Below are 57,671 nucleotides of genomic sequence, written 5' to 3'. Positions count from 1 at the left end.
TTACCCTAATTTTTTTGGGACAATTCAAGCTTTTACTAATAGATTTTTAGGAACCCCCTGTTTTCGTGAAGTTTATGGAATGCGTCCTTCTATTATTGACACCAGTAGATACCTACAGCAACTTGCAAAGGAGTGTAGAGCTTCAAGTGTTTCAGGATGGCTTTATCAGAAACTTCGTACTGGGCACTATGCAGACTTGGATGAACTGCTAGCGGGTGTAAGATATGACCCTTGTAGTAAACAAGCAGACTTGTCAAAGCTTAGATTAAAGGATGCAACGAGGCCTACTCATAAAAAAATTACTGCTTGTTGCCAACATACTGTTGAAAGTGGTGTTATTAGTTATGAACAAGCTTATGTGCTTGCCCAGCATTATATCAAACAGCATCCTTGCATCTCGGAACTTATTTCTAAACGTTTTAGATATGTTCTCATTGATGAGATGCAAGACACAGATGAAAAGCAACTTGCGTTGTTAGATACTCTGTTTTCAGACAATACCAATGTGGTGCTTCAGCGAGTCGGGGATCCAAACCAAGCCATCTTTAATAGTGTCAAGGGTGGCGAAATGACGTGGATGCCTAGGAAAGAAACACTGTCATTTTCAAATTCGATGAGGTTTGGGGATAATATTGCAAATCCGTTAACATCCGTCCGATTGCGGAATGATATTCCATTATCCGGAAACCCAGAAATTTCTTCTAAGGCACCATACCTGATAACTTATGATGATTCTAATGTTGAGAATGTTGTCGAGGCATTTGGTCAGCTTGTACAAAATGTTTTGCTTGACGATCCAACAATTATAGAACGCATTAATTCACCAGTGATAAAAGCTGTTGGCTGGGTCGGAAAAGTTAAAAAAGGTGTTTCGATCCCTAGTTATCACCCTACGTTTAAAAGAGTTAGTAAAAAGGAAAGTGAGTACTTCAACTTCTATTCGTACTTTATTGCATATGAAGGCGAATATTGTAATTCCGCAAACCCCAAAGCTTTTAATGAGCTTTTTTGGGCTGGCTTTTTTCAGGGAACAAAAGATTTTTTTAGAAAACAAAACTGTAAGACCCCCAAGCAGGCTGAGAAGTGGATTAAGGCTCAGTCATTGAAAAGTTGGAAAAAAATTAGACAATACATTTCAAAAGCAGTGCTAAAGCTCACCTCAGGAGTGGAATTGCTGGAAGTTTATCAGTCTATGGTCTCTAGCTTGGGAGCAGACATTTTTTGTAAGTCGCATTTCTTTAGAGGGGAATTACCTGTTTTTTTCACGGATACAGCCTCTGACCCTAACTGTAAGTTTGACCCTGAATGTAATGAATTTTCATGCAGTACGGCTTTGAACATCTCGGTTGGAACAGTGCATTCTGTAAAGGGAGAAACTCATACTGCCACCCTGTTAATGGAATCGAAAAATGACCGAAAGCATGATTCTGAATATCTAATAGACTTTTTGAAAGGGAGCGCTCCCCAAAAAGCGTTTGGGGTTTACCAGAAAGCTTGCTTAAAAATAGCTCATGTCGCTATGAGTAGGCCTACTCACTTGTTTGCGATGGCTTGCCATGTTGACAGAATAAAAGGACACGAAGTTGGTCTGAAGAAAAATAACTGGCAATTAATTTCTGCTAATGAATTGCTTGGAATTGAGTAAAATCTAAAGTCTATCTTATTATAATTGCTTTTATATTTTTCTTTGTTCTTGTTAGAACTAGGAGATTCATATGAAAGAATACATAGTTACAGATTTGACTCGTTTTAATAATTCAGAACTCGTGTGCACAGCTATTGTTGATTTAGAAACAAATGAATGTTTAAGGCCGACCCCATATTTTAAGGCTGCACAGTGCAGAAAAATAAATATGCATCCCGGAGCAGTGCTACAGGGAACATTCTCGATCAAGGCAGATACGCAGAAGCCTCATGTTGAAGATGCTGTATATGAGCAGGACGTTAAGTTTGTTAGAGTTGCTTCGTCCGAAGAATTTAAAGCTGCGCTTGATGCGACGCTTTCAGAGAGTGTGTCAAAAGGGTTTGGCGTGGATTTCGATCTTGGGCAAAAACATATTCCACTTGACTCGGCTCCTTCAGTATCAATTCTTACACTGAAAATATCCCCCCAAAATTTATCGATTCACGAGGATCAATTTAAAAAAGGGAAATTGAGATTAACTTTTACAGATAATGAAGGAAGCAGATTTTCATTTTTATCTATCACAGATCGTGGGTTTCATGATTACGCGATGGAGCATTATGAAAGTGATAAGATGGATAGCTTAGAGGAGTTTATTGCAAAGCAAGAAGAGGTATATCTTCGTATAGGATTGAGTAGAAAGTATGCCACTCCTGATGGTCGAGAAGGATACTGGTTGCAAGGGAATGGTATTTATACCTTTCCAGATTTTCTGCCTGAGATTCGCCAGTATAAGTAGATTGCTATGCCAGTAAAAAATTTAGTTATATTAGCTAACTCATATAAGCACCAAGGGCGTTGTGTTGCAGGAAAAGACATAAATACTCATGAGTGGGTACGCGCTGTTTCTGATGCTCAAGGTGCAGAAGTTATGTTAGACCGTTGTACTTATGAAAATATTGGTGGAACACAACAGCTTAGGACTAAAAAGGTTTTGTCAATCGACTTTAGTGTAGCTAGCCCTCTCGCCCATCAACCTGAAAATTATATCGTAACTGATGTTCCTTGGGTACAATCGCCACCTTACATTCGGAATGATCTTACGCCATATTTAGATAGCCCTGTCGACTTGTGGGGTGTTTCGAATTTCGTTCCTTTCCAAGATATTTTGAATTCACAAGTAACAATTGGACAGTCTCTGTACTTGGTTCAAGTAACTAACCTGAGATTGTATGTTAATACATTTGATCGCTTGAGATGTGAATTTTCTTACTCTGCAAACATTTATGACTTACCAGCGACGGATCCTTGGTTTAATTCTTTAATGAATCAGGGACGAAGTGGTGACGCGATATTATGCGTTAGTTTAGGTGAGCCTTATCAAGGGAATTGTTATAAAATTGTAGCTAGCATATTTTGAGGAAAAACTATGAAGCTTTACACAATTGGGTTTACTAAGAAAAAAGCAGAAGTTTTTTTTGGTTTATTGAGAAAGGCAAAAGTTACAACTCTAATAGATGTTAGACTCAATAATGTTTCGCAACTTGCAGGATATGCGAAACGTGACGATCTTCGTTTTTTTCTGAAAGAACTGTGTGATGCTAGTTATGTTCACCTGCCAGAGCTTTCCCCAACTAAAGATATTTTAGATGGATACAAAAAAGGAAATATGAGCTGGGAGCGATATGAAAAAGACTATCTTTTTTTATTGAAGAGCCGAGAGCTCAAAGAACGGTTATCATCAATTGATTTGAACAACAGTTGTTTGCTTTGTAGTGAACATGAACCAGATTGTTGTCACAGAAGGCTCGCTGCTGAGTATCTAGCCACATTATTCCCAACCATTGAAATTAAGCATCTATATTAAAAATGAAGACAGTATTAGTTCTGTATCCCCCCGAATTTCGATGCAAAGATAAGTTTGATAGAAAAATTAAGAAAATAGTCTCATGCTTAGGTGACTATTCTTTTTTGACACCAAATGATCACCAGTTCTTTCTTAATTCAATTGTGCAAGATGATCGCAATTGTACGGGGATCTCTGTCAGCGAAGACTGGTCTACCGATGACATCACGCATGCGATAGTTTTTTATGATGGTTTTTGTTTTCAAGATGAGTTGCAATTACTGAAAGATGCTAAAATTCCATTTAGAAATATATTCAGCCCAATTACCCGCGTAATAAATATCAAGAAAGATGAAAAATATTTGGCGCTAAAAGACACTGAAGACTATGAATACATTGGGAGAGGTTCGTACTGGGGAAATCCTTACTCAATGTACGAAGAAGGGGAAGACCGCGATTCAGTTATGCAAAAATATCGATATGATTTTGAGAACGATAAATTCTTGAATAAATCAAAAGAGGAAGTGTTTAAGTTGCATGGGAAGTGGCTTGGTTGTTATTGTAAGCCTGAAGCTTGTCATGGTGATATTTTAGCTGAATTTTTGAACAGTTGGGATGATGGTAGTTAAATTTTTAGTTGACGGTAAGAGTGAAAAGTAGAGTTAGTCTGGATGACAAGTGATGAAGTAAAAAAAGTTGTCTTTCTATCAAGTTGCTTCTGTATTGTTTCAACATTGATTATTTATTTTTTGAATGGCCAAAAGCTGACATTGGACACCTTGAAAAATTTATCTTCTGTCCTCTCTGTTGTTTCTGTTTTTTGGGCGATGTATTTTGCATTTGGATGGAAGCTTCCTTATGTAAAAAAAATTCTCCCTAAAACAAATCTAAACGGCACATGGATAGGAGAATATAAGGCTAACAGTGAAGGAAAAGAATACGAAGGAAAAATTGGACTTGCGATTAGACAAAAATTTTTTTCAATAAAGATAACGTCATTTACAATCAGGTTCCAAAATTATTCATATTTAGAACGGGTTGTAAATGAAAATGAGAATGGCGTACTTCAACTGGATTACGTTTATACTCAAGACGAGAATGATGATGTTGAAGAGAGAGTTCGCAAAGGAGTAACTGAAATTAAACTCGTGGCTCCAGATAAAATGTCTGGCTATTTTTGGACAAATGCTAATTCTAACGGACGAATTTGTGTAACTTTTAAATCAAGAAATCATTACAATTCATTTGAAGAAATAGAGAACGAAGAAAATGAGTAGTAGGTATTTTTATATAGATGGCGATGACATCGGGCTTAAAATAGAAAAATGTTTTATGGAAAATGATGAAGATGGGCTAGCCAGAATCAATAAACATGTTTCAACGGCCATTGATAATATTACAGAATTTTTATGCTCCTCAAGTTGCGAAGTGATTTTCAGTGGAGCCGATGGAATTATTTGCAAAACCGAATCTCAGTTAGAACCAAGTGAAATTTTAGATTATATAAGAGAGACCAATTCGGTATTGACATTCTCAGTTGGAACTGCGGACTCGTTATGTGACGCGTATGTTGCTTTACGATATGCTAAATCGCATGGAAAGAATGTTGCTGTACTTTATGAACATTCTGTTTTTACCATCTTGTCGTAGTATTCAGTGATGGTTAGTTCACTGCAATTTTCTTCTGCGTATCATGACCTTAATGGGTGTAACTAAGGTGTAAGTTCAAATGTTTTTCATGTCGCCAGTGTTAAATGTGCTTCTTCGGAAGCCTTGCAAATAAAGGAATAAGCAGCTTTTGTTATATCTGGCACCTGCCTTTCACGCAGGCGACGGGGGTTCAAATCCCCCTGGGGACGCCAAAGCAAGCAAAAGCTCTTACACAAACGTGTAAGAGCTTTTTTGTTTTGATTCTATGGCCAACGTGGGGTGTATATTCCATTTACCAGGCTAGATGCCCACTCTTGGCTGAGTCCTATTTTTCTTGAACAGGGTATTTGTTCCTATACCAATCCTTCCAGCCGCCTTCCAGAGCGAAAACGTTTGTGTAGCCAGCGTCGACCAGTTTTTGCGCCTCACGGACGCTTGTAAATTCATTTGGTCAAGCGCAGTACAATACGATTTTCGCATCCTTTGCCCAGCCTTTGTTTTTGGTAAAGTCTACAATATCCCCTTTAAGACGGACAGCTCCCCGTATTTTAAACTCACTTCCTTTCCAGTCTGAGCCGGTACGTACATCAATGATGTGGTACGAGCCCATGTCTGCCTTCAGGGTATCTTTGTTGATACGCTGAACGTCGTCGGCAAATGCCGTAGCTACAAATGCCAGGATCATTATGACCAAGGCGGCTAATTTAATTGGTTTCATAGTTACCCTCTCTAAGAATATTTGCTTTCCATTGTACCAAATATTTTTAGGCCAACAACCTTTTCCTGCCTATTGTACCCAGAGCAGTAATGATGACTGCGACGGCAGCAGCTACAAGTAGCCCTTTGAAGGGGGCGTCATGCATCTGTAGTACTGCATACGCAAGGTAACCGCATGCGAACATACCCAATATTTTGAATGTGTTGGCAAGAAAAGAATCCGTGTTTGTGATGGAGCGTGCTGCGTTTGTTCCATAGTATATGAACCATAGAGCAAAGCCTCCGGCGATATAGGATTCGGTAACAGGTTCACCGGCATATCCACGGAGGAGCAGGATTGAAACCGTCAGAGCAGGAATGGCTGTGGCAACAATGTGTTGACCCATTCTGTTGCTGAGAAACGAAGCGAAAGGGCGGGATTCCATAAGTGTGACAAACGGTGCTTTGAGAAATAATAGAATTGTATTGAAGGCAACATAACTGCCAAGAATAATGGTGCATCCCATTATGTATCGCCCGTTTTGTCCCAGTATCTTACGGGCACCAATCATATACGGAACTGTTGAATCAGCTAATCTCTCTGTGCCGGAAATGCTCAGTGAGGCGTAGGCGAATATAGATAGAAATAGTACCGTAATACATAGAGTCAGAGCGTATGTGGCACCAGAATATTTTTTGTTCTTTGCAGAGGGCGCATACAGTTCATACCCGATCAGAAGTGGAGCCATGAAGAGTAGCCCTTCTGAGAAAGGAGAGAGTGCGTACGGTAAAAAGAAGTCAGGAGAACTGGCTCCGCTGGGTGGTGGAATCTGTAGTGAAGCTACTGATAAAAATGTGATAGCGGCTAGTATGGTTATAACAGCAAAGAGCTGTATTTTTCGTGCTGTGTATGACGGGAGCAAGCAGGTGAGACACGAGCATGCCAGCACAATGAAACTGAAGAGAAAATTTGGAAACCAGTGCAGAAAAACTTCGTTGAAAGCATAGCCTGCAACTCCCAGAATTGAGCATGAAAAGAACATCAGTGTAAAAAAACGGACACCGTATCCAAAGGATTCCAGTGCAATAGTGCCAGTTGTTTCACAACTGCGAGCACGTGAAGGGAGAGTTGATATGTGTGTTGCCAAAAGAAATACGATGACAACAAAATACCAGTTTCCGGCTAGCCCGATACCGCTTCCTGTAATCATAAAGGCTCTGGGAGAGAGCAGAAAGCTCATTGCAAGCAAGGCGGCTACTAACATTGTTACCTCTCGAATAGCTTTGGTTTAGTAAGCATAAGCCAGATGATACGTGTATGTGGCTGTTGGAATTGTAGCATACATAGTGAGAGATGATCACGTTAGCGGGTGTATCAAGCCATAAAGTGTACTACTCGGGAGTGGCCTGAAAAAATTAAAAAGGTTTACAGACAGGTGTATCTGTAAACCTGATTATTTTAAGCGTGGCAGGAGGTTATATATATCTGCATGACTGCTAATGCGCTACAAAACTGTCTCGTTAGTCTTTGCACAATTGGCAGTAGCTGATCTGTTATGAAAAAACTCTTCGTCAATATCAAAGTAATCTGTGATGGACTGTTTATGTGTTTTTTTCTGCTTTCAAGCGTGCTTTCAATTTAACCACCGTTTCACCACCAACACCGATATTAGTTTCTTTGTGCTCGTCGATGATGACAGTAACAAACTGGGAAGGTGCGTTGGTTACATCGCATACAACTGTTGTGAGTTTGGTAACGAGGTCTGCTTTCATATCATCCGGCATTTCGCCGCCTACAAAAGTTACGACTGGCATAGTATCTCCTATTTATTCTTCTTTACAGCGTGATAGTATCGTTAAGCCTTGCCAAGATGGCTGGCAGTTAATTTTTTACCGAGGTTTCGGGCAGCTTCAAATGCTTCATCCATACGATGAGTTTCCCATGCCGCAGGGTCACCAAGTCCTCTTATGGAAAATGTTTCTTTGAAACCAAGCCATGTGAAGAACTTTGCATAACGAGGATGAACATCAGCAAATTCTTCCTCGGAGACGCTGCCTTGCGCAGTAATAAATACTAGCTTGGTTCCTTTTTTCAGTCGGCTAGTTGAGGACTGACCGTCATGGTTATAGTTGTCATGAAAATCTTGCGGAAATAAGTGAAAGAGGCGATCAATGAAGTTTTTTGCCTGAGCTGTTACGTCTCCGAAGTAAATTGGACTCGCAATGACCAGCACATCACTCTCGTGCATTGCATCGTAGACTGGAGTTAAATCATCATTGATGACGCATCGGTCTGATTTGCCTTTGCAGGTCATACAGCCAAGGCATCCAGAAGCTGTTAGTTTTTGTGCCTCAAAGCTGGAAATTTCAGTGTCGGGTGCAAATCCATCACAGAGTGCTTCTACCATCTTATGGGTGTTCCCTTTTTTTCTAGGGCTCCCGTGAACAATAGTTACCTTCATTATCTTCTCTTTACTGTTTGTGGTGACAAAGTGCAGCGTGGTGAAATGCACCAGGCATCGGGGTAAAAAATATAGCTGCACATCGCCCAGAGCATCGGATAAAAGTCGTAATTAGCGCGGCTGCTATCTCATCAGATGTCGTACTTTTCTGAGAAGTTGTTATGAATACAGGCAACAAGAACAACGTACGTTATCTTCGCACGCTGGCTCAGTGTAAAAAATGAATGGGTGTTGGTAAGGCAGAGGGGCAGGTAACCCATTGAAGGAGCACAAAAGATTGTGCATCAAAAAGAGGTATACGGTGGCGAGGATAGCAATAGTTCACTATCAGAATGAAATGGCACGGGAGCTTACGGAGTTGTTCTACAGTGCAGTGTACGCAATTCCTGATTCGATCTATTCAGCCCAGCAAAAAGCGGTATGGGCTCCGCTACCGCCGGATTATGTCCACTGGGAAAAGCGATTGGCAAAACGAAAACCGTTTGTAGCTGTTCTAGAATCAAGACTTGCTGGGTTCATTGAGCTGGAGCCTGATGGGCATATTGATTGTTTTTATACGGAACCGGATGTTCAGGGACAGGGCGTTGGGAGCTGCCTGTATCAATATGCAGAACAGGTGGCGCTGGAGCGAGGGGACGCAAAGCTATTTGTTGAAGCCTCACTTGTGGCAAAACCTGTTTTTGAACATTTTGGCTTCGTTGTCAGGAGAGTGAATGCAATTACTCGTGAGGGCGTTGTGCTGACCAATTTTTCTATGGAAAAAGTCTTGTAGTCATTGATGGGGCAGGTTGAGGGGATACATACGTTTGTTAAGTGGTTACGGATGGAGTGGCAGCGGAAAAAAGTAATGAAAGCTAACTTTTTTCCGTAGTTGCGTATTTTGAATTATTGTGATCGATGCTTGACGCTAAACCTAGGTTGGAAGTACTAAAACTCCGATATATGACGCAGCATGTGTTTTGCAGGTTTGTTTCATGAGGACTGCAAAAGTTGAGCTGCTGGGTGTACTGCTTCCAGTTGCGTAATCCTGCCTTTCTTTTCTTTTTTTATGAGTATCAGGGCGTTTTTGCGACTTGGTGCTTCGCAGGAGTAGGCTGACTGGATATTACGTTATTCATTAATGATCGTGAGCAAATAGCATGTGTTCGGATAATGGTTCGATTAGCCGCTGTGTCCGTCTGGTCTGGTATAATCTGTTTCTTCTGGTTTACGAGATTTGACCGCAGGTATGTTGCTTTCTATAAAATTTACAATATATATTAGGATGTTACTAGTGAAAAAAGCGTTAATTACAGGTATTACTGGACAGGACGGAGCGTATCTTGCCGAATTTCTTTTAGAAAAAGGATACGAAGTTCACGGTATCATCCGTCGTGCCTCCCTGTTTAATACAGACCGTATCGATCATTTGTATCAGGATCCGCATGCAGAAAACCGCAGACTGTTTTTGCACTACGGTGATTTGACTGATTCAACGAATCTTATCCGTATTATTCAGGATGTGAAACCTGACGAGATTTACAACCTTGCAGCGCAGAGTCATGTAAAAGTTTCTTTTGACTCTCCTGAGTACACTGCAAATACAGATGCTCTTGGTACTTTGCGTATTCTTGAAGCAATCCGTCTGCTTGGTCTTGAAAAGCACACACGTTTTTATCAGGCATCCACTTCTGAGCTTTACGGTCTGGTACAGGAAGTACCGCAGACTGAAAAAACTCCGTTTTACCCGCGTTCTCCATATGCATGTGCAAAATTGTACGCATACTGGATTACAGTAAACTACCGCGAAGCCTACGGTATCTATGGTTGCAACGGCATTCTGTTTAACCACGAATCACCACTGCGTGGCGAAACATTTGTAACCCGCAAAATTACCCGCGCTCTTTCCCGTATTGCTCTTGGCCTTCAGGAAAAATTGTTTCTTGGTAACATGGATGCAAAACGTGACTGGGGACATGCAAAAGATTATGTAGAAATGCAGTGGCTTATGCTCCAGCAGGATGAACCGAAAGACTTTGTTATTGCTACAGGTCGTCAATTCTCAGTGCGTGACTTTGTGAACGAAGCAGCTAAGGGCATTGGCCTTTCCCTGCGTTGGGAAGGTTCCGGCGTTGATGAAAAAGGCATTGTAGACGGTATCGATATCGACGTATTCAACTCCCTGCATCCGACTGCCAAAAGCTTTGTGAACAATCTGACTGAAGGTGATGTAATTGTGGAGGTTGATCCGCGTTACTTCAGACCGACAGAAGTAGAAACTTTGCTCGGCGACCCTGCTCAGGCTAAAGAAAAACTGGGCTGGACTCCTAAGATTTCTTTTGAAGAAATGGTTGTGGAGATGGTTCGCGAAGACTTTATTCTGGCTTCCAAGGATAAGGTTTGTCAGGACAACGGGTTTAAAGTTTGTGACTATAACGAGTAGTTGGTAGTTTCTGTGGAAAAAACAAGCAAAATTTATGTAGCAGGGCACCGCGGACTTGTGGGCGGTGCCATTTGCCGTCAGTTGGAAGAGCAGGGTTTCACTAATCTTGTTGTGCGCACAAGCGCTGAGCTTGATCTGCGTGATCAGCAGCAGGTGAATGCATTTTTTGAACAGGAACGTCCTGAGTACGTATTTCTGGCTGCTGCCAAAGTTGGCGGAATTTACGCAAACGATACGTACCCCGCTGAATTTATCCGTGACAATCTGTTGATTCAGACCAACGTAATTGATGCTGCATACAAACATGAAGCAGCAAAGTTGCTGTTCCTTGGCTCTTCCTGCATCTATCCTAAATTTGCTCCACAGCCGATGACGGAAGACTGTCTGCTCACAGGCAGCCTTGAACCAACGAATGAATGGTACGCAATTGCTAAAATTGCAGGTATCAAAATGTGTCAGGCGTATCGTAAGCAGTACGGGTTTGATGCTATATCCGCCATGCCGACCAACCTGTATGGTCAGGGCGATAATTTTCATCCGCAGAACAGTCATGTGCTTCCTGCTATTTTGCAGCGTTTTCATAATGCCAAACATGAGCAGGAAGAAAGTGTAACCGTCTGGGGGACAGGTTCACCTCTGCGCGAATTTTTGCATGTGGATGATATGGCTCGGGCGTGCATCTTCCTTATGGAAGAATACTCCGGTCACGATCATGTGAACGTGGGCAGCGGAAAAGAAATTTCTATCCTGCAACTGGCTGAGCTGGTTGCAGAATGTGTAGGCTACAAAGGTGCGATTGTAACTGACCCATCAAAGCCTGACGGGACACCACGCAAATTGATGGACAGCCGGAAGCTGTTTGATATGGGATGGCAGCCGGAGCTTGAATTGCGTGAGGGCATAACCCAAACCTATCAATGGTATCTGGATAATTATGTCAATGGAACTCACAATCGAGGCGGGAAAGACTGAGCGCCAGTACTGGAAAGATCTTTGGAACTATAAAGAATTATTTCTCATTCTTACATGGCGAGATATTGTGGTGCAGTACAAACAGACTGTCGTAGGCATTCTGTGGGCAGTACTGCGCCCGTTGCTTACTATGCTCGCTTTTACCTTTGTGTTCGGCAGCGTTGCCAAGCTGCCGTCTGAAGGAAATGTCCCGTACGCCCTCATGGTGTACTCTGCCATGCTCCCCTGGCAGCTCTTCTCTACGGCGCTGAGTTCAGCTTCAAATGCGCTGGTCGTAAATGCCAACCTTGTGTCCAAGGTATACTTCCCCCGTTTGCTTGTCCCCACTGCAACAGTTGGTGTGGCGATAGTCGACTTTCTTCTCTCAATGGCTATTCTTGGTGTGATTATGTGTATCTACAGATACCTGCCGCCGATTCAGTTTTTTGCAGTTATCCCTCTTGCTCTGCTCGGAAGCGTCCTTGCGCTGGGTCCCGGTTTGTTATTGTGTTCTCTGAACGTAACATACCGTGACTTTAGATATATTATCCCGTTCATCACCCAGTTTGGTTTGTATGTTTCGCCTGTTGGCTTCTCGTCCTCTGTTGTTCCTGAGAAGTGGCAGGCGTTATTTATGTGTAACCCAATGGTCGGGGTTATAGACGGGTTCCGTTGGGCATTGCTCGGTACGGTAGAGTTTCCAGTAAAACCTTTGCTGATTTCCGTTGTGTTCGCAACAGCGTTGCTGGTTACAGGGGTAAAAGTGTTTCGAAAAACAGAGAAAACCTTTGCGGATGTAATTTAGGAGAAGTTCATGAAACCGATTATTTCCGTAGAGAATCTGGGCAAGCAGTACCTGATCAAACACAAAGAATCCCGCGGGGGATACCGTTCCTTGCGTGAAGAGCTGTTTACCATCCCGAAGCGTCTTTTTTCAAAGCAGGAACATGCAGAAATGTTCTGGGCGTTGCAGGACGTGACGTTTGATGTGCAGCAGGGAGAGCGCATCGGGATTATCGGGCGCAACGGTGCGGGGAAGTCTACCTTGCTTAAACTTCTTTCCCGCATAGCTGAACCGTCAACGGGCAGGATCACGGTACGCGGGCGTGTGGCTAGTTTGCTAGAAGTAGGTACCGGATTTCATCCAGAACTGAGCGGTAGAGAAAATATTTATCTTAACGGTGCGATTCTTGGGATGACCCGTAATGAAATTCGGAAAAAATTTGATGAGATCGTTGATTTTGCAGGTGTGGAACGATTTCTGGATACTCCGGTAAAACGGTATTCCTCCGGTATGTACGTTCGACTGGCCTTTGCTGTTGCGGCTCACCTTGAGCCGGAAATTCTGGTTGTGGATGAAGTGCTTGCGGTGGGCGATGCTGAATTCCAGAAAAAATGTCTCGGAAAGATGGAAGAGGTGAGCAAGGGCGATGGCAGAACTGTGCTGTTTATCAGCCATAACATGGAAGCCGTTAAGCAGCTTTGTAATCAGGTTATGGTGCTGGACTCCGGTAAGATGCTTGCCATGGGCAACGATACTGGAAAACTTATCGAGAGTTATTTTGCGCCGCAAAGTGGACCAACAGTGTGGAAAGGGCGCGAAACTTCCAAGTTTTTAACCGTCACCGAGTTTGGATTGAAGTCTTTTGAGGGCGAAATGTTGTCCCGCCCTGTGGGGATTGATGAAGATGTTGTCTGCTACGTTGAGTGTGAGCTTGAGGAGGTACATTCTTCTTTTAATATAGGTGTTGCCGTGTACTCCAGAGAAGGGCGATGCCTTTTCTGGACATTTACCACAGACGGGCCGGAAGACTCATGGCCTGAACTGAAGATTGGACGGAATATATTGCAATTTACCATTCCAAAATTGTTTTTGAATGAAGGTGAGTATTATGTGGAACTCATGGCGTCCCTTCATCAGATAGCGTGGTTATTCGAACCGGTGGCAACGCCTGTGGTATTCCATTTTACAGTCGAAGGCGGCTTTTCGCTTTCACCGCTTTGGCTGGAAAGCAGACCGGCACAGTTGGCTCCTTTTTTTGTATGGGATAACGCCGAAAGCGCATAATCGTAGTGTAGAAAAAAGCGGTAATAATGATTGAAGAGCTGAACATGTGTGTTCAGCTCTTTTTTTGTCTGAACTCCAAATGTGTTTGCTGTCTTTACTAGTGCTGCATGTTTTAAACTAATGTCGTTGGTTATGTGAATAGTAAAAAGCGGACAGGTGATGCGGTTGCGATGAAGAGTCTTTGTGTTTTTGAGAGGATAGAGGTTGGATGATGTGCTCTTGGTAAGAAAAAAAGTGCATGCGCTGATGTTGTTGATAGCAAGCTTCCAAGTAACAGCGACCGAGAACATTGCCACGTGATGTAAGGGCAATGATATTAGCAATATAATTCTTTTTTGAGATAGTGCTTTCAGTTATAGGACAAACTAATATCCTATAATCAGTGTAGTATTTTTATAGTTTGAAAAGTTAATTTTTTGCTTATGTTAAGGTTTTTTGGAGTGAGAAATGGTTCCCAAAGTATCTATATTGCTGCCAGCGTATAATCAGGAAAAATATATTGAAGAGACCGTGGAGAGCATTCTCTCCCAGACATTTACGGATTTTGAATTTATTATTTTAGACGACGCTTCAAGTGATAGAACAGCAGAGCGTATTCAAACTTTTGAGGACGAACGGATAACGTTTTATCAAAATGCTGAAAACTTGGGTAGCGTGGGGACATTGAACAAAGGCTTAGCTCTTTGTCGTGGTGAATACATAGCTCGCATTGATGGTGACGATATTGCCTATCCTGACCGTCTTGCAAAACAGGTTGCATTTTTAGATTCCCACCCGGATGTGGGAGTTGTTGGCTCGGCAGTGCAATGCTTTTCTGACAGTGGAATGGGGAAAGTCATGCGCTATGAAACAGATAGTGCAGCACTCTTCAGTTCCTTTTTGCTGGCAGAGACGTCAATGGTGGCACATCCGGCAGTGATGATGCGTCGCTGCCTTTTTGAAGGAGGTATTCAATACTCGCAGGAACATTTTTATGCAGAAGATTACAAACTCTGGAATGATCTGAAATGGCACACTCGGATAGCTAATATGTCAGAGGTGTTGTTGAAGTATAGGATTCATCAGGCTTCGATGAGTCGGAGTAAGCCAGAGTTGCAAGCAAATTTACGAACCTCCATAGCTGCCGCGGAATATGAGCGATTTCTTGGTGAGGATGTAGGGGGGTGTAAATCCACAGCAAGAGAGATGTTTGCTTCGCTTAGCTATTCGCAACTTGTGCGGCTAGTGTGGGGACTACAACAACAAATAGGGATGGTTAATGCTCTAAAAGCAGTTGGTGGGGCTGTGTTGCGCGTCAAAGTTATTCCACCTTTGGTTGCTGTAAAACATATGATGGAGAGGATGGTGGGGCAGTATGCTGAATAATGTTACAATCATTGTAAAAGCGTTTGAACGTCCTGACTCGCTTGTTGCCTTGTATCAATCCATACGGAAGTACTATCCTAAGATTCCGATTGTGATTGTAGATGACGGAAAGAAACCGGCTCCTCAGCACATCTTTGATGTACGTACGAAGTACGTTCGTACAGAGTATAATATTGGCGCATCAGCCGGAAGAAACCTTGCTCTATCGCATGTGGAGACAACGTATATTGTACTGGTCGATGATGATTTCGTTTTTACAGAAAAGACCAAGTTGGAACGCATGCTGGACGTGCTTGAAACAACCAATATCGATATTGTTTCTGGTGTGATGTATGATTTTGGAAAGATACGGCGAAGGTTTGCTGGTTGTTTTGATGTGGTTAACGGTGTGTTTACGTTGCGGCCGGGTGAAACATTTGGTGAGTCGGCTGGGCATAAGTTGTACCATATTGTTTTAAATTTTTTTATGGCGCGCACAGAAACTATTCGTAGTGTTCAATGGGATCCGGAATTGAAGACGGGAGAGCATAAAGAATTTTTCATTCGTACTAAAAAACAGGGGATTACCTGCACCGTGCTCGATGATGTTTCGATATATCATTATCCTGAACAGCATGGTGACTATGTTGCTTTTCGTAGCGCTGCGCGTGAATTTGAAGAGCTTGCGTTCAAAAAACATGGAATCCACAAAGAACGGATTATCGAACCTGTCTCAGTCAGGAGTGTGTGCAATGGAGTGAAGAATTTTTTACGTAAGTCTTCGCTCCTTGTTTCGTTTGTTCACTTTGTGAAAAGGAGACTGGCATGATTTCAGTTATAGTATGCACATATAATCGTGCGGCTTTTTTGAAAACTTGTCTGGAGTCTCTTTTGACACAGTCTGTTGCAACGGAATTGTTTGAGGTTGTTGTGGTGAACAATAATTCAAACGACACCACTGCGGAAGTTGCCGCATTGTTTCAAAGTGAATTTCCTCGGTTTGTATATGTTGAGGAGAGTTGGCAGGGACTGAGTTATGCCCGTAATGCAGGGGTACTGGCAGCCACCGGAGACTGGGTTGCGTTTTTAGATGATGATGCTGTTGCAAGGACGAACTGGGTAGCAAAGCTTGTTGAAACAAGTACAAAAGGTGACTTTGATGTTTTTGGCGGGGTCTACACAGCATGGCATGCTCTTCGTGAACGCCCCAAGTGGTTTTCTCCGGAGTGGGAAACAAATGTAGCTGTTGCCAGTGAGTATTCGGTTCTTAAAGAGGGGTACCCTTCAGGAGGGAACTGTGCTTACCGCCGGGCGTTACTGCTGGAAGGAGAGGGGTTTCCAACTAACTTGGGAATGAAAGGTAACGGGACTGCATATGGCGAAGAGACAGCCGTTATTGATAGGTTACGTAAAAACGGCGCAGTGGTGGGGTTTGTTCCTGATATGATTATCGATCATTGCGTCATAGACCGGAAATATTCTCTAGGGTGGCGACTGAAGCGGTCATTTGCCACTGGAAGGGATACTGCATCTCTCTGGAAAGAGAATTCTGCGGTTGATCTGGCAAAGCCTGTGATCAAGTGCGTGTATTATCTGTTGAGTTGTCCTTTGAAAGTGGTCTGGCTGTTTTTAGCAAGAAGAGATTATTACTGGCAAAATGCCGTGCTCGATTTGTTTTCGGGCATTATGCTTAATCTTGGCAGAATTGCTGGCGGTATTCAAAGCAGATTTCAGGGATGAATGCTACGGTGTGAACTCTTTTTTAACGTATGGTGTGCGACACAGTCAGGCATGCGTAACTGTTGGGGCGCAATATGATGTTGCTTTTTCTTGCTAGCGTTTACCAGTCTTTAAACATAAGGCAATAAGAGTTGTTGACGGGACGGTGATGTCAGGCTAGCAACCTTCAGTGATAATGGATTGGAGTGAGCAGGAAGCTTTTATTGCTTATACTTTTTCGAGAGATGTCGAACTGGATTTTTTTTGATGGTCTCAAATTATTCAGGGCGGCGTGAACAGGCGGCAGTTTGTCCGCCTTGTTTTGTGTTGTGGGGTAAGCAATTTTTTGCATATTGAATTTCTTGCTTCTCTGTCTTTTTATGTTTTGTGGTGGTGACATGCGGGTGAGAATGGGTAAGAATGCCCGAGTCGCACCGCAGTGTAATACTGCTCAACCCAAGTTTTTTTCTGCCTGATTTACCTGCTTGTTGTGAGGAAGACCTGATGTCTGTAAAGTTAGCGCCTGTTGCACTGTTTGTGTATAACCGTTTGGATCATACACGTCGCACTGTGGAAGCATTGCTTCAAAATACACTTGCCGCACAGAGTGATGTTTTTGTATTTTGTGACGGAGCAAAAGAGTATGGCGATCCTTCAGTGCAGGCGGTACGTGACTACATCAGGACTGTTTCCGGATTCAGTAGTGTAACGGTTGTAGAACGTGATTCAAATGCAGGGCTGGCAACTTCTATCATAGAAGGCATCAGTGATGTAGTGGACAAGTACGGTTCAGTAATTGTACTTGAAGACGATTTGATTACGTCGCCATATTTTTTGGAGTACATGAATACTTGCTTAGTGCAGTATGAACGTACTGAAGCAGTCTTTTCTATTGCAGGTTGGTCGCCGCCGACACTGGCTGATGCTGTGTCTGAATATTCTGTGGCATATTTGCCAAGGAACTGTTCATGGGGGTGGGCAACATGGAAAGACCGCTGGGCTTCTGTTGACTGGAATGTTTCCGATTATGCAACATTCAAAACATCCCGTGCACGACAGAACGAATTTAATCGCGGCGGGGTAGATTTAAGCAGAATGCTTGCAGCACAGATGAAGGGAACAATTAATTCTTGGGCTATCCGTTTTTGTTATTCTCAGTATGTGCAGAATAAGCTCACCGTGTTTCCGCTCCGGTCATATGTTGAGAATATAGGTTGTGACGGCAGCGGTACTCACTGCGATACAAGCGTTGTTCAGCAGGCGGCAGTTGCAGAAGAACAATTGCTGCATTTTCCAGAGGCAGTACAGATTGATCCTGCTGCTCTGGAGTGTTTTGCTGCTTTCTACAGACCGGCTCCTTTCATGCTCCGGCTTATTAATAAGATTTCACGCACCGTAACGGGAAAAAACATCATCGCTTATGAAAATACTGCATCTTAATACGTATGAAAAAGCCGGTGGCGCTGCCATTGCTGCAAACCGTCGGCATCAGGCTATGCTGAAACTGGGTGCAGATTCCACACTGGCTGTCGTTGGTAAAGAAACTGACGATACTTCAGTGCATTCTTTTTACGGAAAAGCAGGAAAAGTGCTCAGGCCGTTCAGACAGGTGCCTGACTATATTCTTCCGCGCTTGTACCGTGGAAAAGATGAAACACTTTTTTCTCCTGCGCTTTGGCCTTCCTTTTTGCATCGCAAGATTGCATCTCTTCCTTCTGACATTATCCAGCTTGAGTGGATTTGTGACAGCTTTTTATCTGCTGCCTCTCTAGGTAAACTTGAAAAGCCAGTAGTCTGGACGTTGCAGGATGCATGGGGGCTTACCGGCGGGTGTCATATTCTGAAAGGATGTGAGCGATATAAGGCTGAATGCGGTAACTGTCCTCAGCTTGGCAGTTCTCGACAGAAGGATTTATCTCACTATGCGTGGCGGGCGAAAAAAAGTGCATACGCCAAGTGCAAGCCGACCATTGTCACTCCGAGTAAGCGCATGTGCCGTCTTGCAGAAGAAAGCAGCCTTCTCAGTGATTGTACCGTAAAATATATTCCCAACGGTATTGATGAACAGCAGTTTTTCCCTGTGGGGAAAGATGTTGCGCGTAAGTTATTGCACTTGCCGGAAGATGCGAAAATTGTTCTGTTCGGTGCCATGTCTGCGAGTTCAGACAAAAACAAAGGGTACGACCTTTTGCTTTCTGCGTTGCAACGTCTCAAAAGCAGCGGTGAGGAAAATGTTCACTGTGTTATCTTCGGTGCGACACATGGTGAGCCGTTACCGTTCCCGACCCATTACCTTGGAATGCTGCATGATGCTGTCAGCATTAACCTTGCATATAATGCAGCGGACGTATTTGTCTGTCCTTCCCGCGAAGAGAATTTTCCCAACACTGTGCTGGAATCACTCAGTACAGGAACACCGGTTGCGGCGTTCAGCATCGGCGGTATTCCGGACATAGTTGCGCATACGCAGACCGGTTACCTCGCACCGGCATATGATACTGAAGAATTAGCAAAAGGTATTGCCTTTATTATACAGGATGCTGCCCGTCTGAGTGAGATGGAAAAAGCATCCCGTGCACTTATTGAAGAACAGTACCGCATTGAGACGATAGCTAAACGCTATCTTCAGCTTTACGAATCTATTTTGGAAAACAGGGTGTAGCGTGTCTCCTCTTTTTACGATTATTACCTCCACATTCAATGCTGCAGAAGCGATTCCTGATTTATTGGAGTCATTAGCTAACCAGACATTTCGTGACTTTCAGTGGATTGTGCAGGACGGTCTTTCCACAGATGGCACTGTTGAACTGGCTCGTTCCTATGCGGACAGAATTCCTAACATGAGCATTGAGAGTGCTCAGGATTCCGGCATTTACAATGCATGGAATAATGCGCTTTCCAGAATCGAAGGGCAGTGGGTATTGTTCCTCGGAGCGGATGATGTGTTTATGCATAACGACTCACTTGAACAGCTTGCGGCGTTTATTGTGGCAACTCAGGTAGATGATGTTGCCTACATTGCATCGGATGTGATGCTCGGTTCCAGAATGCTGCTGGCCGAAGTGCCGTTGACCAACAGACTCAAGCGTCAGATGACGTTGCCGCATCAGGGCTTGTTGCACAGTAGCAAGCTGTTTACGTCCACGAGTTTCCGCGATTCATACAAGATTGCGGGGGACTACGATTTTCTTGTCCGTACTCTTTCCTGCGGGAAGGTAATTAAATATCCGCGTGTCATTTCCCGAATGGGCGAAGGCGGGATCAGCCAGCAGTGGAAGTTTAAGTCACGTATGCACAAAGAGTATGTGGCCATTATCCATAAGCATTTTGGCTGGCGTTTTTCTATGGGAATTCCGTTTGCGAAACTGTGCGTTTCAACAACGTTGAACTGCTTACAGCGACTGATTCCATGCCGTTAGTTTCCATTATCACTCCAGTGTACAACAGTACGCAGTTTCTTTTGGAAACATATGCCTCTGTTCTTGCGCAGACGTTTGAAGACTGGGAGTGGATTCTCGTGGATGACTGTTCGCCTGATGGCAGTTTGGAGTTTATGCAAGCTTATCTTACTGATGATCGGGTGCGTATATATTCAAATACGGAAAACCATGGAGCGGGGTATACCCGCAACGCCGCAATTCGTCAGGCTAATGGAAGATTCATAGCGTTTTTAGATGCGGATGACGTGTGGGAGGCTGATAAGCTTGAATGTCAGTTGCAAGTTATGCAACAGGCAGATGCTGCAATTTCTCATACTGCGTATTCGTTCATAGACGAGCAGGGCAATCCCCGTTCCGGAAAAGTTTCTGTGACTGATGAGCTTTCCTTACGAACGTACATGAAGACTACAGAGATCGGCTGCAGTACCGCAATGATCGATCGGGAGAAGATTCCGAATGTACGGTTTGTCAGCTCTCGAACTCGGGAAGATACCTTGCTGTGGATTTCTCTACTGGGTAAAGGCTATGTTTCCGTTGGGATCAACAAGCCGTTGCTACGGTACCGAATTTCTTCCACGCAGACGACTCGTCCTTCGCAACTTCTTAGAATGGTGTATTTAACGCTGTGTATCTATTTGAAAGCGAAGAATATTCCTATATATGAAAAGTATTATTACTGGGGACGCTATCTGATTAACGCAGTGTATAAGCGTCTTAGACCGGCAGAGTAACTGCACGGTTCAGCTCCGGTTTTGTTGATAGTAAAGCGTGTGCATCTTGCGCCGTTATGAATGAATAGCTGTTACGAAATAAAGAGTTCCTATGACATTTCTACCATATTCCCGACCTGTTCTTGATGAGGAAGAGATCGCAGAAGTTGTTGATACATTGCGGTCAGGCTGGCTCACAACAGGGCCTAAAGTGGCTCAGTTTGAAAAAGATTTTACAGAATTTATCGGCTGTAAACATGCTCTGGCTGTAAATTCTGCTACATCAGGTCTGCATCTTGCGCTTGAGGCTCTTGGTGTAGGTGAAGGTGACAAGGTTATCACGACAGTGCACACCTTTACCGCCAGTGCGGAAGTCATCCGCTACCTTGGTGGTGAGCCGCTGTTTGCGGATATTGATCCTGATACATTTTGCATCGACCCAGAGCATGTACGGCGTCTGCTCGAAGAGCATAGCGGCGTGAAGTGCATCATCCCAGTTCACTATGGTGGACAGGCTGCTGACATGACAGCGCTTCTTGCTCTTGCAAAGGAATTTGATGTCCGAGTAGTGGAAGATGCGGCACATGCGTTGCCATGCACACATAATGGCCGGATGGTAGGAACAATGAGTGATGTGACTGTGTTCAGCTTCTACGCGAACAAGACCATCACAACAGGCGAAGGCGGTATGGTTGTTACCGATGATGAGGCGATTGCAAAACGTGTAAAAACAATGCGCCTTCACGGTATCAACCGGGATGTATTTGACCGTTTTACCAGCAAAAGTCCTTCCTGGCATTACGAGGTAGTAGCACCCGGCTATAAATACAACATGATGGATATGTGCGGAGCGCTTGGCATTCACCAGCTGAAAAAGGCGCACAAGTTCCAGCAGCAGCGTAAATATATTGCTGAGTGTTATGAAAAAGGCTTTGCAGGGCTTCCTGTAGAGACCCCGGGGATTGTGAATCCTGAAGACTTTCATGCATGGCATATTTATGCACTGCGTTTAAATTTGGATGAACTGACTATTTCCCGCGATACATTCATTGAAAAATTATCGGAAAAAGGGGTAGGCACTTCTGTTCACTATATCCCGCTTCATCGCATGCCGTACTGGCGCGATACATACGGTTTGAAGGATGAAACATACCCTCAGTCCACTGCTGTGTTCAACCGGATTATCAGTCTGCCGAACTTTGCATCAATGACTGATGATGACATTAACTTTGTTATCAATGCGGTACGCGAAGTTGCGACCGCGCATGCAAAATAATGAAACGTGCATTTGATATTTTTGCTTCTTTTTTCGGGTTGATGGGGCTTTTTCCGATATTGCTGGTGGTAACAGTGCTGATAAAGCTCTCCAGCCCCGGCGGTGCATTCTTTTATCAAACCCGGGTCGGGCGTGGCGGAAAACTGTTTTCCATTTATAAATTCCGGACAATGATTCCTGAAGCGGAGCAGCGTGGAGATAAAATTACCGTTGGTAATGATGCACGGATTACTCCTGTCGGGGCGTTTTTGCGCAAGACAAAGCTGGATGAATTGCCACAGCTTATGAATGTGCTGAAAGGTGACATGAGCATTGTCGGCCCTCGCCCCGAGGTTCCAGAATTTATTGCTGAATACCCAGAGGATGTACGGGAGCTGATTCTTTCTGTTCGTCCGGGTATTACAGACACCGCATCCATTGAGTTCTCTGATGAGGCAGGTTTGCTCGAAGGAAAAAGTGATCCCAGACAGGCATACATTGATGAGATTTTGCCGATGAAGGCAAAACATTATGTGCGCTATGTCGAAACACAGTCCTTCACCGGCGATTTGCTGATTATTCTGGCTACGCTTAATAAGGTATTCAAGCAGGCTACAGAACAGGGATAAGTGCTTCGCACTCGGTAGAGTGTACAGGTGGGTTGAGGTCTTTTTACGAGTAAACGTTTTACATGGTCGTTGTGTGCTGTGCTTAATATTCTGAATAAATTTGATAGTACCATGTGGACTCTGACACGTCGTCAGAAACAGCTGGTGATGTTGTTGGCAGACTGCCTTATTCTTCCCTTGTCTTTGTGGGCTGCATGGAGTTTGCGTCTAGGCGAACCGTGGCCGCAGGACATGATGCGTTTTCTGTGGATGTATCCGTTTGTGATCGTTGTGGGAGTTATTCTCAATCATCGATTCGGACTGTATCATTCCGTTGTGCACTATATGGGAAGCAGGGCGATATGGGCCATTGCCAGTGCAGGCTTTTTGACAACAGTTGCGTTGTCTGTTGCGGCATTCCTTGCCGGTGACAACTCATTCCCTCGCTCCGTACCGTTTATTTTTGCGCTGCTTTGCATTGCTATTATCGGTACCAGTAGAATGCTGGTACGCAGCTACTACTTGTGGAAGACAGGCCACCTGACAGAAAAGGTTCCGGTTGTTATTTACGGTGCTGGTGAGGCAGGGGTTCAGTTGCTAGAAGCATTGAGCCGTGGTGATCAGTACAAACCGGTGGCATTTCTTGATGATGACCGAAACTTCTGGCAGCAGAAGATTTATGGAAAAGTCGTATATCCTCCAGAGCAGTTGGAAAGGCTGATTAAAGAAAAGGGTGTTGAAAAAATTCTGCTGGCGATTCCTGAAGCCTCCAGAACAAAGCGTCAGGAGCTTCTTAAGACTCTTGCAGACTACCCTGTGCATGTGCTGACAGTACCTTCCATTGAAGATCAGTTAAGCGGTAGATTTTCAGAAGGACAGCTTTTAGAGATTGAACTGGACGACCTGCTCGGCAGGGAGATCGTTCCTCCAAAGCCGTCGCTGTTTGAAAAGAACATTGCCGGAAAAAACGTGCTTGTTACAGGTGCCGGCGGTTCTATCGGCTCTGAACTATGCCGCCAGATTTTGAAGTCAAAACCTGCTGTTCTGGTGCTGTACGAACTGAGTGAATATTCGCTGTACGCTATTGATCAGGAATTGCGTAAGCTGATTTCTACAGCGTACAATGACGATATAGTACTGGTGCCTATCCTTGGAAACGTGTGCAACAATGTGCGTGTGGAAGAGGTGTTAGCCCAGTATAAAATCAACACCATCTACCATGCTGCTGCGTATAAGCATGTGCCGATGGTAGAGCATAATATTTTTGAAGGTATCCGTAACAACATTCTGGGTACCGGTGTGCTGGCAAATGCAGCATTACAGCACGATGTGGAATCGTTTGTTTTGATTTCAACGGATAAAGCGGTACGCCCGACGAACGTAATGGGTGCCACTAAGCGTGCAGCAGAGCTTATCTTGCAGGCGCTTTCCATTGAAGCCAGTAATACAACCTTTTCCATGGTTCGGTTTGGCAATGTACTTGGCTCTTCCGGTTCCGTTGTGCCATTGTTCCGCAAGCAGCTTGCGTCAGGCGGCCCGCTGACCGTTACCCACCCTGAGATCACCAGATACTTTATGTCCATCGCAGAAGCATCACAGCTTGTTATTCAGGCGGGTGCAATGGCGCATGGTGGTGATGTCTTTGTGCTTGATATGGGTGAACCGGTGAAGATTACCCATCTTGCACGACAGATGATCCGTTTTGCCGGTTTGACTGTAAGGGAAGAAAGTAGCCCGAATGGGGATGTAGGGATTGAATATGTAGGCCTGCGTCCCGGCGAAAAGCTGTATGAAGAGCTTCTTATTGACGATACAGCATACGAAACTGAACATCCGAAGATTTTGCGTGCCAGTGATGAAGGGCAGCCGCTGCAAGTTATCCAGAACTTTCTTCATGAATTTAAGGTGCTTGAAAAGAACAATGACTGTGTACAGATGAGAGCAAACTTAGCCGAACTGGTAACCGGCTTTACTCCGGCACAGGATGTTGTAGACTACTTGAATTCAAAACAATAGGCACAGAGTTTTTTCGTGCAGTGCTGCACGGGGGTGACATCTTTTGCTTACTGTCTAAAAAAACAATTTCTTTGGGCAGTGTTTGTCAGAATTGTACCTGATTGTTGCAATTTTATTTCCACAGTAGAGGGAACATGCTTATACCCATCATAATGGCCGGAGGCTCTGGTACCCGCTTATGGCCTTTATCCCGTTCATTGTATCCGAAGCAGTTTTTGCCGTTGGCTGGTGATAACTCTATGCTTCAGGAAACAGTGCAGCGTCTTGAAAAACTCGAGACAACACAACCTGTGACTATTTGCAATGAGGATCACCGGTTTATTGTTGCAGAACAGCTGCGCACCGGCGGGATGCTTGGTAAAATCGTTCTTGAACCAGAGGGTAGAAATACTGCTCCGGCTATTGCCGTTGCTGTGCACATTGTCGCTGGTGAAGATGATCCGGTAGTGCTTGTGCTTGCTGCTGACCATGTCATTGCAGACACGGAAGAATTTACTGCTGTGGTCAATAAAGCAATGCCGCTTGCTGAGGCTGGTAAGCTTGTAACCTTCGGCATTGTTCCTACCTCTGCCCATACAGGATACGGGTACATCAAACGCGGTACCTCTGTCGGTGACGGGTTCTCTGTGGATTGTTTTGTTGAAAAGCCGGATGCTGCGACTGCTGAAGAATATCTGGCATCCAACGAATATTACTGGAACAGCGGCATGTTTTTGTTCAAGGCAAGCGCCTACTTGCAGGAACTTGAACAGTATCGTCCTGATATTGCCGATGCGTGCAAGGCTGCTGTTGCTGACGTGCACAATGATCTGGATTTTGTGCGTCTTGATGAAAAAGCTTTTTGCGCGTGCCCTGACGAGTCCATTGACTATGCAGTAATGGAAAAAACAGAACATGCGGTTGTTGTGCCTCTGGATGCTGGCTGGAACGACATCGGGTCATGGTCTGCCATGTGGGACGTTGCAGAAAAGAATACTGATGGTAATGCCTCAAAAGGTGACGTGATTCATTGTAATTCAAAGGATTGCTATGTGTACGGCGAAGAGCGTCTTGTAGCGACTATTGGATTACAGGATACCGTTATCGTGGATACCAAGGATGCGTTGCTTGTTGCAGCACGCGACTCTGTGCAGGATGTGAAGTCAGTTGTGGCAGAGTTGAAGAAAGCCAATCGCGAAGAGCTGACAACACATCGAGAAGTTTTTCGTCCGTGGGGTAAATATGACTCGGTGGATCTTGGTGAGCGGTATCAGGTAAAGCGTATTACCGTTAACCCGGGGGCAAAGCTCAGCGTGCAGATGCACCACCATAGAGCTGAGCACTGGATAGTTGTTTCCGGTACTGCGCAGGTTACCAATGGTGATAAGACCTTTTTGGTTTCCGAGAATCAGTCCACCTACATTCCGGTTGGTGTTGTACATTCTTTGGAAAATCCGGGTAAATTGCCTCTGGAGCTTATTGAGGTACAGTCGGGCAGCTACCTTGGCGAAGATGATATTATACGTTTTGAGGATAACTACGGCCGGTTGTAATGGATACACTTACTTGTTTTAAAGCGTATGATGTCAGAGGTAAGCTGGAAACAGAATTGACTGAAGAGATCGCGTATAGAATCGGCCGTGCCTTTGGTCAGTTTCTCGGATGCGGACAGGCAAAACGTGTTGTCATCGGACATGACCCGCGTTTGTCTTCAGAGGCTTTAGCGCAGGCTGTTTGCAAGGGACTGCGCGACGCAGGTGTGTCTGTGCTGGACATAGGTCTTGCCGGAACAGAAGAAATTTATTTTGCCACTGCGCATCTTGGTGTTGATGGTGGCATTGAAGTGACGGCTTCTCATAATCCTATTGATTATAACGGAATGAAGTTTGTTTTGACAGAAAGCAAACCTATTACCCGTGCCAACGGGCTGGATGCTGTCCAGCAGTTGGCGGAAGCAAATGACTTTATCGATGTCCCTGCTGAACAAAAGGGAACGTACGAACAGATACAGATTCTGGATGCCTACGTTGACCATTTGCTTTCCTACATCACAGTGGACAATCTCCAGCCAATGACGATTGTTGTAAACGCAGGGAACGGGGCTGCGGGACATGTAGTCGATGCTATTGAGTCGCGCTTTGCAGAGCAGAATGTTCCTGTAGAATTTATCAAAGTTCATAACGAACCTGACGGGACATTCCCCAATGGCATTCCCAACCCGTTATTGCCTGAGCGACGTAAGGATACTGCTGATGCGGTCCGTGAACATGGTGCGGATGTCGGAATAGCATGGGACGGGGATTTTGACCGCTGCTTCTTTTTTGATTCTCAAGGGCGCTTTATCGAAGGGTACTACATTGTGGGTATGCTTGCTGAAGCTTTTTTGCAGAAGGAGCACGGGGCAAAGATTATTCATGATCCTCGACTGACTTGGAATACAATTGAGGTGGTAACGGCTGCGTCCGGTATACCCGTGTGCTCAAAGACCGGCCATGCGTTTATCAAAGAACGGATGCGTCAGGAAGATGCGGTTTATGGCGGTGAGATGAGTGCACATCATTACTTCCGTGATTTTGCCTACTGTGACAGTGGGATGATTCCGTGGCTACTTGTTATTGAACTGCTGAGTTGCAAGGGCAAGACGCTGGCTCAGGAGGTCGAAGATAGAATTCAGGCCTATCCTGCTTCCGGAGAAATCAATTTGACCTTGGAGCATGCAAAAGACGCCATAGAAAAAGTCCGTGCAACATATGCAGAGGTAGCGCTTGCAGAGGATATGACTGATGGTGTCAGCATGGAGTTTGACGGCTGGCGTTTTAACTTGCGCAGTTCGAATACAGAGCCTGTTGTGCGTTTGAATGTTGAGTCGCGGGCAGATGTGCAGTTGATGCAAGAGAAAACCGACGAGATTTTGGGTATTCTTCAGGCAGGATAAGCTGCAATCATCACAGAGTAATAGCAAGAGGGGGCTCGTCTCCTCAGTTTTTAGACAGCAAAATGCTTCTATTGTGCTCAACAATAGAAGCATTTTTTTATCTGATTTTATCGGTATGTTTTATGCGAGTAATTGTTCTGCTGCCGGTTCCAGTTCACCGGTGTGCTGTTCATGGAACTCAATTGTTACTAGTGTCCCGCTGGCTGCGGTGCTGACCATGTTGATGTGAGCCTTGTGAGCCGTTGCAATAAGTTTGGCAGAATACGTTCCAAGTCCAGTGCCGTCTTCTTTGCCGGTTGTGACGTACTTATTGAAAAAAGTGTCGTGGATTTCTTTTGGCACCAGTGTACTGTTGTGAATAGCAATGCTCTGGTTTTCCGCATCAATTGAAATAGTGACAATATCATCGCTGTTGGAGGCTTCAACTGCGTTGATAATGAGGTTGGAAAACAGGGTTTGCAGCAGTCGGTATTCTCCGGCGATAGTAAACTTGTTTCCGGCTGTGACAGGGTGGTTGTTGTACGTCATCCGAAGCATGACATTCTGTCGTGTCAGCATGGATGTGATATCGTCCTGAATCTCGAACAGCAGATGGACGAGCTCAACAGATGTTGCACGTAACTTATAGATCCCTTGTTCCATCTTGAAGATATCAAGATTGTTATTGATCATATCCAGAATGCGGTAGCCTGCCATTTCAATCTTGCGGATGTACTTTGCCTGATCTTGTGTCAGGTCGCCTTTTGAAAGAAGCAGTTCAGGGTACCCGATAACGAGGTTGAGCAGTGATTTCAGGTCATGCTGGTTAATGCGTTCAACCTCACAGCGGATCATTTCGGCTTCTTCACGTTCAGCGACTTCTAATTGAAGCTGCGCGTTCTTCTTAGCAAGTTCCGCTGTGCGAAGTTTTACAGCATGCTCCAGCATAGTTTTGTGGGACGTAAGCAGCTTGTCCCGTTTTTCTATCTGCTCCAGCATTGAGTTGAACTGGTTAACAAGATCCCCGAGCTCGTCTTGTGCTGCATACGACACGCGCAGTGAGTAATCCTTGCTTATCCCGATTTCTTTTGCAGCTGAGGTGAGGCTGTAAAGAGGGTGTAACATTCGTTTGTATAGGCGTTGGGCGATCAGAAAGCTGATAAAGATTCCAAGCGACCCCGCACAGCCAGCAACAAGGAGAAATTTACGAAAGCCTTTGTCAAAGAAGGATATGCTTTTCCCCGCTACTACAAATGCTTTTATCTCGTTGTTCTCAATTATTGGGTGGCATACGATGATTTTGTCCGGTCTGGAAATTCGCTTTGCTACAAGTAGTTCCTCGGTGTCGAATTCCAGTGCCCCCTGATTTCGTATGATAGTTCCATCAGGGCTTATGAGTGCCAGATAATCAACGACAGGCCATGCTTGAGGCAGCGTAATGTTTTGAAAATATGTATCTACTTTCGTTTGCGAGTAGGGATGTGAAATAGATGATGCGATGGTCAGAGACGCGACATTCAGCATTTTTCCGATAAATGACGACTTATTGAGTGTTAGTGTCGATGCGGAAACCAATACAACAATGCAAATAGCAAGAGTACACATTGAGGTAATGAAAAAGATAATACGCTGATTCAAGGACGTAAATAAAGAGCGAGCCATGGCAACCGTACCGTGCAAGTTGAAAATTGAGCATTAACAGGCATCCGAAATCCAGCAGGGAATGATTCCGGATGCCATTGCATGCAGTATTGGATACCGTGCCGCCCGAGGGGCGGAAGATATCTATCGTATGGGGTTACATTTGCATTGCTGGTTGTGGAGCATGTTCAGGGACAGCCAGCAGGTACCCGTTCCCGCGAATAGTCTTGATTGTGGCGCAATCTTTTAGTTTTCTGCGCAGGTTGCTCATGTGTACGTTCAGAACATAATCATCAAGAGACGGATCGCGCCCCAGAGCATCTTCTAATAGTTGCTCACGGGTGATGAGTACGCCTGCATTGTTGGTGAGCATTTCCAGTACATTGTATTCTGCACTGGTGAGCTGCACTGGCGAGTCTTCAATCTGCACGCTTCGGGCAGACGGAGTGATCGACATACTCCCGATAATAATTTTGTGTGTAGGGTCAATCTTACGTGTTTTGGCTTGCACAGGCTGTACGGCTGCTGTGATTGTTGTACGGCGTAAAATTGCCCGTATACGCGCTGCAAGCTCTCGCAATGGGCATGGTTTTGCGACATAATCATCCGCACCCATTTCAAGTCCGACAACCTTGTCTATCTCATCACTGCGTCCGGTAAGCATGAGAACAGGCATGGTGTGCTTGTTACGGATAACTTGAAGTAAATCAAATCCGTTCATATCCGGAAGCATGATATCGAGTAAGACAATGTCAAAAGAACTTTTTTCAAGTTTTTCAATGCCACTTTTGGCATCATGTGCAGTCTGAAGTGAAAAACCTTCCCCGCCTAAGTAACTGTCGAGCAGTTCTCCCAATTCCATATCGTCGTCAATGAGTAAAATGCGTTTCATACTACCTCCACGGAAACGAAATCACTATATGCTGTTTATGTTTTTCCCATCAACTTAATAAATGTTAAGTGGAAGTATTTCTAAGATTCAGGTTTGCTGCTTTCAGCAACTAGGAAAAATTTTCCGCTTTATAAACAAAACCGAGACGAACCTCCGTATTCATTCGCAAAGGGCATGTGGCTCTTTGACGAAAGACAATTGCAAGGATGCAAAAAAACAAACCTGGAGGTTTATCATGTCTCTCATCATCAACAATAACTCAATGGCTAATACCGCTGCACGTAACCTCAACAATGCATACAACCAGCTGACTAAATCTACTGAAAAGCTGTCTTCTGGTATGCGTATCAACAGCGCTGCTGATGACGCAGCAGGTCTTGCTGTACGTGAAATGATGCGTGCGCAGACAACTACATTGAATCAGGGTGTTCGTAACGCGAACGATGCAATATCCATGATTCAGACTGCAGATGGCGCTCTTTCTGTTATTGATGAAAAGCTTATCCGTATGAATGAGCTTGCAGAGCAGGCTGCGACTGGTACCTACACCGATGAGCAGCGTGCCATTATTGATCAGGAATATCAGACAATGGCTGCTGAAATTACACGTATTTCAGATTCAACTGACTTTAACGGTCAGAGCCTGCTGAACGGTGCTCTTGAAGAAGGGTCTACTTACGAAGATTCCAATGGCGAAGTACAGGACGGTAAGTCCATGACTGTACATTTCGGTACCGGTAACGATGCAGACGAAGATAAATACAGCATCGAAATTGAAGATGTAAGCGCTGAAGCTCTCGGTATTGGCAGTGAATCTCTTGATTACAAGATCAATGATGACGGGTTGGCAACAACTCAGGATGGAAAAGCTATCTATGAAAATGAAGATGGCGAAATCTACATTGATGGTTCTGATCCGACCATGGACGCAACCAAAATCGCTGCTCAGGGGTACACTCAGGTTCAGCTGAAAGAAAAGGTTGTGGCCGACCCTGCAGACGAGGCAACAGCAAAAAGTGAGATTGTGACCCGTGCAGAAGGCACAATCGCTACGGCTGTAGGTAAAACAACTGGTGCTACTGCTGCCGATACAGCGCTTGATATTGATGGTGCAAGTTTAAATACCTCGTTAGATGCCAATGGGAAATTGGTTTACAGTGTAGGTGGTACTGCTAATACTAAAGCACAGAAAGATACTGGAACTCTGCTTGTAGATGACAAGGCAATGTACGCGACAATTGATGCAGACGGTACTGTTTCAATTAACAAGTCCGCTGACGCTACAGTACCTACCGCAGGGTATGGTGTAACAGTCGGGGCAGATGGTGCGTTGACCGTAAATATCGCTGGTGACGACAAGAAGTTACTTACTTCAACTGCTGCAGACGGTTCTGCAAAATACTTCATCGAAGATGAAAGTGCCGATATTCCAGCAGATGCTGCTGTAATGAATATCGCTCAGGATGCAGTTGATCAGGGCTTCGAAGTTGCTGCTGATGGCAGTGCGACTGTTGGTACTGTAACAGTTCAGGATAATGGCACAAACTACGCTTTGACAGGTACTGGTTCAGCTCTGACAGGTACTGTTGCTGATACCTCATTCACAATGTCTGTTGCCATGGTAGATAGTACAAAGGTTGATAGCTTTGAAAAAGAGCTTGGCAAAACTTCTGAGTATGCAGGCTCCAGTATTGCCACTCAGGAAGGTGCACAGGCTGCCCTTGATGCTATCGGTAAAGCCATTGAGCAGAAAGATAAAAACCGTGCAAACCTTGGTGCGTACGAGAACCGTCTTGAAGCAACTATCTCTAACCTTGAAATTCAGAGCGAAAACCTCTCTGCAGCTGAGTCCCGTATTTCAGACGTGGACGTAGCAACAGAAATGACTGAGTACACATTACGTCAGACAATTTCTCAGGCTGCAACATCAATGCTTGCTCAGGCTAACACATTGCCGCAGAACGCATTGTCCCTTATCGGATAGTAAACCGGAGTCGTCCTATATAATGATAGCATCGACTTTACGCTAAATGACTTACCACCCCTGATTTTTCCAGGGATCAGGGGTGGTTTTTCATACCGCAGCAGGTGGCAAAAACAAAGGATCTCGCAAGAACTCTTAAGAGTTTGCGGGACTTTTCTTTTGGTTTATTGCTAAACTGTAAAGAACATACTAAGATCATGCTTTTTGATATAAAAAGTCAGTAAAATCATATGTTGCTTTATAAACAAAACCGTAAACCTCCGCGTAGTTATATGCATAGCGTAAAGCGAAAATGAAAAAGTCATTGCATGGATGCAGAATTACAAACCTGGAGGTTTACTATGTCTCTCATCATCAACAACAACACTATGGCTAACACTGCAGCACGTAACTTAAACAGCGCATATACTGATTTAACAAAATCAACCGAGCGGCTTTCTTCTGGTATGCGTATCAATAGCGCTGCAGATGATGCTGCCGGCCTTGCAGTACGTGAAATGATGCGTGCACAGGTGACAACACTGAACCAAGGTGTGCGAAACGCAAACGATGCTATCTCTATGATTCAGACTGCTGACGGCGCCCTTTCTGTTATTGATGAAAAACTTATCCGTATGAACGAGCTGGCTGAACAGGCAGCAACCGGTACCTATACTGATGAGCAGCGCTTGATTATTGATCAGGAGTACCAGTCCATGGCGGAAGAAGTTACCCGTATTGCAGAAGCAACAGACTTCAACGGTACTAAACTGCTTGATGGCTCTCTTGATGAAGGTGCTACCTACATAGATAAAGACGGCCTTCCCCAGACTGGTAAATCCATGACAATTCACTTTGGTACCGGTAACGATGTCGATGAGGATATGTATGAAATTGACATTGAAGAGCTTAGTGCAAGTGCGTTGAATCTTGGACAAGAGTCATTGGATTACAAGATTGATGATGACGGCTTAGCAACAACTCAGGACGGACAGGCCATTTATGAGAATAAAGACGGTGAAATCTACATCGATGGTACTGATCCGACAATGGATGCAGCAAAGATTGCAGCCGAGGGCTATACTCAGGTGCAGCTGAAGAATAGAGTTATTGCCGATCCTGCAGACGAGGAAGACGCAAAAAAAGATATTGTGACCCGCGCAGAAGGTACAATTGCTACTGCAGTAGGTAAAACGACAGGCGCTACTGCTGCTGATACAGCTCTTGATCTAGACGGTGCAAGCATAAATACTTCTTTGGATGCAAATGGTAAGCTTGTTTACAATGTAGGTGGTACTGCCAATACTAAAGCCCAAAAAGATACAGGGATATTACTTGTTGATGATAAGGCGATGTATGCAACAATTGATGCTGATGGCTCTGTATCTTTAAAGAAGTCGGCTGACGCAACTGTGCCAACAGCTGGGTATGGAGTGGTTGTTGGCACTGATGGTACCTTGACTGTGAATATTGCAGGTGAAGATAGGAAGCTCTTGGCTTCTACAGCGTCAGATGGCGCTGAACGCTATTTCATTGAAGATGAGACCGCAGATATTCCTGAAGATGCTACTGTCATGAATATTGCGACGGATGCTGTCGAGCAGGGATTTGTTATCAATGCAGATGGTAGTGCGGATTTGGGTACAGTTAAAGTTCAGGATAACGGTACAAACTACGCACTTACAGGAACCGGTACCGCACTTTCAGGTACTGTGGCAGATAGTTCCTTCACCATGAGTGTTGAAATGATTCCGGATGAGGACGTGACTGCGTTTGAACAGCAGCTTGGAAAAACACAGGAGTATGCAGGCTCAAGCATTGCGACACAAGAAGGCGCTCAGGCTGCACTTAGTGCGATAGGCAAAGCAATCGATAAAAAAGATAAAAACCGTGCAAACCTTGGTGCTTATGAAAACCGTCTTGAAGCGACAATCTCTAACCTTGAGATTCAGGCTGAAAACCTCGGTGCTGCCGAATCCAGAATTTCCGATGTTGATGTGGCAACTGAAATGACAGAGTACACACTGCGTCAGACAATTTCTCAGGCTGCAACTTCAATGCTCGCACAGGCAAACACTTTGCCGCAGACCGCTTTGCAGTTGATTGGCCAATAATATTTCATAGTAAAATGCGAGCAGCATGGTGCTGCGCTAAACCCCCGTATCTCTCAGGAGATGCGGGGGCTTTTTTATGGCTTTTCGGTACGCAAGGGAGGTTTTCCCTTTATTACGAGCTGTTATTCTCTGTTGTGAATGGTGGGAGCGGGGCGGAGCAGGAAAGAGATTGTTTGTGGCTCTGTAGGTTCTCCCGGAGAGGCGTTGGTATATGAACTTTTCGCTGATCAACCGGTGATCTCAACGGGGCATAAAGAGTTGAATGGCTAAGGTTCAGTGCTTGTCTTGTTGTCGTATCTGATTGACTTGGAATATGTAATTTAGCTGCACGGGTGTTTTGGTGCGGTAGATAAAGAGTCGCCGTACAGAGCGTAGTGCATGATTGTTAGGGGGGGAAGTATTTACCTGAGTAATTACGTGCTGGCTCTTTCAATGGCATAGATGCTGATGAATAGGGAAGAATGCCTCAGTCAATGTTACGGCAATATTTACCGCGTGATAAAACTGCCCTGTAAATAGCTCCACTAGGCAAAATTTGCCCAGCATTTTACGCAAAAAACAGGCGAAAATACGGTTTAATCTAAAGAAAGCTTAACTCCACACTCCTTGTCTTAATTTCTCCCGCCTCCAATTTTATTTTTCATAAAGAAACTCTGATTGTAACTTTAGTATCGTTTTACGGAAACCTAATGTTGTTGGGCATGTAGGTTGCTCTATCTCTCGTATGGAGTTCAAGATGAAACAATGTTTAAGTGAGAAAAGTAATTCAGATATCTATAATGATTTCTTTGTTGACCACACATCTTTGATAAAAAGAACGATTGTATCAGTATTAAAGAAGTTCAATTCACGCATGGATTCAACAGTAGTAGATGATATTTTTCAAAACGTTGCACTTAAGATCATAAAAAACAATTACCTTGAACGGTATGACAGTGCAAAAGCAAAGTTATCATCTTGGATTTACGTAATTGTTGAGACTTCTATAATTGATGACATCAGAAAACAAAAAAAACACAAAACGGAAACACTGGACGAAACGTTCACAATTGGTGTTGTTACACATTTCTATAATGTTAGAAGCTACATTCCAAAGAGCTTGTTAACAGAAAGACAAATGGAAGTTGTATTCCTCACCATTGAAAAAGAGTTATCAATTAAAGAAGCATCAACATTTCTGTCTTTGTCGGAAAGTGCTGTGCGATGCATGAAGCATCAAGCACTACGTCGTTTACGTAATTACTACACTAAATTCGACTCCTACGGGGGAAGCCATGACCATTAGCAGTGTTAGCTCCGGTACTGATGTAACTACAACCACAGCGCAGAACACCAGTTCAAGCTCTATCAGTAATATTGATTACATGCTGCTCCTCGCAACAGAGTTACAATATCAGGATCCGACAGATCCAATGGATACTGACAAACTCACTGAGCAGACCACTATGTTTTCTCAGTTGGATGAACTGGTGAGCATCGGCGATCAGCTTGAAAGTATGGAAGAGTCATTGAGCAACAAGGTTGAGCCTGTCTCATATCTTGGGCGTGAGGTGACGGTGCAGGGTGATGCAATGAGATTGGAAGATGGAACGTCTTCAGACGTGACTGTTCATCTGGAAAGCGCTGCGGAGTCCGTCATTATCGATATTTATGATGCATCAGGAAATATCGTTTCCATGCAGAACTGGGGCAAAATGTCCGCCGGTTCTCAGTCTCTTGAGTGGGATGGAACACTGTTGAACGGAGAAAAGGCTGCTGATGGAACGTACACAGTAAAAGTGCGCGCGACAAACGCCAGTGGTCAGGATGTGGCTTCGACAACAACTATTAATGACACAGTTGTTTCTGTTTCGAACGGACCTAATGGTGCTGAAATGACCCTGAAGAGCGGTGTAGCTGTTAACTATACAGATATTATCTCTGTAAGCCTTGGTGAGGAGAAAGCGTAATGAGTATCACAGGTTCAATGTACAACGGTATTTCAGGATTGCAGGCACAAAGTCAGGCAACACTGGTGGTGAGTAACAACCTCGCTAACTCAAGCACCGTGGGGTTCAAAAGCTCAAGTGTTGTTTTTCAGGATGTCTTTTATGAAACCGTCAGAGCCGGTCAGACTGGTAACGGTGTTTCTGTTGCCAATATTGATACTGACTTTTCACAAGGTTCCTACCAGAGCACAGGTTCCAATACTGACCTTGCTATCAGTGGTGATGGCTACTTTATTGTGAAAGACCCGAATAATCAGGCAGTTTATTACACCCGTGCGGGTAACTTCGATTTTGATGAACAAGGCTACCTTGTCGATCCGGGAGGGAACCGTGTGCAAGGGTGGGAAATGAAGGACGGCAGTCCCACCGGTGCCATTGGCGATATCAAGGTCGATGATTCCCAGTCTCCTCCAAAAGCGACCAACAGCATTCAGATGTCTATGAACTTGAATGCTTCTGCTGAAGATAACAGCGTCGCCACTGTTGATGATAAAGGAACACCTGACCCTAAGGATGATACCACCAGTTGTGCTTACACCGCGCTTTTTGACGTGTATGACGGCACAGCTAATCCTCCTCTCGATCAGAGTCGTTATGAGTATCAGTCTGCAATTACAGTCTATGATGAGGCGGGCGGTACTCATGAGATGACAGTATATATGGATCCGGTTTCTATGGATGCAGACGGAAATACTGTGTGGGAATACGTTGTGGCCGGCAATCCGGGCGAAGATATGCGTGACGGTTTTGCAGGAACCTCTGCTGCAGGCCTCATGATGGCGGGCACCTTAACCTTCTCTCCTTCAGGAACCATGTCCTCAATGAGTGCATATACTCCGGTAGCGAGCACTGGCACAAGCTTTGACGGCAAGGCCGCAGCAAACTGGACGCTTGCTGAATTTGACGCAGCAGGTCTGCCGGTTATGGATGCAAACTTTTCCGGAAGTGCAGAGCCACAGCAGATTTCAATGAACTTCGGCATGGTGAATAAAGATCATGATACCGGTGGCGGTTGGACAGGTGCTGTTGATAATGACGGTGACTCAAAGATGACTCTTGCTGACTTACAGAAAACCGGTGCTGATGTTCCCTATACTCAGCTTCCAAGCTTTAATGCTCCTTCAATTAATTATGCTGCGACAACAAGTTATGAATCTAACTCCGCTACACTCGGGTTGTATCAGGACGGGTATCCGACTGGTACGTTGCAGGATGTCACAGTTGATCAGAGCGGTGCAATCAGCGGGGAATATTCCAACGGGCAGACTATTGAACTGTACAATGTCGGCGTTGCAGATTTCTCCAACCCTGATGGGCTGGATGCTCAGGGCGGCAACAAGTTTCTTGCCACGACGGTCTCAGGTGAAGCTGTTGTAGGTCTTCCTGGTGAAGCTGGTATGGGTGGTATTTTGTCCAATACATTGGAAATATCTAACGTTGATATGGCGCAGGAAATGACCAACCTTATTATTCTGCAATCTGCATATCAGGCAAACAGTAAGGTTATTACAACAGCAGACACACTGTTGCAGACAGCGATTAATCTGAAGCGCAACTAGCCTCAGTAAAGGAGATGTCTCATGATTAATGCTATCTATAACACCGGCGTGACGGCAATGATGAACTCCCAGACCAGTGTGAATGTTACGACCAATAACATCGTAAATGCTGATGTGCCGGGATATAAAAAACAAAGCCCTGTTTATGAGACAAATACGTCCATAAAAAAGAACGGGCTACATATCGGTACCGGCGCGGAGATCGCCGGTATCGAAGCGTCCATGAATCATTTTGTTGAACAGCAGTATTTGAGCACTTCTTCAGATGCGGCGAGTTACAACGAGCAGTTGATTTATTTAAAGCAGCTGGAAAGTACTCTTCCCCAGACAGATACTACTGGACTGAACGCAACGTTGACCGGTTTTTTTGGTGGCTGGAATACACTTTCTTCTGATCCGACACAGCCGGGAAACTGGGAAGAAGTACTTAGTTCTGCACAGGCGTTAGTTTCAACCCTTAACAGTACCTATGCCGAGATGGACGGTGTCTCACAATCCATTGAACAGGAAATTGCTGCACAGGTTACGGAAGCGAATGCGCTTATTGATCAGATTGCCTCACTGAATGCGCAGGTGGCAGCTAATCCAACAGACAATCAGGCTGTAGATGCACGGGATCAGGCTGTACGAGAGCTTGCTACATATATGAACGTAACTGTGGAGCCACAGGTTGACGGCACTGTTACAGTGCTCGCTGAAGGTTCATATACACTGGTAGAAGGTCAGCAGACGCACCATCTTTCGCATCAACCGGCTCAGTCGCGTGAATCGTTGATGCCTTCTTCGACCTTCGTCGGCTCAGTGGAATTTCAAGGTGAGTCAAGCGAAGAGCTTATGCTTGAGTTTGTGGATGATACCCATTTTTATGCATCGCTTGATGACGGAAAGACGTGGGTGACTGACGACAGTGGTTCTCCTGTGCTCTATACGGCCGGTGATTCTGATAACGCAGAGTCCATAGCCGGTGTTGATGTTTGGTTTGATAAAACCTCAGGTGCTCATGCCGCAGGAGATCGATATATCATTTCTCCCAAATCCGGTTTGTATCTGGAGAAAGGGGACGGGTATTATCTGAATATTACCCCGCTCTCAGACGCACAGGGCGTGTTGGCTTCAGATAAAGCAACCTCCGGCTCCATTGCCGGACTGTTTTTAACCCGTGATGATTCTGTTGTGGCTGCTATGGAAGCCTTGGACGGTATGGCATCGGCTCTTATCTGGGAGACAAATGTTCTGCATGCAAAAGGTGCTGGCCTTGAACATCATACCAGCCTCACTGGATCATATGCTGTGGAGGATACTTCAAAGGCGCTTGCGCAAAGCGAACTACCGTACGGCAGCATGATTGAAGCAGGTGATGTGGAGTACGTCATATATAATGATGACGGTACGGTGGCTTCCCGATTCTCCGTTACGATTGATCCTGCCATAGATTCGCTGGCCAATTTGGCAACCAAGATTAATGCCGCCTCTGGTGGTGACCTTAAAGCAACTGTTTCAGTGGATGGAACGCTTGAACTGGCTGCTGCTACAGATAAGTCCTTTGAGGTGGCGCAAGATGATGCAAATCTTATGGCAGGACTTGGCCTTAATACCTTTTTTACCGGCTCCTCTGCTGAAGATGTAGCAGTGAACAGCTATGTTCTTCAGAATGCACAGCATATTAATGCAGGCGTTGTGAATGCGGACGGTACCGTTGTCAGCGGTAGCAACAATACAGCGTTGCAGCTAGCTGCGTTGGAAGAGTTGAATGTGAATATTACCGTGGGAACGGTGAGCTATGATGAATCCTTTTCCAGTTTTTCCAGCATGCTTGTTTCAAGTGTCGGAGCGGATGTAGTACGTGCAGAACAGAATCAGGCGTATGCACAGGGTTCAAGCGACTACTATTATGAGTATCAGCTGTCTTCCAGCGGGGTGAACGTTGATGAGGAGCAGGTGAACCTAATCAAGTATCAGCAACAATACGAAGCATGCTCAAAGATTATCAGTACAGCGCGTGAAATGTTAGATGAAGTATTGGGACTGCTCTAGGAGGTTATTATGCGAATTGCCACATCTCAGATTTATACCGCCTCGTTGAAGAACTTGAATAAGTCGCTCAGCAACGTGATGACGTTGAACATGATGACAACGACACAGAAGAAGTTGAACGCACCGTCAGATGACCCGTCGGGTGCTGCTCTGAGCATGCAGTTGCGCTCATATTCTGGAACGTTGTCTATGTATGAGGAAAACTGCGGGCTAAGCGCAAACTATTTGGCAACAGCGGGTAGTGCGTTGCAGCAGGGCAGTGAAATTTTAACCAATGTCAGCGAACTGGCTGAACAGGCTTCTACAGAGACCTACACTGCAGAGCAGTTGGAGAGTATGGGGATCGAACTACGACAGAATATGGATTCCCTTTTTCAGATAAGTAATACCAAGCTGGGCGAGAATTATCTGTTTGCAGGTAATGACATTGAAAACAGTGCCTATGAAAAGACGCTTGGCGTAACGATAGATGATCCGGCTTTGACGCACGCAGATGTTGTTTCCGTAGATGGTGAAGCTCCGTATACGGTTCAGATTCAGATGCTGGAATCCGGCACTGTCGGCGGTGCTGACGATCTGGACTACCAGTATTCAACAGATGGCGGTGAAACTTGGCAGACTGCGACGCTGGCAGCTGGTGATACCCAGATTGTAGCAGGTGATGCGTCCATTACACTTGCCACAGGAACAGCCGTTGTAGCGGAGGATGGAACCGGAAGCGGGACAAACCTCTATATACGTCCGGCGTATGAGTATGTAGGCGCAAGTGAGAATCTGTCTGTTGCCATAGGTGAAAACAGTACACTTGAGATTACATCCGTAGGCTCAACAGTATTCGGCGGTACTGATCCGGCAACTGGCCAGCCGTATGCGGAGCCAAATTTGTTTGAAATAATGGGCGACATGGTTGCGTACATGGAAACAGGCAACCACGCGGGTGTAGCATCCTGTATTGAAACGTTTACAGATGGATATGAGCAGTTGCTGCAGCGTGATGCGAATATCGGTACGCGTCAGAATACCGCTGACAATACGAAGACAGCCATCTCATTTACCAACGACAGAACTATTTCTCAGGTTAGTTTTGTAGAAGATGCAGATGCAACCCAGTTGTCCGTGGAGCTGGCTCAGGCTGAAGCTATTTACGAGACGATATTGAGGACAACGAACAGTGTGTTTCAACTGAACCTCACAAATTACTTATAGGAGAGGATATGTCGTACGTTTCTTCTGTCTCTTCTGATGTAATGGCTTATCAGCCGGTATCCTCGGCGGGAGCGGTAAACTTTACAGGACTTGGTAACGGAACAGACTTTAATGAGATTATTGACGCTCAGATAAAGGCGGAGAGTTATACCAAGGAAAAGTATGAAACAATGCTTGCAGAGAACGAAGCATGTTCATCCTTGCTTGATGACCTTGTAAGTTCAATGGCAGAGCTTGATACTACGCTTGATGACTTCAACTCAGTGGGGGAATTTTTAGAGATGTCTGTGACGTCCTCTGAAGAGGCAGTTGCAGGTAATGTAACCGGAGACTTGAAAGAGGGTAGCCACACTGTTGAAGTGAACCAGCTTGCGCAGAATGATGTGTGGGTTAACATGAATATGGTCTATGCAGAGCCTACTGACGTAATAACAACCACTGATTCCGTTTTCGCATTTGAGTGCAACGGTGAATCTATTTCTATCGATGTACCTGCAAATACGACTGCTCAGCAGTTAGTGGACATGATCAATGCTGACCCCGTTGCCCGTGATCTTGTTCAGGCAGATTTGCTCTCTGACGGGGATGATCTTTATTTCAGAATGTCCGGTCTGGAGACAGGAAAAGATAATGCCATTTCCGTATCTGCTTCAACAACGTTGGTAGATTACGAATCGGCAGATTTTACGAATGTACGTACCGCACAGAATGCCCAGATTAAAGTGGACGGGTTTCCTCCGGGTGCAGCAGACTGGATGGAGCGTGGAACGAATACTGTAGATGATGTCATCCCCGGACTTGAGCTTGTATTGAGTGATGTGACTACTGGTGAAGTGAACCTGACAATTACATGCGATACCGACAAAACCAAAGAATCGATCACGACACTGGTAGAAGATATTAACAAGCTTATCTACGACATTCAGGCTTTGACAGGACGCATTGTAACGTATGTTGAAGATGAAGAGAGCGGTGAGAAAATTGAGGCATACACCATCGACAGCTATGCTCTGGATATGGTGTATAATGACTTAAAGAACCAGTTATCCATGTCTGTGACAGGTTTTGATAGTACATTTGATACGTTCAATGCATTATCCCAGATAGGGTTTTCAACAGATACTGATGAAGGCTCGGATACCTTTGGGCAACTACTTATCGATGAAGAAGAGTTGGACAAGGCGCTTGAGGAAGACCCGTATGCCGTTGCCGAATTACTGAGTTGTTCCAACACAGGTATCAGTGACACTAAAGGAGTGCAGGTTCTTTCGACCATTGAGGGGATTACTGAACCCGGTGCCTATTCATTTGAGTATACGGTTGTTGGCGGGACTATTGTTTCTGCCAAAATAAATGGAGAACCTGCGACCATCAACGGGAATACTGTTACAGCTGCGGCGGGCACAGCGGCTGCCGGTATGGTGATGGAAGTTTCAAATTTGAACGAGGGAAGTCATACTGCAGACCTGCGTGTGAAAGAAGGTGTTGTTCCACAGTTGCAGGATTCCATTGAAAAATGGACAAACACTGAGAACGGGACGCTGACAACCGTGAGCAATACCTATGATACTGATGCAACAAAGTTGCAAAACGACATTTATTATCAGGAGCAGCGTCTTGCAAAAAAAGAGCAGGATTTGCGTAGGAAATATGCAGTGTTGGACGGGCAGCTTGCATATTATACAAATATTCAAAGTAGTCTGACTTCAATGATTGCCCAGACAGGATAGCACATTCCGAAACATGCTTGGTGAACGGAATAAAACGAGGAGCGCATACGCGTTCCTCGTTTTTTATGGGGAAGGCAACAGAGTATGCAATGTGCCAGCTTTTTTTACGCAACGAGTATGTTGAACATGTTTGGGACTTGAGTGCTTTCTGTCATCAAAAGTCTATTTATCTATTTAAATAGATAGTGTTTTTTGTGGTTGGTGTACCAATTGCTTTTATGAGGTGTACCAACTTTTTTTGTGCACTGTCACAAGCCGTCACTTACTGAAGCAGTGGCAGGCCAATAGGAAAAGGTTGCAGAAAATAGAACGTAACTATGCCGTTGGCACTTTTAGGGGGAAGCTATGCCTAAACTATTACAAGCAAATTATTCCAGAAAATACCATCGGGTGCAGCTCCCTGCACAAGTCATTGTGGAGGGGGAAGAGTGTGAGGTTGTTGATTGGTCTTTAGGGGGATTTAAGTGTGTGTTGCCAAAAGCCGGATTACAGGCTGAATGGAGTGACAATATAACCTTTGTGCTCCCTTTGCCGGATATGAATATTTCGTTCAGCACCGCTGTTGTATTGCGGTACGTCGGAGGGGGATATGCCGGATTCGAATTTAGTGAACTGTCTGAAAATAACAAAGCCATTATGCAAAAGTATTTTCAGGCAACTGTTGAAGGAAAAGTGGATGATGCGCAAGGAGTTGTAGCCAGCATTGAGTCAGCAGTGGTGCCTTTTAAAGCTGACCTTGAAATGACTGACGAAGAATGCGCCGAGTTTCAGAAGACATATAAGAAACGCGCCTCAGCACATGCTTTGGCAGGGTTGTCGATTGTACTGATTGTCCTTGGTGTTGTGTACAGTAACTGGGTTACTGCGGTGAGTGTGGACGCTGCCGTGTATGAGATGGTTGTACGGGCTGCACCAGAGCAGAGCGGGATTATTAAAAACATTGCTGTGCAGAAAGGGCAGGTCGTTAAAAAAGGTCAGTTGTTGTACAGCATGGATGACGAAAAGGGGCGTAGAGATGTTGAACAGTCCCGCATTGCTTTGGCTATGGCGCAGCAGCAGTTAGCAATGATGCGAATCCAGTTGACTGATGAGCATAAAGCTATGCGGCTTTACCGCGATGCTGCAAAGCAGAAGGTGGGCATGCTTCGACACAAATTCGAGGCTGCCAAAAGCACAAGACAGTTGGCAGAAAAAGAACTTGAACGGGCAAAGATGTTGGTTAAGCGCGGTGCTGTGAGCCGTTCCTATACTGATAAAAGAAGGCAGGCCTACCTTACCACTAAGGCTGAGGAGGACAGACTGCATGAAGAATTACGACATGCCAGAGTAAATGCCGTAAGTGCTGCCACAGGTAAATATCTGACAGATGGAGCGGTACGTGGAGAAGTAGAGAAGATACGTGCAGAGATTTCAGTACAGGAGCACAAGGTAGCGTTGCATAAAGTGCAGTTGGCACAAGCTGTAGAGAATTTGAAAAGATTTCATGTGAAAAGCATGGCAGCGGGACGAGTGCACGCAGTTAAGCAGGCGCAAGGTTCGTTTGTGACTACAGGACAAAGCGTGCTGACACTGGTTCCGGCAGACGCTGTCCCGTGGGTTGTCGCAAGATTCACATTTGAAGATGCAAAGCGGCTGGCTGTCGGGGATGAGGCTGAGCTGATTATTCCTTCCCTCAAGAAGAAGGTTAAAGGGATTGTTGATACCGTGGGTGATAACGCCGTCATAAGAGATGATCTTGCCTTTAAGAATCTTACCAAAGAACCTCAGGTAGTGCCTGTAAAGATCTTGTTTACCGACGCGGTTGCTCCTGCTCTGGGTGCCCGTGCTGAAGTGCGTGTAACTACCTCGTGGTTCTAGGAGCATTAGGGGGGATTATGAATATGCATACCCAAGCTTTTCAGCGCAAAGCCACAAGACAGACAGTGAAAACCTCGCTCAAGACGAGTGCTGTATACGTTGTCGCTGTTGTCAGTGTCCTTTGGGGATTGCCGGACAGGGCGTGGAGTTTTTCTTCACATTCTGTTGTGGCAGTAACCTTGTTCGGCCTTTGGCGGTATTCGTGGCAGTTACTTCATTGTTACCGTAGTTACCGCTACAGAAAATCTGTTTTTCCTTCACTGCGGGCTGCGGCGGATGCTGTGGCTAATCCTATGCCCAAGCGGCTGTATATAATGATTCCTTCGTATAAAGAGGAATATCGTGTTTCCAGAATGGTGTTTCAGGCACTTGTACGGGAGGTGCGGGAGCTACCGTGTGATGTGTTCTTTGTTGTAAGTGTTTCCGGCAGTGACGAGGCTGCGTTTATTTCGAGAGTCGTCAATGAGGAGCCCGGGGGGGGAAAGCTACATCTGACATTCATGTACCAGAAGGACGGAAAGCGCATGGCAATGGGGCATGCCCTACGTGCTATTGCCCGTGACTATAACGGGCTTGGGGGATGGCATGTCGACTCCGATAATGATCTGGTGGTGTTTATGGATGGGGATACCCTGTTGCTGCCGGACACTCTAAAAAAATGTCTCCCGTTTTTTAAATCAAACCCGCGTCTCGGGGCACTGACAACGGACAATCTGCCGTTGCAGGAAGGCGAAGATTCTATTTTTAAGGATTGGTATGCGTTGAAATTTATTCAGCGCCACCACCTGTTTAATTCGCATTCCATGTCAAAACGAGTCCTTACTGTAACAGGTCGTTTTTCTATATACAAAGCATCTGTGGTGCTTACGGAAGAGTTTATCCGTTTTGTGGAAGCAGATCATCTGCAAAGCTGGATGTTCGGGCGTATCCGTTTTCTCATGGGGGATGATAAGTCCACGTGGTTTTATCTGCTTAAGAACGGATATGAAATGTTCTATGTGCCAGATGCTCCAGTCGTCGCAATTGAGGCAAGGCAGGAGCGGTTTATAGCAACCAGTATTTCACTCATGACTCGCTGGTACGGGAATATGCTGCGCAATAATGCCCGTGCAATACAGCTTGGGCCAAAGCCGATGGGGCGGTTTATCTGGTGGTGCATTATTGACCAGCGACTTACTGTATGGACACCTCTTGTGGGGCCGTCCAGCGCGCTGATGCTCGCGATATTCGCTTCTCCTTACTACCTTGTTTACTATTGCTGCTGGGTTGTTGTGACAAGGTTGACTCTTTTTTGGGCATATGTGCTGCAAGGCTTTGAGTTACGGATACCTCATTTGCCGTTGATGCTTTACAATCAGTGGGTTGGAGCCGCGATTAAAATTTTCTCCGTGTATAACCTTGATGTGCAGGTGTGGCAAAAAACGAAGAGCGCAAAACAGAAAGCTGGCGGACAGAATCTGGGTATGCACGAAGTGCGTAGTTATTTTAAAAAATGGATGATTGCGGTCAATGTCCTTCTCCTTCTCTTTTTGAGCGGATTGGGGAACGGGGCGTTGGAGGTAACTCCCATTGTCCGCTCGTTATTTTGGGATGTGCACGCATTTGCATCAGGCAAAGAACATCTTTCAGAAATTGTACTTGCGGTGCAGACCGGCGATGATGCTGGTAAGGCAATTATGCAGGCAATTAAAGAGACAGCATTCTCTGAATCAATACGAATAGTAATTCCTGCAGGACGATTCTATGTTGATACGCCTGTGCGTATTACTCGCAGCAATGTTACCCTCGCGGGAAGCGGTATAGAGGCAACGGTACTTGTGTCACGTCTGAGGAGTGAAGACAGTGCAGTGGTTGCGGTAGCAGGCTCGCGAGGCGCAAAAGTGACGGACTTGTCGGAAGAGTATCAAAAAGGGGATAAGGTATTACGTGCGCGGACTGCAAACTTGCAGACCGAGATGCCTGTTTGGATTTCGACTCCTAACGATGAGACTTTCTTTAACAGTATTAACGCGGTGCATTGGCGCAGGCAATATCCATATCTCAGGCAGTATATAGGGGTGGTATCAGAAAAAGGGGAAGATGGCTTTGTGTTGAGCGAGATGCCTAAAACTTCATTTCCTTCGGGGGCAAAAGTCTATGAACCGTATATGCCGCAACACGTAACACTCTCTGACTTCACAATACAGCAGGACGTTTCTGGTATGAACCGGAGCGAAGTTGTTGCTGTGTATGAGAATGTTGTTCCGGAGTATGCCGTTGACGGGATTCAGTTTAAGTGGGCACGTAATTGTACAGTGGAAAATGTAAAAGTGCTTATGGCAGGGCGGCATCCTTTGGCGTTGGATAGCTGTCTGCAGATTGCGATTCGTAATATATACATAGACGGGGCATGGAATAAGGGAAAGAAAGGGAACGGCTATGTTCGTATTGCCCGCAGTTTTTACTGTACCATTACAGATTCGGTTATAAAAAACATACGGCATTTAGCGTTTCAGTGGTCAAGTGCGGATAACGTGGTGTCAGATTCTGTTATTGAAACAGACGTGAATTTTCATGGAGGATTCAGCCAGCATAATAGCGTGCGTAACTCACAAATACATCCACCAGCCGGACATCCTTGGGGAGAAGTAACACGTATGCCTGAGGGGGGAGCTGCGTACGCTCCACCGGATGGTGATGGCAATATCGTGCTTGAATCTAGGTAGGAATATGTATTTTACATAAAAAAGAGTGCAAAAAAAATTGTACTCTTTTTTTTATATATTGAAACAGGATTCTTGCTTACGGTTTGGCACAGAGTTGTTTTGCATTTAACGTAACAAAATATAACGGTAAAATATAAAATGAAAACGTTTTGCAAGTAAAATATACATCGGAAAATAGATAAAATTATGTTTGGCTACGGTTTTTTGCCGTGTTGACACTGTATTGCTTTTTTTGTTTTACACATACGCCTCGTATATTCTCATATCAGTGCAAAAAAGAGTGTGCACGTTACGTTTATATAGTAGTAAAAGAGCAATACTGCGTTTGTTTGAAGGTCAAGCGAGTTATTGTAAAGTGTTTTTGCTTAGTACCATATCAACGCATATAGTAAAAAAGGTGGAATGCGTTGTTGTGTTACATGAAAAAAGACATGCTTTTGCATAATCTCTTGCAATAATATGTATCGAGATGTTTTTTTACTATATATAAGGGTATTTTTTCGTTCTTTTTGCACCGGACAATGCAGACAGTTGTGGAAGTGTCTGTGTTGTGCTGAATATACGTGTTTTCTTTATATTTGAGTTGTTACGGAGTTGCAAATGCAAAGAAGAACGTTTTTGAAAACAACTGCAGCAGCAGTCACTGCAACCGCATTTACAGGATTGGGGCCTGCATTTGCGTTGGATAATGTAGTGAAAGAAGCTGGTGAGTGTAAAATTCAGTGGAGTAAACAGACCACATCTATTTGTGCGTTTTGTTCCGTAGGGTGTGGTCTGGTGGTTCACGCCAACAAATCAACCGGTCGCGTTGTGAATGTGGAAGGTAACAGCGATCACCCGATTAACCGTGGTTCTCTTTGTGCAAAAGGGGCAAGCTCCATCCAGATGACTGTAAACGCGGACAGACCTACCAAGTGTATGTACCGCGCGCCATACAGTGATAGCTTTGAAGTGAAGGATTGGGAGTGGTGTAAGAAACGTATTGCTAAGCTTATCAAAAAATCTCGCGATGAGTCTTTTGAAAAGAAAAATGCAGACGGCAACGTAGTTAACCGCACAATGGGCATTGCCTCCTTAGGCTCTGCCGCTCTTGATAACGAAGAATGCTATGCAATGCATTCGTTCATGCGTTCCCTTGGTCTGGTGTATGTGGAACACCAGGCACGTATCTGACACAGCGCAACTGTAGCGGCTCTGGGAGAGTCGTTCGGACGCGGTGCGATGACCAACCACTGGAATGATTTACAGAACAGTGATTGCATTTTGATTATGGGCAGTAACCCTGCCGAAAACCATCCTATTTCTTTCAAGTGGGTTACCAAGGCGCAGCGCGCCGGAGCAAAGGTAATTCATGTTGACCCTCGTTTTACTCGTACCTCTGCACGTTCAGATATGTATGCCGCGCTTCGTTCCGGTACTGACATTGCCGTGCTCGGCGGTATGATCAACTACATTCTGCAAAATAAGAAATACTTCACCGAATACATGGTGGAATATACCAACGCATCGTTCATTGTTGGTGAAGATTTTGACTTTAAAGATGGGCTGTTTACCGGTTTTGACCCAGCAACCCGTTCGTATGACAAGTCTAAATGGTCATTCGAGCTGGATAGCAAGGGTAACCCTAAGCAGGACAAGTCACTGGCACATCCGCGTAGCGTATTCCAGATTATGAAGAAGCATTACGGGCGGTATACCCTCGACAAGGTTTCTTCCATGTCCGGCGTTTCAGTACAAGACCTCAAAGAATTGTACGAATTATATGCAGCAACAGGTACAGCCAAAAAAGCCGGTACCATCATGTATGCTATGGGTTGGACACAGCACTCTGTTGGCGTGCAGAACATTCGTGCAATGGCAATTATTCAGCTTATGTTGGGTAACATGGGTGTTGCAGGCGGCGGTGTAAACGCGCTGCGCGGCGAGTGTAACGTGCAGGGCTCTACTGACTACGCGCTGCTGTACCACATCCTTCCGGGGTACCTCAAAACTCCGCTTGCTGGTCAGGATACTCTTGAGCAGTACAACAAAGCATTTACTCCGGTTTCCAATGATCCGAAAAGTGCTAACTGGTGGAGCAACTACCCTAAGTATTCTGCAAGCCTTATCAAGGCGATGTACGAAAATGATGATCCGAAAGACGCGTACAACTACCTGCCGCGTCTCGATTCTCATAAAGCCAGCCAGTACTCATGGTTGCCTCTCATCGACCGCATGGCAGACGGTAAGTTTTCCGGTGCGCTTATCTGGGGCATGAACCCTGCCTGTTCCGGCTCTGATTCTGAAAAGACCCGTAAGGCTCTTGGTAAATTGGACTGGATGGTGAACGTAAACCTGTTTACCTGTGAGACAAGCGACTTCTGGAAAGGGCCGAATATGGACCCTAAGTCTGTGAAGACTGAAACCTTCTTCTTACCATGTGCATCTGCCATTGAAAAAGAGGGCTCCGTTTCTAACTCAGGTCGCTGGATGCAATGGCGCTACAAAGCTCAGGAGCCGCAGGACGGTGTACTGACTGATGGCCATTACTTCCATGAACTGTGGGAAGAGCTTGTACACCTCTACGAAGAAGAGGGCGGCGTCTACCCTGAGCCTATTACGCACCTTACTTTTAATAGAATGTGTGAAGCAGATGAAAATGGAAAATACCATTTCAGTGCCCAGCAGACTGCGCGTCTGTGTAACGGCTGGTTTACCCGTGATGTTGAAGTAAAAGGTAAAAAGTTCAAGAAGGGACAGCAGGTTCCGAGTTTTGCTTACCTTCAGGATGATGGTTCCACCACCTCCGGTAACTGGTTGTACTGTAACTCGTACACAGATGAAGGAAACAAGGCAGAGCGTCACGACAGCACCCAGACAGAAGAACAGGCACGTATTGGCCTGTATCCTAACTGGACATGGTGCTGGCCTGTAAACCGCCGCATCATTTACAACAGAGCTTCCTGTGATCCAAAGGGCAACCCGTGGAATCCGGAAAAAGCTGTTATCAAGTGGAACGGGGAAAAGTGGATCGGAGACGTGCCGGATGGCGGATGGGCTCCGGGTACTAAGCATCCGTTTATCATGCTCAAGCACGGTATGGGGCAGTTGTTCGGTCCGGGACGTGTAGACGGCCCGCTTCCTGAATACTATGAGCCGCTTGAGTGTCCTGTGGAAACACACGCATTCTCCAAGCAGTTACACAACCCTACAGCGGTACATTTTGAAGATGAAGAAAAGGCCGTTGCAGATGAACGCTTCCCGTTCGTTGCGTCTACCTACCGTGTGACAGAGCACTGGCAGACAGGTTCCATGACCCGCTGGATGAGCTGGCTTGTGGAAACCGAACCGCAGATGTTTGTTGAAATCAGCCCTCAGCTTGCAAAACTGCGCGGTTTTGAGAACGGCGAAAAAGTCGTTGTTGAAAGCGTACGCGGTTCCTTGTGGGCAATTGCAATGGTGACTGACCGTATCCAGCCGTACAAGATTGCCGGAAAAGAAGTGCACATGGTTGGTATGCCTTGGCACTATGGCTGGGTGACACCGAAAGACGGTGGTGATTCTGCAAACTTGGTGACTCCGAACGTGGGTGACCCGAACACCGGTATTCCAGAGTACAAAGCCTTTATGGTGAACGTGCGTAAATGGAAGGAGGGTGATGCGTAATGATGAAAGGTAAAGCTTTTTTTGTAGATCTTACCCTGTGCACCGCATGCCGCGGGTGTCAGGTTGCCTGCAAACAGTGGAAAGACCTGCCTGCTGAGGAAACCCGTAACGTAGGCTCTCATCAGAACCCACAGGACTTGTCTTCAAAAACTATCCGTCTTGTACGCTTTAATGAAGTTAAAGAAGACGGCAAGTTGAAGTGGCTGTTCTTCCCTGAACAGTGCCGCCATTGCGTTGAGCCGCCATGTAAATACATTGGCAACATGTACGCAAAGGGTGCTGTGAAGCAGGATCCTGCTACGGGTGCTGTTATTATGACAGACAATACCAAAGGTATGTCCCGTCTTGAGAGCTGGGAAATCTGCCCGTACAACGTTCCGCGTCGTGATGCCGAAACAGGCATCTGGAACAAGTGCGATATGTGCATTAACCGCATCAGCAAAGGTATGCTTCCTGCTTGTGTAAAGAGTTGTCCGACCGGAACCATGAACTTTGGTGACAGGGATGAAATGCTTGCACTGGCAAATGCCCGTCTGAAAGAGGTGCAGAAAACAAATCCTGATGCATATCTGGCAGACCCTGAGCATGTACGTGTAATTTACCTGTGCGATTCAGCACCGGAAAACTATTACAGTAACCTTGTTGCTGCATCTGACCAGCATGAAATGCTCATGGCAGCTGCACCTAAGTCAAAAACCGTAAGCCGTCGCGGTATGCTGAAAAGCATTCTGAACGGAAGCGAAAACGCATAATACAAGGGAGATAGCATGAAAAAAATATGTATCATTTGTCTGCTTTGTATGAGCGTGATGGCAACCGCTGCGCTTGCAGAGGAAGAAGTGACTTCAGGGCCGGACGATATTGTTATCAACCGTATTCAGGGCCACAGTAAACGTGACCTTTCTGTTACGTTTAACCACTCCAGCCACGAAGGGTATTCTTGTAATACCTGCCATCATAAGTGGAAGGACCCTGAAGCAAAAGCAAAGTTCAGTGCACCGGTTCGCAATGCAAAGCCGCCGAAAGGGTGTGTGTCTTGTCATAACAACACCACCTTGGAAAAAAGTAACAAGTGGCGTTCGTACTTCCGTGCAATGCACAAAAAAGGCGTACGACCTTCCTGTCTGTCTTGCCACCTTGAAGAGTTTGGTAAGGATAAAGACATGACCGGCTGTTACGAGTCTGCGTGTCACCCTGACGGGCTGTACTAATTCGCACAATAAATCAAATTGTTGTGTTCGCTTGATTGCCGCAACAATATGAACAGTAAAAATCCTCCGTAGAGTTATTCTGCGGAGGATTTTTTTGGCGCTATAAACTGAGTTTCTATCAATAAACGATAGTAGTGAGCAGAAACGAAATTTCTATGAGCAGCTTGGAGCAGTACGGCTGCCTATGCAAGGTAGCCGTTATCCGGCATTACGGTAATTGTTTCGGAGTCAATGCCGTCTTGCAGGGTGATGGTTACATCATGCGAAAGCGGTGTGTTTCCGGTGCTGTCAGTGCATAGTCCACCCTCTTTGTTGAAGTAGAGGGTAAAATTGGAAATAGTTATGCTTCCCTGAAGACGGTAAATGTCATCTGTACCGGGAAGTGGAGAACGGTTGTCCGGTGATTGCTCAAAAAGGAAGTAGCCAATGTTACGGCTGCTTTGTAAGCCATAAATATTGCTGTAAGACTGGGCGAAGGTTTGGGCATGACGAATGTGCATGCGCAGGATTTCTGCCGCACCTGTGAGGCTTTGCTCGTCGGGCGTAAGTTTAGAGAGGATTACTGTGGTGATGAATCCCGCTAAGATAAGAATGGCCAAGATTTCCGGCAGAGTGAAAACATGCATGCACGTCTCCTGAGATCACAAAGTGTTGTCTATATATGCCCGTTATCCTTCTTGTGTATTGATATGGTTGCGTAAAAGCTAAGCCCAAACACCTGTCCCATTGTGTCTGGTTTAGCCAGCCTGTATCTTTTGAGTAAAGTTTTCTTGGGCTTCCTGCAACCGTTTCCTGTTCTTCAGGGTATTCTTTGGTGTCTGTGATGGTACCATAAACAAATCCGCTGCAACACCTGTTGCAGCGGATTTGTTATTTACGAATATACGTTGATTATTTTTCCCATTCTTCCAGCTTAACCCATGTGACCTCATGCTTGTTGCACGAAAGGTGGATGATTTTGGAATTGGGAATTTGCTTGAATTTTTCCAGCGTGGCGTAGTCTGTTTCGCCCTGAAACTTGATGGTGCAGGCAAAGTTGCGGCATTCACCATGTTCAAGCCAGCGTTCAACAAGTGTGTAGAGACGTTCCGGATAGCAGATAACATCGCTGAAAAGCCAGTCGATCTTTCCTGCATGTCGAGGGTCAAGTCCGAATGCGCTGCCGGTGCAGAAGTTCACATTAGGCATGGCACCAATGCGCGGGGTGATCTCTGCCTTGTCCACGCTGAACACATGCGCACCGGTATTCGCAATAACCCATGTCCAACCGCCGGGACAGCTACCCAGATCAAGACACAGTTCACCTTTTTTCGGGCTACGTTCAAGCAGGGTAAAGAGTTCCCAGAGTTTTAAGTAAGCACGGGTTGGAGAAGTTTCTTTGTCTTCAACAAAATTTAATTCTCCGTCGGGATATGGGCTTGTGCAACGACTGGCAGCAATAATGGTGTCCGGCTCCCAGAGAGTCCATGAACCCAGTGGCGCAGTAGGCTTAGGCGCACCGTATTCAATACGCTTCGCAGAAACATGCGGCAGCTTGGCTTGAATAAGCTTGGCGCGGCGGTGATTGTCCACACTGTGGAGCCACCAGTTACGCTGCATAGCTTTCAACTGTTTTGCACCGTCTCCGATGGAACTGATTGGGATTTCAACAGGGTTCAACCAGATATTTTGTGCCCAGACAGTCTTTTGTACGCCGCCTTTGGCGATGAACAACCGTCCTTTGTGCGCAACAATATTGGAAAGCTCTTTTTCAAGCTCGTGTTCAAACCCGCGCGGGGCAAGATATAGCGTTGTATTATTCATAGTAGGTAGATACCGTCTCTGCAAAATTTTCGGCGGATTGCCGGAACGAACTGCGGTGTACCTTACCGGTGCAGGGTAGGCAAGAAGGAGAATGCATTGTATATGCCGCAGAGAATAGTGATTTTAGAATAACATTCTGTTTTTGCAACTCAATTTTGATTTGATGCTTAGTGTGCAGAGCACATAAAAAAACGAGAAGTGCCTGCTCTGCACTTCTCGTTCTTTTTATTCCCCTCCTGGGTACTGTTCCTGCTCAAAACAGTAGCCGGAGCTGATCGGGATGAAGGTAAAATATATATTGTCGCGTCTGCGCTTTCTTTCTTAAGGGGGGCGGCATGCCTGCCGCCCCAACGGGAGTAGGTGTTTCAGTCGTTTACTTTTAAGAGGTGTGCGTTTTACGCATTCTCGAGTATTAACGATGCTCGATCGTTAGATGGATACTTTTTATTGCTCTCTATGTTAACAATCACGGAGTGTGATGTGATTGGTTTCGTCTGTTGTTTTCTTTATAGCAGAGAGTGTGCCAAAACTTATTAATTAAATAAAACAGTATGTTGTGTTGTTAACGGAGTTCATTGGTTGTGCAACTTGTGCAAGAAACTGTGTGCACAAATTGCTTTTTTTTGCACATTGTGCACTGGTTGGAAGATTGTTGATGTGGTGCAACAGGGTGTATTGTGATTATTTATGAGATCACGTATTTTTCCTCGATATTATTCAAAGACAGTGATCCGTAGTTGGTCAAATTTATGCAGGAGTTTTCATGCGCCCTCGGCACATTCCTTCTATATTACAGTTTACAAAAACAATCTGGTTGCAGGCGGCGGAGTGCTGGAGAGAAAAACAGCATACAGCTGTCGTTGTTGACGGCACCGTAGGAAATGGACACGACACTTTGTTTCTTGCCGAACTTGTTGGCGAACGTGGTCATGTGTACGGTTTTGATGTGCAGGAGTCCGGCCTTGCCAATGCGCAGGAGCGGTTAGAAACGGCACAGGTTGCTGAACATGCAACGTTGTTCCATGCAGGGCACGAGACCGTGGCAGATAAATTACCTGAGGGAACTCTTGTTTCCGGTGCCATGTACAATCTTGGCTATCTTCCAGGGAGTGACCATGCTGTTATTACCCGTGCAAGGACAACTATAGCTTCGCTTCAGGCTTTGCTTCCTGTTTTGATGCCTAACGGTATTATTACCGTACATATTTACACTGGGCATGAGGGCGGAACAGCTGAAGGTGACGAAGTGATGGCATGGTCAAAAACATTATCGTGGAAAGAGTATCGTGTCGGCAGGTACGATTTTCCAAATAAAGAGATCAATAAAGAACATCTGCTTGTGATTGAAAAATTGTAGCAAGCCGCAGCAAAAGGATTTTGTATGTCTGAAGAAAAAATTTGGCCTGACAAGACAGATACTGATTTATGGGAAGAAGTACGTGCTGCCATGATTGAAAAACATGGTGACAGGTTTGATGACGCGCATATGCGTAAGGTTTTTGATCTTACTTGCGACCATTTTGAAGATTATGTTTCCAAAAGTCGTTTTTTTAAAAAAGCGCTCATGAACTGTGTATGGGAACGACCTATTATTTCAAAAGAGCAGCAGGTGTATTAGGCAGATTGCTGCGATCTTTTTTGCGCACCGGTATCCTCATATATGTTGAGGATGCTCGTTGATACCTCCGGTGCGCATGCGGTAATAAGGAAAGGGATGCTCCGCAATTGCGGGGCATCCCTTTTTAGTATTTTTGAGGACAGCACCATACTGCAACCGGTTGTCCAGAGAGAGCAAAGGAGATGAGAGGAATCTGGAGTCGGCTGAAAGTTTGAGTTGCTGCCTCAAAAGAGTATTACATTTCAGTGAGTACAGCGTCTGCTTCTTTTGGAGCAGTTTCATTTGCAAAGTAACTGCGGGTTTCGCTGATAACAACGCCTGAGAGGCCGAGCAACCCGATAAGGTTCGGAATAGCCATCAGACCGTTTACGATATCAGCAAGAATCCAGATAAGCTCAAGCTTAAGGAATGCACCGCAAGCGATCAGTGCGATGTACACAAGGCGGTACGGCAAAATAGCCTTAACACCGAAAAGGTACGCTGTGCAGCGCTCTCCGTAGTAGTTCCAGCCGATAATGGTAGTGAAGGCAAAGAACATAAGGCCGATGGTTACAGCGTATTTACCGAGATCACTACCGAGTCCCATTGCAAAGGCGGTGTTGGTCATAGCTGCACCGGCAAGCCCCGGAGTATTCCATGCACCGGTAAGCACAAGTACGATACCTGTCATAGTGCACACAATAATGGTGTCAAAGAAGGTGCCTGTCATGGCAATGAGTCCCTGACGTACGCAGGAGTCTGTCTGTGCGGCAGCAGCGGCGATAGGTGCAGAACCGAGACCGGATTCGTTAGAGAAGACGCCACGGGCAACCCCGTTACGCATTACCATGAGCACTGTGATACCGGTCGCGCCTCCGAATGCAGCAGACGGGTTGAAAGCACTGTCGATAATCAGGCCGATAACCGCAGGGATTTCTGAAAGGTTGAGCAGAATGATAGCTACGGAAGTTACGATGTAGAGTGCAGCCATTAAAGGAACAATACGGCTTGCTACTGCTGCAATGGAGCGGATACCGCCAAGAGTTACGATTGCCACAAGCACGGTAAGAAGAACCGCAGTAATCCAGATTGGCATATCAAACGTAAGGCTTGCTGCATCAGCAATGGCGTTTACCTGTGCAAAAGTACCGATGCCGAAGAAAGCAACCCCGATACCGAACAAGGCAAACATGCGGGCGAGCAGTTTGTTGTTTAATCCGCGTTCAAGGTAGTACATAGGGCCGCCGGCCATCTGACCGTTTTCATCTGTGACACGGTATTTGATTGCAAGCAGAGCTTCTGCATATTTGGTTGCCATGCCGAAAAAGGCTGCTACCCACATCCAGAAAAGTGCACCGGGGCCGCCAGCTGCAATGGCAGTAGCAACACCGACGATATTACCGGTACCGATTGTCGCGGAAAGAGCCGTACATAAGGCTGCGAATGGTGTGACGTCACCTTTTTTCCCAGATGAGTTACGGGAAGCAGGTGAAAATACCAGCTTAAGTGCTGTAGGCAGGTGGACAACCTGTAACGCGCCGAGGCGGATGGTAAGAAAGAGGCCGGTTCCTACAAGCAGGATAAGAAGCGGTGGTCCCCATACGAGGGAATCAATTGTGTTGAGCAGTTCAGTGATGTTTTGCATCTCGTCTCCTAAAAAATTAATTAATCAGGATGGATGAGATGAGTCTCTGAGCGGAAGGGAATAGATAGGCGCAGCCACAGGGGCATAGATGCACCTGTGCTGTTACACTCACTCTGTCCTTGGTACCTGAGAGTTTCACCTTGCACGGCAAGGCTTGCTCCTTCGGTGCTCCGCAACATGCGAAGTCTCTCCAGAGGCTCGTCAGGAAGCAGTCCTTTTGCCTGAAAGATTTACTTCTTCGGCGGTGCCTTGCGGCACTCTCTCCTGCAACCGTCATCCGAAATTGTGAAAGGGCTGTTTATATAACCAGATAAAATTTGGCAAGAAGAAAGCGGATCAAAAATGAAGTGAACACACTATTTCAAGAAATCTAAATA

47 protein-coding genes, 2 pseudogenes and 1 riboswitch (1 of these 50 running past the window's edge) are annotated in these 57,671 nt (G+C 45.3%); of the genes and pseudogenes, 40 read left to right on the top strand and 9 right to left on the bottom strand.

What is annotated here, in order from left to right; all coding sequences use genetic code 11:
• From SP90_RS04255 to SP90_RS04225, 7 genes are all read left to right on the top strand, one after another.
• Window positions 1-1,645, top strand: the 3' portion of a protein-coding gene (locus SP90_RS04255) for a UvrD-helicase domain-containing protein (protein ID WP_066852953.1). It extends 287 nt beyond the left edge of the window; 1,645 of the gene's 1,932 nt are visible here — the last part of the coding sequence; the start codon falls outside the window, past its left edge; the stop codon is at window positions 1,643-1,645.
• Window positions 1,646-1,715: 70 nt separating this feature from the next.
• A complete protein-coding gene (locus SP90_RS04250; protein ID WP_066852950.1) occupies window positions 1,716-2,423 on the top strand; it encodes a dual OB domain-containing protein in 708 nt (235 codons plus the stop codon).
• Window positions 2,424-2,429: 6 nt separating this feature from the next.
• Window positions 2,430-3,044, top strand: coding sequence for a dual OB domain-containing protein (locus SP90_RS04245; RefSeq protein ID WP_066852948.1), 615 nt, complete (start codon window positions 2,430-2,432; stop codon window positions 3,042-3,044).
• Between the two features lie 9 nt (window positions 3,045-3,053).
• On the top strand, window positions 3,054-3,491 hold the full coding sequence (locus SP90_RS04240; protein WP_066852946.1) for a DUF488 domain-containing protein: 438 nt from the start codon (window positions 3,054-3,056) through the stop codon (window positions 3,489-3,491).
• A gap of 2 nt (window positions 3,492-3,493) precedes the next feature.
• The gene (locus SP90_RS04235) at window positions 3,494-4,099 is read left to right on the top strand and encodes a DUF4326 domain-containing protein (protein WP_066852944.1); all 606 of its coding nucleotides are present in this window, start codon (window positions 3,494-3,496) and stop codon (window positions 4,097-4,099) included.
• A 42-nt stretch (window positions 4,100-4,141) separates the two neighbouring features.
• A complete protein-coding gene (locus SP90_RS04230; RefSeq protein ID WP_066852942.1) occupies window positions 4,142-4,747 on the top strand; it encodes a Cap15 family cyclic dinucleotide receptor domain-containing protein in 606 nt (201 codons plus the stop codon).
• The gene (locus SP90_RS04225; RefSeq protein ID WP_066852940.1) at window positions 4,740-5,120 is read left to right on the top strand and encodes a mCpol domain-containing protein; all 381 of its coding nucleotides are present in this window, start codon (window positions 4,740-4,742) and stop codon (window positions 5,118-5,120) included. Before SP90_RS04230 ends, SP90_RS04225 begins: the two co-directional genes overlap by 8 nt.
• Window positions 5,121-5,445: 325 nt before the next feature.
• On the opposite strand, the gene SP90_RS04220 is transcribed toward SP90_RS04225, so the two are convergent.
• The 4 genes from SP90_RS04220 to SP90_RS04205 all read right to left on the bottom strand — a co-directional run bounded on the left by SP90_RS04220 (window position 5,446) and on the right by SP90_RS04205 (window position 8,278).
• On the bottom strand, window positions 5,446-5,838 hold the full coding sequence (locus tag SP90_RS04220; RefSeq protein ID WP_331710483.1) for a rhodanese-related (seleno)protein: 393 nt from the start codon (window positions 5,836-5,838) through the stop codon (window positions 5,446-5,448).
• 46 nt (window positions 5,839-5,884) lie between these two features.
• The gene (locus tag SP90_RS04215; protein ID WP_066852936.1) at window positions 5,885-7,081 is read right to left on the bottom strand and encodes an APC family permease; all 1,197 of its coding nucleotides are present in this window, start codon (window positions 7,079-7,081) and stop codon (window positions 5,885-5,887) included.
• Between the two features lie 337 nt (window positions 7,082-7,418).
• Window positions 7,419-7,631 carry a tautomerase family protein gene (locus SP90_RS04210; protein ID WP_066852934.1) on the bottom strand — a complete coding sequence of 71 codons (213 nt, stop codon included), beginning with the start codon at window positions 7,629-7,631 and terminating at the stop codon, window positions 7,419-7,421.
• A 41-nt stretch (window positions 7,632-7,672) separates the two neighbouring features.
• Window positions 7,673-8,278 carry a flavodoxin family protein gene (locus tag SP90_RS04205; RefSeq protein ID WP_066852932.1) on the bottom strand — a complete coding sequence of 202 codons (606 nt, stop codon included), beginning with the start codon at window positions 8,276-8,278 and terminating at the stop codon, window positions 7,673-7,675.
• 301 nt (window positions 8,279-8,579) lie between these two features.
• Here SP90_RS04205 and SP90_RS04200 point away from each other — a divergent pair, with 301 nt between their 5' ends.
• The 17 genes from SP90_RS04200 to SP90_RS04120 all read left to right on the top strand — a co-directional run bounded on the left by SP90_RS04200 (window position 8,580) and on the right by SP90_RS04120 (window position 27,725).
• Window positions 8,580-9,050 (top strand): GNAT family N-acetyltransferase, encoded by a 471-nt coding sequence (locus SP90_RS04200; RefSeq protein ID WP_197498758.1) that lies wholly within the window; start codon window positions 8,580-8,582, stop codon window positions 9,048-9,050.
• 501 nt (window positions 9,051-9,551) lie between these two features.
• Entirely contained in the window at window positions 9,552-10,700 is a 1,149-nt protein-coding gene (gene gmd, locus SP90_RS04195; RefSeq protein ID WP_066852930.1) for a GDP-mannose 4,6-dehydratase, read from the top strand.
• Window positions 10,701-10,712: 12 nt separating this feature from the next.
• A complete protein-coding gene (gene fcl, locus SP90_RS04190; protein WP_066853095.1) occupies window positions 10,713-11,672 on the top strand; it encodes a GDP-L-fucose synthase in 960 nt (319 codons plus the stop codon).
• The gene (locus SP90_RS04185) at window positions 11,641-12,456 is read left to right on the top strand and encodes an ABC transporter permease (RefSeq protein ID WP_231895530.1); all 816 of its coding nucleotides are present in this window, start codon (window positions 11,641-11,643) and stop codon (window positions 12,454-12,456) included. Before fcl ends, SP90_RS04185 begins: the two co-directional genes overlap by 32 nt.
• 9 nt (window positions 12,457-12,465) lie before the next feature.
• A complete protein-coding gene (locus SP90_RS04180; RefSeq protein WP_066852925.1) occupies window positions 12,466-13,719 on the top strand; it encodes an ABC transporter ATP-binding protein in 1,254 nt (417 codons plus the stop codon).
• A gap of 447 nt (window positions 13,720-14,166) precedes the next feature.
• Entirely contained in the window at window positions 14,167-15,084 is a 918-nt protein-coding gene (locus tag SP90_RS04175; protein WP_066852923.1) for a glycosyltransferase family 2 protein, read from the top strand.
• On the top strand, window positions 15,074-15,892 hold the full coding sequence (locus SP90_RS04170; protein ID WP_066852921.1) for a glycosyltransferase family 2 protein: 819 nt from the start codon (window positions 15,074-15,076) through the stop codon (window positions 15,890-15,892). The genes SP90_RS04175 and SP90_RS04170 overlap by 11 nt, the downstream gene beginning before the upstream one ends.
• Window positions 15,889-16,803, top strand: a complete 915-nt coding sequence (locus SP90_RS04165; protein ID WP_066852919.1) for a glycosyltransferase family 2 protein — start codon at window positions 15,889-15,891, stop codon at window positions 16,801-16,803. The genes SP90_RS04170 and SP90_RS04165 overlap by 4 nt, the downstream gene beginning before the upstream one ends.
• A 483-nt stretch (window positions 16,804-17,286) precedes the next feature.
• Window positions 17,287-18,222: a glycosyltransferase gene (locus tag SP90_RS04160; protein ID WP_066852918.1), complete on the top strand. Its 936-nt coding sequence runs from the start codon at window positions 17,287-17,289 to the stop codon at window positions 18,220-18,222.
• Entirely contained in the window at window positions 18,203-19,444 is a 1,242-nt protein-coding gene (locus SP90_RS04155) for a glycosyltransferase family 4 protein (protein WP_066852916.1), read from the top strand. Before SP90_RS04160 ends, SP90_RS04155 begins: the two co-directional genes overlap by 20 nt.
• Window position 19,445: 1 nt before the next feature.
• A complete protein-coding gene (locus tag SP90_RS04150) occupies window positions 19,446-20,201 on the top strand; it encodes a glycosyltransferase family 2 protein (protein ID WP_066852914.1) in 756 nt (251 codons plus the stop codon).
• Window positions 20,150-20,953, top strand: a complete 804-nt coding sequence (locus SP90_RS04145; protein WP_197498757.1) for a glycosyltransferase family 2 protein — start codon at window positions 20,150-20,152, stop codon at window positions 20,951-20,953. The genes SP90_RS04150 and SP90_RS04145 overlap by 52 nt, the downstream gene beginning before the upstream one ends.
• A 91-nt stretch (window positions 20,954-21,044) precedes the next feature.
• Entirely contained in the window at window positions 21,045-22,208 is a 1,164-nt protein-coding gene (locus SP90_RS04140; protein ID WP_066852910.1) for a DegT/DnrJ/EryC1/StrS family aminotransferase, read from the top strand.
• Window positions 22,208-22,816: a sugar transferase gene (locus SP90_RS04135; protein WP_231895529.1), complete on the top strand. Its 609-nt coding sequence runs from the start codon at window positions 22,208-22,210 to the stop codon at window positions 22,814-22,816. Before SP90_RS04140 ends, SP90_RS04135 begins: the two co-directional genes overlap by 1 nt.
• A 111-nt stretch (window positions 22,817-22,927) precedes the next feature.
• The gene (locus SP90_RS04130) at window positions 22,928-24,811 is read left to right on the top strand and encodes a polysaccharide biosynthesis protein (protein WP_066852906.1); all 1,884 of its coding nucleotides are present in this window, start codon (window positions 22,928-22,930) and stop codon (window positions 24,809-24,811) included.
• Window positions 24,812-24,945: 134 nt separating this feature from the next.
• A complete protein-coding gene (locus SP90_RS04125; RefSeq protein ID WP_066852904.1) occupies window positions 24,946-26,343 on the top strand; it encodes a mannose-1-phosphate guanylyltransferase/mannose-6-phosphate isomerase in 1,398 nt (465 codons plus the stop codon).
• On the top strand, window positions 26,343-27,725 hold the full coding sequence (locus SP90_RS04120) for a phosphohexomutase domain-containing protein (protein ID WP_066852902.1): 1,383 nt from the start codon (window positions 26,343-26,345) through the stop codon (window positions 27,723-27,725). Before SP90_RS04125 ends, SP90_RS04120 begins: the two co-directional genes overlap by 1 nt.
• Window positions 27,726-27,845: 120 nt before the next feature.
• Here the strand turns inward: SP90_RS04120 and SP90_RS04115 are convergent, their stop codons facing one another.
• Both SP90_RS04115 and SP90_RS04110 read right to left on the bottom strand, forming a co-directional pair.
• Complete coding sequence (locus tag SP90_RS04115) at window positions 27,846-29,366, bottom strand: sensor histidine kinase (protein ID WP_082936288.1); 1,521 nt, start codon at window positions 29,364-29,366, stop codon at window positions 27,846-27,848.
• Between the two features lie 136 nt (window positions 29,367-29,502).
• Complete coding sequence (locus SP90_RS04110; protein ID WP_066852898.1) at window positions 29,503-30,237, bottom strand: response regulator transcription factor; 735 nt, start codon at window positions 30,235-30,237, stop codon at window positions 29,503-29,505.
• Between the two features lie 235 nt (window positions 30,238-30,472).
• Between SP90_RS04110 and SP90_RS16935 the strand changes: the two genes are divergently transcribed.
• From SP90_RS16935 to SP90_RS04040, 14 genes and pseudogenes are all read left to right on the top strand, one after another.
• Window positions 30,473-32,221, top strand: coding sequence for a flagellin N-terminal helical domain-containing protein (locus SP90_RS16935; RefSeq protein WP_082936287.1), 1,749 nt, complete (start codon window positions 30,473-30,475; stop codon window positions 32,219-32,221).
• A gap of 341 nt (window positions 32,222-32,562) precedes the next feature.
• A pseudogene (locus tag SP90_RS16775) lies at window positions 32,563-33,135 on the top strand (flagellin N-terminal helical domain-containing protein); the annotation flags it as partial.
• Window positions 33,136-34,005: 870 nt separating this feature from the next.
• Window positions 34,006-34,314: pseudogene (locus tag SP90_RS16770) on the top strand (flagellin); the annotation flags it as partial.
• Window positions 34,315-35,050: 736 nt separating this feature from the next.
• Complete coding sequence (locus SP90_RS04095) at window positions 35,051-35,599, top strand: sigma-70 family RNA polymerase sigma factor (protein WP_066852896.1); 549 nt, start codon at window positions 35,051-35,053, stop codon at window positions 35,597-35,599.
• On the top strand, window positions 35,589-36,263 hold the full coding sequence (locus SP90_RS04090) for a flagellar hook assembly protein FlgD (RefSeq protein ID WP_066852895.1): 675 nt from the start codon (window positions 35,589-35,591) through the stop codon (window positions 36,261-36,263). The genes SP90_RS04095 and SP90_RS04090 overlap by 11 nt, the downstream gene beginning before the upstream one ends.
• Window positions 36,263-37,861: a flagellar hook protein FlgE gene (locus SP90_RS04085; protein ID WP_066852894.1), complete on the top strand. Its 1,599-nt coding sequence runs from the start codon at window positions 36,263-36,265 to the stop codon at window positions 37,859-37,861. The genes SP90_RS04090 and SP90_RS04085 overlap by 1 nt, the downstream gene beginning before the upstream one ends.
• Before the next feature lie 21 nt (window positions 37,862-37,882).
• Complete coding sequence (gene flgK / locus SP90_RS04080; RefSeq protein WP_066852893.1) at window positions 37,883-39,895, top strand: flagellar hook-associated protein FlgK; 2,013 nt, start codon at window positions 37,883-37,885, stop codon at window positions 39,893-39,895.
• A gap of 9 nt (window positions 39,896-39,904) precedes the next feature.
• Window positions 39,905-41,101 carry a flagellar hook-associated protein FlgL gene (gene flgL, locus SP90_RS04075; protein ID WP_066852892.1) on the top strand — a complete coding sequence of 399 codons (1,197 nt, stop codon included), beginning with the start codon at window positions 39,905-39,907 and terminating at the stop codon, window positions 41,099-41,101.
• 8 nt (window positions 41,102-41,109) lie between these two features.
• The gene (gene fliD, locus SP90_RS04070; protein WP_066852890.1) at window positions 41,110-42,831 is read left to right on the top strand and encodes a flagellar filament capping protein FliD; all 1,722 of its coding nucleotides are present in this window, start codon (window positions 41,110-41,112) and stop codon (window positions 42,829-42,831) included.
• A 345-nt stretch (window positions 42,832-43,176) separates the two neighbouring features.
• Window positions 43,177-44,688: a biotin/lipoyl-binding protein gene (locus tag SP90_RS04065; protein WP_066852888.1), complete on the top strand. Its 1,512-nt coding sequence runs from the start codon at window positions 43,177-43,179 to the stop codon at window positions 44,686-44,688.
• A gap of 17 nt (window positions 44,689-44,705) precedes the next feature.
• Window positions 44,706-47,393, top strand: a complete 2,688-nt coding sequence (locus tag SP90_RS04060; RefSeq protein ID WP_066852886.1) for a glycosyltransferase — start codon at window positions 44,706-44,708, stop codon at window positions 47,391-47,393.
• Between the two features lie 594 nt (window positions 47,394-47,987).
• Window positions 47,988-51,038 carry a formate dehydrogenase-N subunit alpha gene (gene fdnG / locus SP90_RS04050; protein ID WP_082936284.1) on the top strand — a complete coding sequence of 1,017 codons (3,051 nt, stop codon included), beginning with the start codon at window positions 47,988-47,990 and terminating at the stop codon, window positions 51,036-51,038.
• Between the two features lie 2 nt (window positions 51,039-51,040).
• Window positions 51,041-51,790: a 4Fe-4S dicluster domain-containing protein gene (locus SP90_RS04045; RefSeq protein WP_066853092.1), complete on the top strand. Its 750-nt coding sequence runs from the start codon at window positions 51,041-51,043 to the stop codon at window positions 51,788-51,790.
• Window positions 51,791-51,805: 15 nt separating this feature from the next.
• Window positions 51,806-52,249, top strand: a complete 444-nt coding sequence (locus SP90_RS04040; protein WP_066852880.1) for a cytochrome c3 family protein — start codon at window positions 51,806-51,808, stop codon at window positions 52,247-52,249.
• Window positions 52,250-52,431: 182 nt separating this feature from the next.
• On the opposite strand, the gene SP90_RS04035 is transcribed toward SP90_RS04040, so the two are convergent.
• Together SP90_RS04035 and SP90_RS04030 are read right to left on the bottom strand one after the other, a co-directional pair.
• Window positions 52,432-52,875 (bottom strand): hypothetical protein, encoded by a 444-nt coding sequence (locus SP90_RS04035; protein WP_066852878.1) that lies wholly within the window; start codon window positions 52,873-52,875, stop codon window positions 52,432-52,434.
• 265 nt (window positions 52,876-53,140) lie between these two features.
• Window positions 53,141-54,052 carry an SAM-dependent methyltransferase gene (locus tag SP90_RS04030; protein ID WP_066852876.1) on the bottom strand — a complete coding sequence of 304 codons (912 nt, stop codon included), beginning with the start codon at window positions 54,050-54,052 and terminating at the stop codon, window positions 53,141-53,143.
• A 763-nt stretch (window positions 54,053-54,815) separates the two neighbouring features.
• Here SP90_RS04030 and SP90_RS04025 point away from each other — a divergent pair.
• Window positions 54,816-55,409 carry a tRNA (mnm(5)s(2)U34)-methyltransferase gene (locus tag SP90_RS04025; protein WP_066852874.1) on the top strand — a complete coding sequence of 198 codons (594 nt, stop codon included), beginning with the start codon at window positions 54,816-54,818 and terminating at the stop codon, window positions 55,407-55,409.
• A gap of 24 nt (window positions 55,410-55,433) precedes the next feature.
• Window positions 55,434-55,670: a hypothetical protein gene (locus SP90_RS04020; protein ID WP_066852872.1), complete on the top strand. Its 237-nt coding sequence runs from the start codon at window positions 55,434-55,436 to the stop codon at window positions 55,668-55,670.
• A gap of 235 nt (window positions 55,671-55,905) precedes the next feature.
• Here the strand turns inward: SP90_RS04020 and SP90_RS04015 are convergent, their stop codons facing one another.
• Entirely contained in the window at window positions 55,906-57,294 is a 1,389-nt protein-coding gene (locus SP90_RS04015) for an alanine/glycine:cation symporter family protein (RefSeq protein WP_066852870.1), read from the bottom strand.
• A gap of 103 nt (window positions 57,295-57,397) precedes the next feature.
• A riboswitch (glycine riboswitch) is annotated at window positions 57,398-57,498 on the bottom strand.
• Window positions 57,499-57,671: the final 173 nt, after the last annotated feature.

This window comes from Halodesulfovibrio spirochaetisodalis (assembly GCF_001672295.1).
GTDB classification, from domain to species: Bacteria; Desulfobacterota; Desulfovibrionia; order Desulfovibrionales; family Desulfovibrionaceae; genus Halodesulfovibrio; species Halodesulfovibrio spirochaetisodalis.
The sequence above is the reverse complement of the archived record's forward strand: the minus strand, read 5'-3'. Positions and strand labels throughout refer to the sequence as shown.

Excerpts from the sequence above, each read along its gene's own strand:
- SP90_RS04250 (WP_066852950.1), top strand. The coding sequence starts at position 1,716 with ATGAAAGAATACATAGTTACAGATTTGACTCGTTTTAATAATTCAGAA.
- SP90_RS04245 (WP_066852948.1), top strand. The coding sequence starts at position 2,430 with ATGCCAGTAAAAAATTTAGTTATATTAGCTAACTCATATAAGCACCAA.
- SP90_RS04240 (WP_066852946.1), top strand. The coding sequence starts at position 3,054 with ATGAAGCTTTACACAATTGGGTTTACTAAGAAAAAAGCAGAAGTTTTT.
- SP90_RS04235 (WP_066852944.1), top strand. The coding sequence starts at position 3,494 with ATGAAGACAGTATTAGTTCTGTATCCCCCCGAATTTCGATGCAAAGAT.
- SP90_RS04230 (WP_066852942.1), top strand. The coding sequence starts at position 4,142 with ATGACAAGTGATGAAGTAAAAAAAGTTGTCTTTCTATCAAGTTGCTTC.
- SP90_RS04225 (WP_066852940.1), top strand. The coding sequence starts at position 4,740 with ATGAGTAGTAGGTATTTTTATATAGATGGCGATGACATCGGGCTTAAA.
- SP90_RS04215 (WP_066852936.1), bottom strand. The coding sequence starts at position 7,081 with ATGTTAGTAGCCGCCTTGCTTGCAATGAGCTTTCTGCTCTCTCCCAGA.
- SP90_RS04210 (WP_066852934.1), bottom strand. The coding sequence starts at position 7,631 with ATGCCAGTCGTAACTTTTGTAGGCGGCGAAATGCCGGATGATATGAAA.
- SP90_RS04205 (WP_066852932.1), bottom strand. The coding sequence starts at position 8,278 with ATGAAGGTAACTATTGTTCACGGGAGCCCTAGAAAAAAAGGGAACACC.
- SP90_RS04185 (WP_231895530.1), top strand. The coding sequence starts at position 11,641 with ATGGAACTCACAATCGAGGCGGGAAAGACTGAGCGCCAGTACTGGAAA.
- SP90_RS04180 (WP_066852925.1), top strand. The coding sequence starts at position 12,466 with ATGAAACCGATTATTTCCGTAGAGAATCTGGGCAAGCAGTACCTGATC.
- SP90_RS04175 (WP_066852923.1), top strand. The coding sequence starts at position 14,167 with ATGGTTCCCAAAGTATCTATATTGCTGCCAGCGTATAATCAGGAAAAA.
- SP90_RS04170 (WP_066852921.1), top strand. The coding sequence starts at position 15,074 with ATGCTGAATAATGTTACAATCATTGTAAAAGCGTTTGAACGTCCTGAC.
- SP90_RS04165 (WP_066852919.1), top strand. The coding sequence starts at position 15,889 with ATGATTTCAGTTATAGTATGCACATATAATCGTGCGGCTTTTTTGAAA.
- SP90_RS04160 (WP_066852918.1), top strand. The coding sequence starts at position 17,287 with ATGTCTGTAAAGTTAGCGCCTGTTGCACTGTTTGTGTATAACCGTTTG.
- SP90_RS04155 (WP_066852916.1), top strand. The coding sequence starts at position 18,203 with ATGAAAATACTGCATCTTAATACGTATGAAAAAGCCGGTGGCGCTGCC.
- SP90_RS04140 (WP_066852910.1), top strand. The coding sequence starts at position 21,045 with ATGACATTTCTACCATATTCCCGACCTGTTCTTGATGAGGAAGAGATC.
- SP90_RS04135 (WP_231895529.1), top strand. The coding sequence starts at position 22,208 with ATGAAACGTGCATTTGATATTTTTGCTTCTTTTTTCGGGTTGATGGGG.
- SP90_RS04130 (WP_066852906.1), top strand. The coding sequence starts at position 22,928 with ATGTGGACTCTGACACGTCGTCAGAAACAGCTGGTGATGTTGTTGGCA.
- SP90_RS04125 (WP_066852904.1), top strand. The coding sequence starts at position 24,946 with ATGCTTATACCCATCATAATGGCCGGAGGCTCTGGTACCCGCTTATGG.
- SP90_RS04120 (WP_066852902.1), top strand. The coding sequence starts at position 26,343 with ATGGATACACTTACTTGTTTTAAAGCGTATGATGTCAGAGGTAAGCTG.
- SP90_RS04115 (WP_082936288.1), bottom strand. The coding sequence starts at position 29,366 with ATGGCTCGCTCTTTATTTACGTCCTTGAATCAGCGTATTATCTTTTTC.
- SP90_RS04110 (WP_066852898.1), bottom strand. The coding sequence starts at position 30,237 with ATGAAACGCATTTTACTCATTGACGACGATATGGAATTGGGAGAACTG.
- SP90_RS16935 (WP_082936287.1), top strand. The coding sequence starts at position 30,473 with ATGTCTCTCATCATCAACAATAACTCAATGGCTAATACCGCTGCACGT.
- SP90_RS04095 (WP_066852896.1), top strand. The coding sequence starts at position 35,051 with ATGAAACAATGTTTAAGTGAGAAAAGTAATTCAGATATCTATAATGAT.
- SP90_RS04090 (WP_066852895.1), top strand. The coding sequence starts at position 35,589 with ATGACCATTAGCAGTGTTAGCTCCGGTACTGATGTAACTACAACCACA.
- SP90_RS04085 (WP_066852894.1), top strand. The coding sequence starts at position 36,263 with ATGAGTATCACAGGTTCAATGTACAACGGTATTTCAGGATTGCAGGCA.
- flgK (WP_066852893.1), top strand. The coding sequence starts at position 37,883 with ATGATTAATGCTATCTATAACACCGGCGTGACGGCAATGATGAACTCC.
- flgL (WP_066852892.1), top strand. The coding sequence starts at position 39,905 with ATGCGAATTGCCACATCTCAGATTTATACCGCCTCGTTGAAGAACTTG.
- fliD (WP_066852890.1), top strand. The coding sequence starts at position 41,110 with ATGTCGTACGTTTCTTCTGTCTCTTCTGATGTAATGGCTTATCAGCCG.
- SP90_RS04065 (WP_066852888.1), top strand. The coding sequence starts at position 43,177 with ATGCCTAAACTATTACAAGCAAATTATTCCAGAAAATACCATCGGGTG.
- SP90_RS04060 (WP_066852886.1), top strand. The coding sequence starts at position 44,706 with ATGAATATGCATACCCAAGCTTTTCAGCGCAAAGCCACAAGACAGACA.
- SP90_RS04045 (WP_066853092.1), top strand. The coding sequence starts at position 51,041 with ATGAAAGGTAAAGCTTTTTTTGTAGATCTTACCCTGTGCACCGCATGC.
- SP90_RS04040 (WP_066852880.1), top strand. The coding sequence starts at position 51,806 with ATGAAAAAAATATGTATCATTTGTCTGCTTTGTATGAGCGTGATGGCA.
- SP90_RS04035 (WP_066852878.1), bottom strand. The coding sequence starts at position 52,875 with ATGCATGTTTTCACTCTGCCGGAAATCTTGGCCATTCTTATCTTAGCG.
- SP90_RS04030 (WP_066852876.1), bottom strand. The coding sequence starts at position 54,052 with ATGAATAATACAACGCTATATCTTGCCCCGCGCGGGTTTGAACACGAG.
- SP90_RS04025 (WP_066852874.1), top strand. The coding sequence starts at position 54,816 with ATGCGCCCTCGGCACATTCCTTCTATATTACAGTTTACAAAAACAATC.
- SP90_RS04020 (WP_066852872.1), top strand. The coding sequence starts at position 55,434 with ATGTCTGAAGAAAAAATTTGGCCTGACAAGACAGATACTGATTTATGG.
- SP90_RS04015 (WP_066852870.1), bottom strand. The coding sequence starts at position 57,294 with ATGCAAAACATCACTGAACTGCTCAACACAATTGATTCCCTCGTATGG.